Annotated in this window: 49 protein-coding genes (1 of these 49 only partly in view); 27 read left to right on the top strand and 22 right to left on the bottom strand. The window is 60.7% G+C overall.

The features are described from left to right. Positions 1–495: 495 nt before the first annotated feature. A complete protein-coding gene (locus tag DES53_RS26780; protein WP_113961406.1) occupies positions 496–1,410 on the bottom strand; it encodes a YceI family protein in 915 nt (304 codons plus the stop codon). Between the two features lie 270 nt (positions 1,411–1,680). On the opposite strand from DES53_RS26780, the gene DES53_RS26775 reads away from it, so the two are divergent. Both DES53_RS26775 and DES53_RS33245 read left to right on the top strand, forming a co-directional pair. Continuing rightward, complete coding sequence (locus DES53_RS26775; protein ID WP_113961405.1) at positions 1,681–3,360, top strand: Hsp70 family protein; 1,680 nt, start codon at positions 1,681–1,683, stop codon at positions 3,358–3,360. Between the two features lie 131 nt (positions 3,361–3,491). Further along, positions 3,492–4,601: a J domain-containing protein gene (locus DES53_RS33245; protein ID WP_170157429.1), complete on the top strand. Its 1,110-nt coding sequence runs from the start codon at positions 3,492–3,494 to the stop codon at positions 4,599–4,601. Positions 4,602–4,611: 10 nt separating this feature from the next. Here DES53_RS33245 and DES53_RS26765 read toward each other — a convergent pair whose 3' ends face one another. The 5 genes from DES53_RS26765 to DES53_RS26745 all read right to left on the bottom strand — a co-directional run bounded on the left by DES53_RS26765 (position 4,612) and on the right by DES53_RS26745 (position 10,999). Further along, positions 4,612–5,631, bottom strand: a complete 1,020-nt coding sequence (locus DES53_RS26765) for a zinc-binding alcohol dehydrogenase family protein (protein ID WP_113961404.1) — start codon at positions 5,629–5,631, stop codon at positions 4,612–4,614. 151 nt (positions 5,632–5,782) lie between these two features. Then, entirely contained in the window at positions 5,783–6,523 is a 741-nt protein-coding gene (locus tag DES53_RS26760; protein WP_245958278.1) for an SDR family NAD(P)-dependent oxidoreductase, read from the bottom strand. A gap of 81 nt (positions 6,524–6,604) precedes the next feature. Continuing rightward, the gene (locus DES53_RS26755) at positions 6,605–7,180 is read right to left on the bottom strand and encodes a hypothetical protein (RefSeq protein WP_113961402.1); all 576 of its coding nucleotides are present in this window, start codon (positions 7,178–7,180) and stop codon (positions 6,605–6,607) included. A 170-nt stretch (positions 7,181–7,350) separates the two neighbouring features. Then, entirely contained in the window at positions 7,351–9,876 is a 2,526-nt protein-coding gene (locus DES53_RS26750) for an ATP-dependent Clp protease ATP-binding subunit (protein ID WP_113961491.1), read from the bottom strand. Beyond that, positions 9,869–10,999, bottom strand: a complete 1,131-nt coding sequence (locus DES53_RS26745) for a protein arginine kinase (protein ID WP_113961492.1) — start codon at positions 10,997–10,999, stop codon at positions 9,869–9,871. The genes DES53_RS26750 and DES53_RS26745 overlap by 8 nt, the downstream gene beginning before the upstream one ends. Positions 11,000–11,181: 182 nt before the next feature. Between DES53_RS26745 and DES53_RS26740 the strand changes: the two genes are divergently transcribed. From DES53_RS26740 to DES53_RS26730, 3 genes are all read left to right on the top strand, one after another. Then, on the top strand, positions 11,182–11,409 hold the full coding sequence (locus tag DES53_RS26740; protein WP_113961401.1) for a hypothetical protein: 228 nt from the start codon (positions 11,182–11,184) through the stop codon (positions 11,407–11,409). 157 nt (positions 11,410–11,566) lie between these two features. Next, a complete protein-coding gene (locus tag DES53_RS26735) occupies positions 11,567–12,220 on the top strand; it encodes a hypothetical protein (RefSeq protein ID WP_113961400.1) in 654 nt (217 codons plus the stop codon). Positions 12,221–12,336: 116 nt separating this feature from the next. Continuing rightward, a complete protein-coding gene (locus tag DES53_RS26730; protein WP_170157437.1) occupies positions 12,337–12,630 on the top strand; it encodes a hypothetical protein in 294 nt (97 codons plus the stop codon). 371 nt (positions 12,631–13,001) lie between these two features. On the opposite strand, the gene DES53_RS26725 is transcribed toward DES53_RS26730, so the two are convergent. Both DES53_RS26725 and treS read right to left on the bottom strand, forming a co-directional pair. After that, the gene (locus DES53_RS26725; RefSeq protein WP_113961398.1) at positions 13,002–13,235 is read right to left on the bottom strand and encodes a DUF6429 family protein; all 234 of its coding nucleotides are present in this window, start codon (positions 13,233–13,235) and stop codon (positions 13,002–13,004) included. Positions 13,236–13,277: 42 nt separating this feature from the next. Continuing rightward, positions 13,278–16,508: a maltose alpha-D-glucosyltransferase gene (gene treS / locus DES53_RS26720; RefSeq protein WP_113961397.1), complete on the bottom strand. Its 3,231-nt coding sequence runs from the start codon at positions 16,506–16,508 to the stop codon at positions 13,278–13,280. 283 nt (positions 16,509–16,791) lie between these two features. Here treS and treY point away from each other — a divergent pair, with 283 nt between their 5' ends. The 17 genes from treY (at position 16,792) to DES53_RS26635 (ending at position 38,261) form a co-directional block, all read left to right on the top strand. Beyond that, the gene (gene treY, locus DES53_RS26715) at positions 16,792–19,593 is read left to right on the top strand and encodes a malto-oligosyltrehalose synthase (protein ID WP_113961396.1); all 2,802 of its coding nucleotides are present in this window, start codon (positions 16,792–16,794) and stop codon (positions 19,591–19,593) included. A 64-nt stretch (positions 19,594–19,657) separates the two neighbouring features. After that, positions 19,658–20,182 carry a hypothetical protein gene (locus DES53_RS26710; RefSeq protein ID WP_147263639.1) on the top strand — a complete coding sequence of 175 codons (525 nt, stop codon included), beginning with the start codon at positions 19,658–19,660 and terminating at the stop codon, positions 20,180–20,182. A 3-nt stretch (positions 20,183–20,185) separates the two neighbouring features. Beyond that, positions 20,186–21,631: an efflux transporter outer membrane subunit gene (locus DES53_RS26705; protein ID WP_113961394.1), complete on the top strand. Its 1,446-nt coding sequence runs from the start codon at positions 20,186–20,188 to the stop codon at positions 21,629–21,631. Positions 21,632–21,748: 117 nt separating this feature from the next. Further along, positions 21,749–23,011, top strand: coding sequence for an efflux RND transporter periplasmic adaptor subunit (locus DES53_RS26700; protein ID WP_170157436.1), 1,263 nt, complete (start codon positions 21,749–21,751; stop codon positions 23,009–23,011). 155 nt (positions 23,012–23,166) lie between these two features. Further along, complete coding sequence (locus tag DES53_RS26695; protein WP_147263638.1) at positions 23,167–23,457, top strand: hypothetical protein; 291 nt, start codon at positions 23,167–23,169, stop codon at positions 23,455–23,457. 61 nt (positions 23,458–23,518) lie between these two features. Then, a complete protein-coding gene (gene tadA / locus DES53_RS26690) occupies positions 23,519–24,046 on the top strand; it encodes a tRNA adenosine(34) deaminase TadA (RefSeq protein ID WP_113961391.1) in 528 nt (175 codons plus the stop codon). A gap of 171 nt (positions 24,047–24,217) precedes the next feature. Beyond that, positions 24,218–25,579 carry a hypothetical protein gene (locus DES53_RS26685; RefSeq protein ID WP_113961390.1) on the top strand — a complete coding sequence of 454 codons (1,362 nt, stop codon included), beginning with the start codon at positions 24,218–24,220 and terminating at the stop codon, positions 25,577–25,579. A gap of 145 nt (positions 25,580–25,724) precedes the next feature. Next, a complete protein-coding gene (locus DES53_RS26680; protein ID WP_113961389.1) occupies positions 25,725–25,928 on the top strand; it encodes a hypothetical protein in 204 nt (67 codons plus the stop codon). A 41-nt stretch (positions 25,929–25,969) separates the two neighbouring features. Then, a complete protein-coding gene (locus DES53_RS26675; protein ID WP_113961388.1) occupies positions 25,970–26,992 on the top strand; it encodes an AAA family ATPase in 1,023 nt (340 codons plus the stop codon). Positions 26,993–27,044: 52 nt separating this feature from the next. Beyond that, positions 27,045–28,787: a hypothetical protein gene (locus tag DES53_RS26670; RefSeq protein ID WP_147263637.1), complete on the top strand. Its 1,743-nt coding sequence runs from the start codon at positions 27,045–27,047 to the stop codon at positions 28,785–28,787. Positions 28,788–28,825: 38 nt separating this feature from the next. After that, positions 28,826–29,863, top strand: coding sequence for an ABC transporter ATP-binding protein (locus DES53_RS26665; protein ID WP_113961386.1), 1,038 nt, complete (start codon positions 28,826–28,828; stop codon positions 29,861–29,863). Between the two features lie 49 nt (positions 29,864–29,912). After that, complete coding sequence (locus DES53_RS26660; protein ID WP_147263636.1) at positions 29,913–30,734, top strand: hypothetical protein; 822 nt, start codon at positions 29,913–29,915, stop codon at positions 30,732–30,734. Beyond that, positions 30,731–32,248: an ABC transporter permease gene (locus DES53_RS26655; RefSeq protein WP_113961384.1), complete on the top strand. Its 1,518-nt coding sequence runs from the start codon at positions 30,731–30,733 to the stop codon at positions 32,246–32,248. Before DES53_RS26660 ends, DES53_RS26655 begins: the two co-directional genes overlap by 4 nt. A gap of 26 nt (positions 32,249–32,274) precedes the next feature. After that, positions 32,275–33,174, top strand: coding sequence for a DUF58 domain-containing protein (locus tag DES53_RS26650; RefSeq protein WP_113961383.1), 900 nt, complete (start codon positions 32,275–32,277; stop codon positions 33,172–33,174). Positions 33,175–33,197: 23 nt separating this feature from the next. Further along, entirely contained in the window at positions 33,198–33,803 is a 606-nt protein-coding gene (locus DES53_RS33905; protein ID WP_170157435.1) for a hypothetical protein, read from the top strand. 12 nt (positions 33,804–33,815) lie between these two features. Beyond that, positions 33,816–35,672 (top strand): BatA domain-containing protein, encoded by a 1,857-nt coding sequence (locus DES53_RS26640; RefSeq protein ID WP_113961382.1) that lies wholly within the window; start codon positions 33,816–33,818, stop codon positions 35,670–35,672. A 54-nt stretch (positions 35,673–35,726) separates the two neighbouring features. After that, positions 35,727–38,261, top strand: a complete 2,535-nt coding sequence (locus DES53_RS26635; RefSeq protein ID WP_113961381.1) for a vWA domain-containing protein — start codon at positions 35,727–35,729, stop codon at positions 38,259–38,261. Positions 38,262–38,430: 169 nt separating this feature from the next. Here the strand turns inward: DES53_RS26635 and DES53_RS26630 are convergent, their stop codons facing one another. The 7 genes from DES53_RS26630 to thrB all read right to left on the bottom strand — a co-directional run bounded on the left by DES53_RS26630 (position 38,431) and on the right by thrB (position 47,879). After that, positions 38,431–40,614 (bottom strand): AMP-binding protein, encoded by a 2,184-nt coding sequence (locus DES53_RS26630; protein ID WP_113961380.1) that lies wholly within the window; start codon positions 40,612–40,614, stop codon positions 38,431–38,433. A 90-nt stretch (positions 40,615–40,704) separates the two neighbouring features. After that, positions 40,705–41,592, bottom strand: coding sequence for a hypothetical protein (locus DES53_RS26625; RefSeq protein ID WP_113961379.1), 888 nt, complete (start codon positions 41,590–41,592; stop codon positions 40,705–40,707). Positions 41,593–41,664: 72 nt separating this feature from the next. Continuing rightward, the gene (locus tag DES53_RS26620) at positions 41,665–43,767 is read right to left on the bottom strand and encodes an SUMF1/EgtB/PvdO family nonheme iron enzyme (protein ID WP_147263635.1); all 2,103 of its coding nucleotides are present in this window, start codon (positions 43,765–43,767) and stop codon (positions 41,665–41,667) included. Beyond that, on the bottom strand, positions 43,764–45,014 hold the full coding sequence (locus DES53_RS26615) for a hypothetical protein (protein WP_113961377.1): 1,251 nt from the start codon (positions 45,012–45,014) through the stop codon (positions 43,764–43,766). Before DES53_RS26615 ends, DES53_RS26620 begins: the two co-directional genes overlap by 4 nt. Before the next feature lie 133 nt (positions 45,015–45,147). Continuing rightward, positions 45,148–45,711, bottom strand: coding sequence for a 23S rRNA (guanosine(2251)-2'-O)-methyltransferase RlmB (rlmB, locus tag DES53_RS26610; RefSeq protein WP_113961376.1), 564 nt, complete (start codon positions 45,709–45,711; stop codon positions 45,148–45,150). A gap of 51 nt (positions 45,712–45,762) precedes the next feature. Then, positions 45,763–46,992, bottom strand: a complete 1,230-nt coding sequence (gene lpxK / locus DES53_RS26605; protein WP_113961375.1) for a tetraacyldisaccharide 4'-kinase — start codon at positions 46,990–46,992, stop codon at positions 45,763–45,765. A gap of 5 nt (positions 46,993–46,997) precedes the next feature. Next, positions 46,998–47,879, bottom strand: coding sequence for a homoserine kinase (gene thrB, locus DES53_RS26600; RefSeq protein ID WP_170157434.1), 882 nt, complete (start codon positions 47,877–47,879; stop codon positions 46,998–47,000). A 153-nt stretch (positions 47,880–48,032) separates the two neighbouring features. Between thrB and rph the strand changes: the two genes are divergently transcribed. The 3 genes from rph to lpxA all read left to right on the top strand — a co-directional run bounded on the left by rph (position 48,033) and on the right by lpxA (position 51,029). Continuing rightward, on the top strand, positions 48,033–48,830 hold the full coding sequence (gene rph, locus DES53_RS26595) for a ribonuclease PH (RefSeq protein ID WP_113961373.1): 798 nt from the start codon (positions 48,033–48,035) through the stop codon (positions 48,828–48,830). Positions 48,831–48,911: 81 nt separating this feature from the next. Next, positions 48,912–50,225: a bifunctional UDP-3-O-[3-hydroxymyristoyl] N-acetylglucosamine deacetylase/3-hydroxyacyl-ACP dehydratase gene (locus DES53_RS26590; RefSeq protein ID WP_113961372.1), complete on the top strand. Its 1,314-nt coding sequence runs from the start codon at positions 48,912–48,914 to the stop codon at positions 50,223–50,225. A 9-nt stretch (positions 50,226–50,234) separates the two neighbouring features. Continuing rightward, on the top strand, positions 50,235–51,029 hold the full coding sequence (gene lpxA / locus DES53_RS26585) for an acyl-ACP--UDP-N-acetylglucosamine O-acyltransferase (RefSeq protein ID WP_113961371.1): 795 nt from the start codon (positions 50,235–50,237) through the stop codon (positions 51,027–51,029). A 119-nt stretch (positions 51,030–51,148) separates the two neighbouring features. On the opposite strand, the gene DES53_RS26580 is transcribed toward lpxA, so the two are convergent. Together DES53_RS26580 and DES53_RS26575 are read right to left on the bottom strand one after the other, a co-directional pair. Beyond that, the gene (locus tag DES53_RS26580) at positions 51,149–51,775 is read right to left on the bottom strand and encodes a YiiX/YebB-like N1pC/P60 family cysteine hydrolase (protein WP_170157433.1); all 627 of its coding nucleotides are present in this window, start codon (positions 51,773–51,775) and stop codon (positions 51,149–51,151) included. Between the two features lie 39 nt (positions 51,776–51,814). After that, entirely contained in the window at positions 51,815–52,396 is a 582-nt protein-coding gene (locus DES53_RS26575) for an HNH endonuclease (protein ID WP_113961369.1), read from the bottom strand. A 132-nt stretch (positions 52,397–52,528) separates the two neighbouring features. On the opposite strand from DES53_RS26575, the gene DES53_RS26570 reads away from it, so the two are divergent. After that, complete coding sequence (locus DES53_RS26570) at positions 52,529–53,416, top strand: diacylglycerol/lipid kinase family protein (protein ID WP_113961368.1); 888 nt, start codon at positions 52,529–52,531, stop codon at positions 53,414–53,416. A gap of 3 nt (positions 53,417–53,419) precedes the next feature. Here the strand turns inward: DES53_RS26570 and DES53_RS26565 are convergent, their stop codons facing one another. Then, positions 53,420–54,298: a LysR family transcriptional regulator gene (locus DES53_RS26565; RefSeq protein WP_113961367.1), complete on the bottom strand. Its 879-nt coding sequence runs from the start codon at positions 54,296–54,298 to the stop codon at positions 53,420–53,422. Positions 54,299–54,397: 99 nt separating this feature from the next. On the opposite strand from DES53_RS26565, the gene DES53_RS26560 reads away from it, so the two are divergent. Beyond that, the gene (locus DES53_RS26560) at positions 54,398–55,333 is read left to right on the top strand and encodes an AEC family transporter (protein ID WP_113961366.1); all 936 of its coding nucleotides are present in this window, start codon (positions 54,398–54,400) and stop codon (positions 55,331–55,333) included. Between the two features lie 21 nt (positions 55,334–55,354). On the opposite strand, the gene aac(6') is transcribed toward DES53_RS26560, so the two are convergent. The 4 genes in view from aac(6') to DES53_RS26545 are tightly spaced (at most 60 nt apart) and all read right to left on the bottom strand, a layout consistent with a single transcriptional unit that may run on beyond the window. Then, a complete protein-coding gene (gene aac(6') / locus DES53_RS26555; protein ID WP_113961490.1) occupies positions 55,355–56,134 on the bottom strand; it encodes an aminoglycoside 6'-N-acetyltransferase in 780 nt (259 codons plus the stop codon). A gap of 16 nt (positions 56,135–56,150) precedes the next feature. Next, complete coding sequence (locus DES53_RS32610; protein WP_147263634.1) at positions 56,151–56,645, bottom strand: hypothetical protein; 495 nt, start codon at positions 56,643–56,645, stop codon at positions 56,151–56,153. Positions 56,646–56,689: 44 nt separating this feature from the next. Beyond that, positions 56,690–57,184 carry a hypothetical protein gene (locus DES53_RS26550; protein ID WP_113961365.1) on the bottom strand — a complete coding sequence of 165 codons (495 nt, stop codon included), beginning with the start codon at positions 57,182–57,184 and terminating at the stop codon, positions 56,690–56,692. Between the two features lie 60 nt (positions 57,185–57,244). Further along, positions 57,245–57,671: the 3' end of a 4-hydroxy-3-methylbut-2-enyl diphosphate reductase gene (locus DES53_RS26545; RefSeq protein WP_113961364.1), read on the bottom strand. Its footprint extends 851 nt past the window's final position; only the last 427 of its 1,278 coding nucleotides appear in the window; its start codon lies off the right edge, out of view; its stop codon occupies positions 57,245–57,247.

Raw genomic sequence — 57,671 nt, 5'->3', positions numbered from 1 at the left:
GGTGGTGCGCGGACTATCTTAGCGGAGTCGCGAGGGGATGGGAAGCGTCCGGTGCGACGGTGATCGGTAAGCGGTGCGACGGTGGGTGAACGCGGCGCTGCGGGCGGGTGGTGCGGTGCGATTTGGAATGGCCGCAAAAGAACGCAAAGAACACAAAGGGGGGTGGTCCTGGGTGTGAGTCGTGCGCGCGCGGGGGACAAGAGTGTCCCCGATCCTTGAGGGACAAGGCTTCTGGAGAAGCCTTGTACCGTGTTTTTGCGTTGCTTTGTCCTACTTCGCGGGACGGCTCTTCCGAGTGGCGCCTGTCGGGTGCTTTCCGGATGGGGCGAGCTGGGGACAAGAGTGTCCCCGAACCTTGAGGGGGCAAGGCTTCTGGAGAAACCTTCTACCGTGTTTTTGCGTCTTTTTGCGGCTATTCCTTGGCAGTTCCACGCCGCCTCCGCACGCAAAAGTAAGGAGGCCGACGCAGCAGCCCCCTACCGGTCTTTTTTGCGGTTAGTCTTGCACTGCCTCTTTGGTGAGGATACGCACCTGGAGCTCGAGTTCGTCATTCACGAGGTGTCCGGCGAGGCGTTGGAAAAATTTTCCGGAGCCGTAGAGGATGCCCCACTTCGTGCGGTCGATCGTGAAGGTGGTTTGCAGGGCGGCTTTGCCTTCATCGGTGAGGCCGGCGGCGGCTTCGACGGTGAGGGGGTGAGTGATGCCACGCAGGGTGAGCGCGCCGTGGAGTCGGAGATTGCGGCTGCCGGGGCAGTCGGCGCACACCTCAGTGCGCTCGATGGTGAAGCGGGCCTCGGGGAAACGCTCGACGTCGAAGAAGTCATCGCTCTCCAGGTGCGCGATGAGGACATCGTGGAGGTCGCTGCCGGCAAGGTCGCTGCAGGTGATGCGCTTCAGATCCAGCACGACTTCTCCGCGGGCGACGCTTCCATTTTCAAACACGACTTCTCCACTGCGGATGGCCACCTGACCCCAGTGCTTGTTGATGAGGTTGCGCCCCACCCAAACGACGCGGCTCTCCGTGAGGTCGAGGGCGTGGGTGCCGTTCCTGATGGCAGGAGGCGCGGCTGGGGGCAGGACATTCTCCAGGCGCAAGCCGTAAGCGACCCATGCTGCGAGGCCGCCGCGGAAGTCGAATACGTTGGTGAATCCAGCGCGCTCGAGTTTTTCCGCGGCGACTTGGGACTCAAGACTGCTCTCCGCGGCTCCGTACACGGCGATGGGCCGGTCTTTCGCCAGCTGTTGCTTCTCCAGCTCCGGGAGAAAGACCATTTCATACACACACTGATTCACCGCGCCGGGAAGGTGGCCTTCAGCGAAGTCCTCCGGCAGGCGCACATCGAGGAGGAGGAGGTTCGGGTGCTGCGTGCGGAGATCCTGCAGCACGGCGGGGGTGATGGTGGTGCTCATGGGAAGGGAGGGACAAGGGAAAGGGGATAAGGGACAAGAGGCGACTAGTACGAATACGCACCTGCCGTGGCGGTGAGAGGCGATTTGCAATGGTGGAGTTGTCGTTTGGAAAATGGAGCCGAACCCTTTTTTGCTTTCTGTCCCGTTTCGCGGGACGGTTATCTCAGATGACCTGTGCGTGAGAGGGATGGGGGTTCGTGAATTCCCCTGTTTGCGCTACTTTTTACTGGTGCGTGAGCGTAGGGTTTTGCATATCGTTTCCGCACGTACATGATTGGCATCGACCTTGGCACCACGAACAGCCTTGTGGCTGTGATGAAGGATGGCGTTCCCGTGACCCTGGCCAATGAGGCGGGGGAGGACCTGACGCCCTCCGCGGTGGCGGTGGCTGAGGATGGTGCGCTGCTGGTGGGCCGTGCGGCGAAGGATCGCCTCATCGTGGCGCCGGAATCGGGGCGTGCTTTTTTCAAAAGGGAGATGGGCACGGCGGCGAGTTATCGCTTTGGTGGGCGTCGCTGGACGCCGGTGGAGTGCAGTGCGGTGGTGCTGAAGGAGATGAAACGCATCGCCGAGCTGCGCTTGGGGAAGCCGGTGGAGAGCGCGGTGATCACGGTGCCGGCGTATTTCCATGACCAGCAGCGTCAGGCCACGGTGGAGGCGGCGAAGATTGCCGGGCTCAAAGTGGACCGCCTGGTGAATGAACCCACGGCGGCGGCGCTGGCCCATGGCTTCCGTGCGACCACGGAGCTGAATACGCTGATGGTCTTCGACCTTGGTGGCGGGACGTTCGACGTGACGGTGCTGGAGTGCTTCGAGGGGGTGGTGGAGGTGAAGTCCTCTGCCGGAGAGAGCCGTCTCGGTGGGGAAGATTACACGGACGCTTTTGCCGCGTGGATCCAGAATGAATTCCACTGGAAACCGAAGGAGGAGGAGAAACTCCGCTGGCGCGAGCAGGTGGAGATGCTGAAGCGCAAACTCACGAAGGAAGAGCATGCGACCTTTCCACTAGGTGACAAAGAGGCGCCTATCTCTCGTGATGATTTCCGCACGGCCACGGTGGAACTCACGGCGCGGCTGCGGCCGGTGGTGCGTCGTGCACTGCGCGATGCGAACCTGACGCCGCAGCATCTGGATGCGGTGTTGCTGGTGGGCGGTGCGAGCCGCATGCCGCTGGTGATTGATCAGTTGCGCGAGGATCTGAAGCTGCCGCCGAATACTTCGCTGGATCCGGATCGTGTGGTCGCGCTGGGTGCTGCGGTGCAGCAGGCACTGTGCGTGGGTGACGCTGCCGTGCGCGATCTCGTGCTGACCGATGTGTGCCCGCATAGCCTGGGTGTGGAAGTCACGAAGCCGCTGCTGCCAGGGCATATGGAGCCGGGTTATTTCTCGCCCATCCTGGACCGCAATACCACCGTGCCCGTGAGCCGCAGTGAGGTGTATCACACCCTGCATCCGGATCAGGATGAGGTGCTGCTGAAGATCTATCAGGGTGAGAGCCGCCTCACGAAGGATAATCAGCTCATCGGCCAGGTGCGTTTCCACGGCATGAAGAGTCGGCCGGGAGTGGCGCGCGCAGGTGAGTTTGAGGTGCGCTTCAGCTATGACATGAATGGCATCCTGGAGGTGGAGGTCACGATTCCTGCCACGGGACGCAAGCTCAATGAAGTCTTCGAACAGCGGCCCGGAACACTCAGCAAAGAGCAGATCGCGGAGGCCATCCGCCTGCTGCAGCCCCTGAAGGTGCATCCTCGTGAGGCACCGCCGAATCGTGCCCGCATCGAGCGTGCGAACCGTCTTTATGTGGAACTCAGCGGTGGCATGCGGGACCAACTCAGCTCGTTGATGGATCGGTTCGAAGCCGCGCTGCACACACAAGATGCCGCGAAGATCCATGAGGCTGGCGAAGACCTGGATGCCTTCATGCGACCATTCTTCCAGGAGGAGGAGTGATTGCAGAATGCCGCCCTATGTGGGTGTGTTATTCATCACCCCGGGGCCATATCTTTGCCCTTGGAATTTTGATCTGATTCCGCTTGGCTGGTGTCTGAGTTTCCTGACCTCGACTTGCTCTCTCAAGAAGCATGGAAGACCCCTGGCAGATACTGGTGCTGGACCGGCACACCGCGACCGAGCGGGATGTGAAGGCTGCTTATGCGCGGCTGCTGAAGGTCCATCGACCGGATAAGGATCCCGAGGGGTTTCGGCGGGTGAGGCTGGCGTATGAGCGGGCGCTGAATGGCATCCGAAAAGTGGATGGTATTCCTGAGGATGGCATGGAGACGCGGCGTGTGCATGGGGAGGCGGGGGAGTCGCTTCCCAAGGATTTGCCAGGTCCACGCATGCCGAAGCGCGTGGATCAGCAGACCAGTGTGGGATGGGATGCTGCGTTGCATCGCCTGCGTGAGGCGATTGAAGTGGATGGCCGGCACGAGAGCGTGCAGTCAGCCTGGCAGGCGTTTGTGCGGCAAAGTCGTGTGGACCGCATGCCCATGCATCAGGAGGCGGCGACCGTGTGGGAGGTCTTCGGGAAAGACGCAGCATGGTTTGCTGATTTTGTGACCTCCTCGTGGCTGGTGCGTTGCATGGAGCAGGGGCTGGCGGAGATCCCTTCGGCAATCATCGCGCATTGGGATGCTGAGGGAAATACGGCGCGCCTGATCGCGCTCGCGGAGGAGCTGGTGATGGAGATGCGCCAGGTGCCGTGGGAGGAGGCGTTGGGAGTGGTACAGCAGCTCGCACGCGCCGTGGTGTATTGGGATGCGCTGCTGGCGAAGGACATGGTGGATCTGGTTTGCGAACTCATCCCGAAGGCTGAAGCGAAGAAGCTGCGGGAGGAATTGAAGGATGACCTCGCACGAGGAAGAATTTTTCAAGACGTGCCGGAGGCGCACAAGCTCTTCTGGCGGCAGGTCATGCAGAAGACCGATGCCGCTGAGACGGTTGATTGGGATGGCCGCGCTGCGCAGGGGGCGCTGTCATGGGTGCGAGAGAATCGCGGCACCTCGTGGGATGGCTACGAAGTCATCCGCGCACTCGTGCCGGCGAGAGAAAGGGCGAAGCTGGACGCTGCCGCTCAAAGGCTCGCGAACCACGACAAGGTCGAGTGGTGGCCAGTCCTCTCTCCGTGGCTGGGAAAGCTGGCAGTGCTTAGCGTGCTGCTGCTGCTCAAAGCGTGCTCTAGCTGGTGGTAGTGCGACAGGCTCACTCCATCTCGATCATTGCCTTCACCACACCACTTTCTGGGCGCAGCCAGGCGTCGAACTGATCCGGCACGGAACTGAAACCAGTACGATGGGTGATCCATGGTGAGGTCTTGATGTGCCCATCGCGAATGAGCCCGAGGATGCGTGTGAAGTCCGTAGGCACCGCATTGCGTGTGGCCATGAGGGTAAGCTCACGACGATGGAAGAGTGGGTCAGGCAGCGTGACAGGTTCGGAGGTGATGCCCACATACACGAGGCGAGCGCCGAAAGCCCCATACTCGAAGCAGCGGCTCATGCTGCCGGGGTGACCGGTGGCATCAAAGATGACATCCGCGCCGCGACCACTATTGGCGCCGAAGAAGGCATCAGGCTCGACAAGCGCATGGGCATGGGCCGCATCGATGCCGTAGTTTGTTTGCAGGAAGGCTCGTCGTGCGGGGTTGGGTTCGATGACATGCAGCCTGGCGCCTGTGAGACGGACGAATTCGATGACGCTCAGACCGATGGGACCCGCACCCAACACGAGGACTGTCTCGTGTGATTGAGGAGCGCCACGATTCACCGCGTGGCAGCCGATGGCGAGTGTCTCCACGAGCGCGAGTTGATCAAAGGCGAGGTCGTTCGCGGGATGCAGCTTGTGCGCGGGTACCTTGATGAGCGGACGGAGGCCACCATCACAGTGCACGCCGAGTACTTGCAGTGTTTCGCAGCAATTGGTACGGCCAGCGAGGCAAGGAGCGCAGGCGCCGCAGTTGAGATAAGGTTCCACGGAGCAGCGATCGCCGGGGTGTACATGGGTCACCTCTTCGCCCACGGAGACGACTTCAACGCCGAGTTCGTGGCCGAGGATGCGCGGAAATTGGATGAACGGCATCTTGCCCAGATAACCACTCACATCCGTGCCGCAGACGCCAACGGCGTGCACACGGATGAGAGCTTCATTTGCCGAGGGTGAGGTCGGCTCCTCCTGCTCGATGAAGGCGAACTGGCGTGCGGAGGTGAGGGAGAGGGCGAGCATGGAATCGTGATGAGTGGTTAACGGCGATAATGGCACGAACAATCAAGCTGCCGCCGGCCAGAGGCCAGCGCTCCCAGGGCTCACTCCCGGAGGCGATACTCGATGGTCGGACCAAACGTGTTCGCGAGGTGATACGAGAATCGGGGATATGTTAAAAACTCGCATGCCCGCCGCCATCAATCGGCAGGATGACACCGGTCACATACTTGGCGGCTTCTGAGCAGAGATACACCACGGCCCAGCCCACGTCTTCGGGGGCGCCGAAGCCTTCGATTTGAATGCGGCCGCGAATCTTGCGCTCGCGCTCCGAGTCGGCGCTGACGGCACGGCGCAGCATGGGAGTATCAATCCAGCCGGGAGCCACGGCATTGATACGCACGCCTTTGGGAGCGAACTCGGCGGAAAGTGTGCGCACGAGCCCGATGACGCCGCTCTTTGCAGTCGCGTAGCCAGCGACCAGAGGCATGCCCATGTAGGCCGTCATGGAACTCACGAAGACGATGCTTCCTTTGCCACGCTCCAGCATACCGGGTGCGGTGGCACGCGTGAGGGCGAAGGCACCGGTGAGGTGGGTGTGCAGCACGCTGTTGAAATCCTCGTCCGTCATTTCCAGTGCGGGCTTCTTCACGTGGATGCCAGCGTTGTTCACCAGGATGTCCGGTGCTCCCACTTCCCTGGTCACGCGATCCACAAAGGGCGGCAGTGCAGCGCTATCAGTGACATCCACAGCCATCGGGATGACTTGCGGTCCAATCGCTGCCGCTGCTTGCTGAAGGAGCTCTTCACGGCGTCCGGTGATCACCACCTTTGCACCTGCCTGTGCGAGGCAGCGGGTGATGCCAAGACCGAGGCCGGTGCCACCACCCGTTACAATGGCGGTTTGATTTTCCAAGGAGAAAGGAAGCATGTCGCGATGTTGGGAGGTGCGGGGAGATGTGGCAAGGGGAATGCCGGGGCGTTGGAGCGGCCCGGTTCAGAATGGCTGGGCATGCAGATGCAAGCCATTGGCACGAACGAGGAGCGGAGCCACTGCCTTGGGAGTATTGATTGCCTCCGCGACCTCCAGCATCCAATCTGCTTCTCGGGCCAGCCAAGGATGCTCTTCCTCGTCCTCGCTAACTTGGAGAACCTGGTACAGGTAGCTGGCCACTACCTGCTCGGTGGCAGACCATAGATTGCTGATGGAGTCCCGGTTCATCTCGAAGGAGAGTTTGAGGGCGTCCACTGCGGCTGCCTGGGAGTACAGAGCGGTGAAGGCATAGGCCGGGTGATCCCCTTCAGACAGGTCTGGCATGCTCTCTTCAAGTTGACGTACCAGAGTTCGCGCCCATTCCGGGAGCCAGTCTGGTTTCTGCCCGGGAGTCGAGAGAAGCTCAACAGAGGATGAGCGCATGCTGGAGACTTCGTGTGTGGGGATTTCCACTCCAAGGCTGTCGAAATAGAGAAGTGTAGGACACTGGCGGACAAAGCAGGCCAGGCCGAAGCGCCATCTGTTCTCCTCACTCAGCGCAGCGACAAGGCGAGCTGGAATGGTGTTGGGTAATGCCATGAGATGTATGAAGGGATTTCGCCTGCGAGGTGGAGTATCATCAGTCTGCATAGCAAGTGACCGGTCGGCAAGCCGCGTGCCCTGTCGTTGCACTCTCAGCCCAAAGAAAAAGGCACCGGTTACCCGGTGCCTTTTTCACTGTGAATTGTTTTGTTGCTTACTGAGAGAGCTTACGGCTTCTCGCTGCTGGCGGTGATGGCCTCTGTGGGAGGAGGAGTTTCGCCGAGGCTGATGAACTTCAGCACCTTGGCGTCCTTCTCGTGCAGCACCTTCACGGTATCGCCTTCCTTCACGTCGCCACGCAGGAGATGCTCGGCGAGGGGGTCCTCGATGTGCTTCTCCACGGCGCGACGCATCGGACGGGCGCCATACTGCGGGTCGTAGCCTTCCGTCATCAGGAACTCGCGGGCGCTCTCTTCGAGAGTGAGCGTGATGCGCTTGTTCTTGAGGCGGGCCAGCACCTTGTTGACTTCGAGGTCCACGATGCGGGTAAGGTCTTCCTTCTCCAGCATGCGGAAGCACACGATGTCGTCCAGGCGGTTGATGAACTCAGGCTTGAAGAACTTCTTCGCGGCTTCCATCACCTTGGATTTCATCGAACCGTGGTCGGCCACGTCCTGCACCATGGCGCCGAATCCGAGGGATGTCTGGCGCTTGATGGTTTCGGCACCGACGTTCGAGGTCAGGATGACGATGGTGTTCCGGAAGTCGATCTTGCGGCCGAAGTTGTCCGTGATCTGGCCTTCCTCCAGGATCTGGAGGAGCAGGTGCATCACGTCCGGGTGCGCCTTTTCCACTTCGTCGAAGAGGACCACGCTGTACGGACGGCGGCGAACCGCCTCGGAGAGCTGACCGCCCTCTTCATAGCCCACGTATCCGGGAGGTGCGCCGATGAGGCGGCTCGCGGTGTGCTTCTCCATGTACTCGCTCATGTCGAGCTGGATGAGTGCTTCGGACGAACCGAACATGAACTCAGCCAGGTTCTTCGCGAGGAAGGTCTTGCCCACGCCGGTGGGGCCCAGGAAGATGAAGGAGCCAATCGGCCGCTTCGGATCCTTGAGGTCGGCACGGCTGCGGCGGAGGGCCTTGCTGATGGCAACCACGGCCTCGTCCTGGCCGATGATGCGCTTCTTCAGCTCGTCTTCCATCTTCAGCAGCTTCTCGGCCTCGGCCTGCTCCATGCGCTGGAGCGGGACGCCGGTCCACTTGCTGACCACGGCCATGATGTCCTCTTCGCTCACATCCACGGTGCGTTCCGTGCTGTTGGCGCGCCAGGCTTCCAGGACGTCGTCATATTTCTTCTTCGCGTTCTTTTCAGAGTCGCGCAGGGTGGCGGCTTTCTCGAAGTCCTGATCCTTGATAGCCACCTCCTTCTCGGCGCGGATCGCTTCGATCTCGGCCTCGATGGTCTTCAGCTCAGGCGGGCGCGTCATCGCGGAGATGCGGGCCTTGGCGCCAGCTTCGTCCATGATGTCGATCGCCTTGTCCGGCAGGAAACGGGAGGGCAGGTAGCGGCTGCTGAGATTCACCGCGGCTTCGAGGGACTTCGGTGCATAGCGGGCCTTGTGGTGGGACTCGTACTTGCCTTTCAGGCCATGAAGAATCTTGATGGCGTCCTCCACGCTGGGCTCGTCCACCTTCACCTGCTGGAAGCGGCGCTCGAGGGCGGCATCCTTCTCGATGTACTTGCGATACTCGTTCAGGGTGGTCGCGCCCACGCACTGCATCTCTCCGCGGGAGAGGGCGGGCTTCAGGATGTTGCTCGCGTCCATGGCACCTTCCGCACCGCCTGCACCCACGATGGTGTGCAGCTCGTCGAGGAAGAGGATCACATTCTTGGTGCGACGGATTTCGTCCATCACCGCCTTGATGCGTTCTTCGAACTGGCCGCGATACTTCGTACCGGCGACCATGAGGGCGAGGTCGAGTACAATGACCTTCTTGTCCCGGAGGATTTCCGGGATGTTCCCAGCGGCGATTTCCTGGGCGAGACCTTCCACAATGGCGGTCTTGCCCACACCGGCTTCACCGATGAGCACGGGATTGTTCTTCGTGCGGCGGCACAGGATCTGGATGACGCGCTCGATTTCGTTCGAGCGGCCGATGACCGGATCGAGTTCGCCTTTCTGGGCCAGTTCCGTGAGGTCGCGACCGAAGGCCTTGAGGGCCGGGGTCTTGCTTTCCTTCTTGGAGCCGCCGGAGGACGGTGCGCTTTCGCCGCCGCCGCCACCTTCTTCCTCTTCCTCCTCGCTGCCGCCGAGATTGGGGTCGAGTTCCTTGAGGATTTCGTTGCGGGCCTTTTCGAGATTCACGTCGAGCTGGCGCAGCACCTGGGCGGCCACACCTTCACCTTCGCGCAGCAGGCCGAGCAGCAAGTGCTCCGTGCCCACATAGGAGTGGTTCAGCGCCTTGGCCTCCTTGGAGGCGAGGGCGAGCACCTTCTTCACGCGCGGGGTGTAGGGGATGTTCCCGACCATCTTGGTGTCGGGTCCACCGCTGGTCTGCTGCTCCACCTGCAGGCGCACCGAGTCAAGGTCCACACCCAGCTTGGTGAGGACATTGACGGCCACGCCCTGGCCAAGTTTGATCAGACCAAGGAGGAGATGCTCGGTACCCACGTAGTTGTGGTTGAACCGATCCGCCTCCTTGCGGGCGAGTGCCAGCACCTGCTGGGCACGTGGGGTGAAATTATTCATCATCGGAGTCAGGGGATGGTGCGGACGGATCCGCACTTTGGTCATTATCAATAGATACGTTAAGAGGCTCAGGAACGGATTGCAAGACGCGCCGGGTGATTTCCGCCCGCCGTATGTCCCGGTCTTCTGGTGAAAGGTCACGGCCCGCCGCCAGCTGCAAATGCGCCGGCTGGATGGCCAGGAGAAGCATGTCCACCAAGCCGCGGTCGCAGCCGGTGACGAGGTCCATGTCCGCCCCGAGGCGCAGCATGGAGAGGTGGTTCAGTGCTTCCTTGGAATTCAGAATATGTGAAAAGCGCAGCGTGGCATAGGCGCGGCCCACTTGGTCGCGCAAATTGGTGGGGCTTTCGTGCAGGAGCTTGTCCCTCGCGCTCACCTCAGCCTGCACGATGTGCTCGGCCACGCCTTCGATGCGGTTGATAAGCTCCGCTTCAGTCTCGCCCAGAGTGTGCTGGTTGGAGACCTGGAAGAGATTTCCGAGGGCTTCGGTGCCCTCGCCGTACAGGCCGCGCACGGCCAGCCCGATCTTGCTCACCGCATTCATCACCTGCTTGATCTGCTCCGTGAGGACGAGAGCCGGCAGGTGCAGCATCACAGAGGCGCGCATGCCGGTGCCCACATTCGTGGGGCAGGCCGTCAGGTAGCCCAGCCGCTGGTCAAAGGCGTAGAGAAGGTGGGCCTCCAACTCGGTGTCCACGCGATTCACGATTTCATAGGCCGTGCGCAGGTCCAGCCCGGGGCGAATGCCCTGCATGCGGAAGTGGTCCTCCTCATTGATCATGATGGAGGTGCTCTGTTTCCGGTCGATGACCACCGCGCAACCGGTGGAGCGGGCGGCGTGCTCGCGGCTCACGAGGTGCCTCTCTACCAGGACCTGTTTCCGGGTCTTGGTGAGATTGGTGTACTCTTCGTTGAAGCCGTCTTTCATTTCCGGAAGCGTGGCCACTACGGGGCGCACTTCATTCATCAAATCCACCCGCTGCCGCTCCGAGGACCAGCCCGGGAAGGACCAGTTTCGCAGGTTGCGTGCCAGACGAATGCGGGAGGTCATCACCACGTCCGAGTGGGGACCGGTTCCCTGCATCCAGTCAGCGGGGTTTTTGAGGAGGGTGGAGAAGCGCATGGGCATCAATCTTGCTTACGATTAGGAAATCAAGAATGGCTTTGAGGTTCAAAGGAAATTGTGAAGATCTGGCGCAGCGAGGTCAATGATTCTGCTGGGAAATTGCGGGTCAGAAAAAGGCAGGGCCAAGCCACCCGCTGGCATGCCAGTTTGCGATTCCACTGGCATACCAGTCGGCCAGTATGAAACGCTATGTGCATCGGGGAGGAAAGACGGGAGTGGCGGCCTTTGAATCCGGGCCGAGATCCATCACGATCCGGTTCCAAGACGGCAGTACTTATCGCTATACCTATGCCAAGACTGGCGCCCAACACGTGGAAGCCATGAAAGAGCTGGCTACAGGGGGAAAGGGGCTTGCCACCTACATCAACCAGCGTGTGCGCGGTGACTATGCCGCCCGTCTGGTTTGAGATGAATTGGCTCATTCTGCGGCACGGATGGGCTGGATTGGCGCGAAGTGATTGGTGTCGACAAAAGGAGGCTTGTCCGGTAGAACGGCGGCTCGCAAGGAGCGCGGCGCTTCTGATTCGATGATCCCTGATTGCAGTCCGGCCACTCAAGTCTCCCATGAAATTCCACGCATGTCTCGCTGTCGCGTTTGCGCTCACCCTATGCAGCTGCTCTTCGCTGCCGGAGAGTACGGTGAGCATCGAACAATACAAGGCGTGGGAATACGGCCCGCCCCTCAAGGCGCGTCAGTTCCGCATCACCGCCCACCTGGAGAAGGAGAATGGCGAGCTGACCGAGTTCGGCACCGTGACTGCGAAGGCGGGGCGCGTTGTGGTGGTGAACGCCACGCGTGAGTTCATCTACCCCACGGAATTTGATCTCCCAGAGACTTTGAGGCCGGAGGAGGGGCAGGGCGATGGCAGCAAGAGCGGTGCTTTTCCAGTGACACCCTCCACACCCAAGGCGTTTGCCACGCGTGATATTGGTGACGTGCTGAAAATTTCCGCCAAGCCCAAAGGCGCTTTCCTGGAGCTTCAGGGTTCCCTCTCGACCACCAGCGCCAGCCTCACCAGTCGCAGCAGGGCGGAAGCCGTTTCACCCATCAGTGACGCCAAGAAGCAGTGCATCCTCACCGATAACAAGGTGCTGCAGCCGGAGTTCAAGACCACGGAGAGCCTGATCTACTCCGCGGGCCTTCCCACCAGCGAGCACCGCATTGCGTTGCAAGATGGAAAGAGCACGCTGGTGGTGAAGTGCGAGGTGGTGAGGTAAACACGAAGAGTGCCGTGCTGAAAAGGCTGCTGGCTCTGGTGGGATGGAAAGCACCGCTATACCCGGCAGCAGTGATCCCCAGCACGCGCGGTTTGCAGAAGGAGGAGGAGGCGTTCATGAACGTGGAACTGTGCCGCGGGACGCCATTCTGGTCTGACGAAGGGTTTGATGAGATCGTCATGGGATGCTTGCGAGCTAAAAATGAACGGGTGGATGATCCTTTTTTGTACCGGTTGTACCTTCTGACGGGGAAACAGTATGAAGGTGTGGACTACCAGCGCTGTGAGGAATCTTGGAACTACCTCAAACAGCGTTGTCCAACCTGGCCTGGCTTCGATGCCTCGCGTCGCAATCCAGTGCGCGGACCGGAGATCATGGTCCAGATCGCGGAGACGCATGCGGAACTCTAAGGTCAGTTTCCAAAATTCCACCGGGCTTGATCCATCCTAGCTAAAATTGGAGCCAAGCTCAGGAATACGCCGAAGGCGTTGAACATTGTCTAGTCCAAGGTAAGCTGCGCCGCAAAGCGGCAAGCGCCACCTTGGGTTGCGACATAGAGATCCTCGAACGCTGGAAGCGTTCCACAGAAATGCGCTGCCGGGGGAGAAGGTGTCTTAACTGGCGTGGCAGCGTCTTTGTGAAACTCTTTCAGAGTTTCCATGGTTCTTCCACTCACCCAAGGTGGCGCCTGCTTCGCAGGCTGACCTTGGGCTAGACAATGTTCAACGCCTTCGGCGTAAAAGCACTGACAGTTCTCCCCAACAACGTCTGATGAATCTCGTCAGCCGTTCGAACTCCCGAAGTGCTTTTGAAACAACTCCGCACACTTCTTCAGCCCTTCATCAGTCAGCACCACGGACTTTGCCTCTCCCACAGGGTCATGGATCATTCCCTTCTTGTGCAATCGGTCGAGAGCATCCCAGTCGTGACCTTTCCAGGCGCGATCACCTTCATGCAAGGTGAGGTAGAGTAGAGCGAGCACCATCTCATCGATTTTGTTTTCGTCGTAGCCCATTTTATGCAGGGGATCGAGCGTAGCTCAAACTACCTTGTTTCATCAATCGGTGTCATTTCCAGTCTCCTCCTCCAGCATCCTCCTCACTGCGCCAATGGGCACGTCCACGAAGGAAGGGCGGTAACTGATTTCATACCCGATTTCGTAGACGGCTTTCTCAATCATGTACATGCGGAGCATGAGGCGTGTGTCCTTCTCTTCCGGAGGCAGGAAGGCAGCCCCTTCGGCAGTCTTGAAATAGCACCGGAGGAATTCATTGCTCACGTGCTTCACCCAGGTGCGTGCGTGAGACGCCAGGTAGCGGGCGTCGTCCTCGCGTTCCTGTTTTAGCGCGGTGGAGGCTGCGTAGTCAAAGGAGCGCAGCATGCCCGCCACATCACGTAGCGGTGAGCGCTTCAGGCGGCGCTCGCCCATCGAGAGGCTCGGCTCCCCTTCGAAGTCGATCACCACAAATTCCTTCCCGGTGTTGAGCACCTGGCCAAGATGGAAGTCGCCATGCGTGCGTGTCTTGAGTGCTGAGATCTTGTGCTCAAGGAATTGTGAAAGCGCATTCAGCAGGGTGTCCTTGGAGGCGAGGATGAATTGCACATCCTCACGCACATGTTCCGGCAATTCGTTGCCGCACATCTGCATCTTGCGCAGCACTCGTCCCGCCGCGCCGCGCATCGCCTGATAAAGCGAGCGCTGGTAGAGCATGCTGAAGGGCTCTGGAGCGAAATCTTCCGATGACTCACCCAAGGCCAGCAGCGCCAGATGCATGCGCGCGGTCATGGTGCCGAGCTGACCGGCGCGTCCGGGGAAGACGCCGCCTATCAAGTCATCCGTGGTGGCCTGGGAAGAGGTGGCCCTGGCTTCCAGCACGCGGTCGAAGTAGCGCATCACGGCATCAAGCGCGAAGGCCCAGCCGTCGCCTTGATTCTGGATGTAGTTGCCCAGCATGGCCACGGCGCCGCTGCTTCCATTCTCCTGAAGCTTCAGGGAGCCAAGGTAGGCAGGGACCTGCTCGAAGCCGGCCTCCTGCAGCTTCTGTGTCATCTCGAGGTCGGGATGAATGCCAGCCTCGTACTTCCGGAAGAATTTGAGGAACAGTTTCTCTCCGTATACGATGGAGGTGTTCGATTGCTCGATGCTCACCACGCGTGTGTGCGTGGTAGCCTCATCCAACATCGAAGCCACCGAGCCGGCGCTGGAGCCGACAATGCACACGTCCTCCTTCGGTTTGCCTCTGGTTCCTTTTGTGATGGCATTCAGAAGCGAGAGGCGATAGGACGCGAGGTGGAATGCATCTGCGAGCACTTCGCCGCTCTTGAATTTTGCCAGCACGGCAGCGGGAAGGTTGTCCAGCATCTGGCGTGCCTCCTCTCCTCCGGTGATGGAGAGAGGCATGAGGTAGCGCTCCGGCAGACCTTCTGTGTAGCTGACTTCCACCACCACCAGTCGAACCTCCGGCACGTCGGTCGGCACGAGGTGCACGACCTTCATCTCACGCACGACACGTCCCTTGCCACCGAACCAGCGGCACAAGGGCAGGAATCCTGGGAGAAGCTCGCGCTCGATCTCTTTTCTGAGCGAAGGTCCCCACTCAGGATCTTCTTCGAACTCCGGCGCGATCCATGAAGCCTCTCCGGCAATGGACGCCATGGATGGCTTTAGCGTGAACCACAGGCATCCATGTGGCCCTATCGTGAATGGCGTGGGTGTCTGGCGAATCTCCGGGAATCGTGTGTGACCGAACATTTCTTCCGGCACCAGGCCTGCATATGATGCGAGGTTGATCTCCACGTACTGCGTGAAGCGGGAGAGATTTGCCACGATCAGCACAATCTCGTCCTCGTGCCTGCGGGTGAACGCGAGGATCTTCGCATTGTCGGGATGCAGGAATTCCAGGTTGCCGTGGGAGAAGGCCCTGGACTGACGACGCACACCAAGCACGCGGCGCATCCACCAGAAAAGCGAGGAAAGATTTCCCTGCTGATTCTCCACGTTCACCGACTCGTAGTGATACTCGGGATCGATGATGACAGGCAGGAAGAGTTGCTGCGGATTGGCCTTGGAGAAGCCAGCATTGCGATCCGCGTTCCACTGCATCGGGGTGCGCACGCCATTGCGGTCGCCGAGGTAGAAGTTGTCTCCCATGCCGATTTCATCGCCGTAGTAAATCACCGGTGTGCCGGGGAGTGAGAGGAGCAGGGAGTTGATGAGTTCGATCTTGCGACGGTTGTTCCCCAGCAGTGGGGCGAGGCGACGACGGATGCCCAGGTTGATGCGGGCACGCGGATCCTTGGCGTACACACGGTACATGTAGTCGCGCTCTTCATCGGTCACCATCTCCAGGGTCAGTTCATCATGGTTGCGCAGGAAGATGGCCCACTGGCAGTTGTCCGGAATGGCCGGCGTCTGGTCCATGATGTCGATGATGGGGAAGCGATCCTCCATCTGCAGCGACATGAACATGCGCGGCATCAGCGGAAAGTGGAATTCCATGTGGCACTCGTCCCCCTTGCCGAAGTACGCCACCGCATCTTCCGGCCATTGATTCGCCTCCGCGAGCAACATGCGTCCGGGGAACTTGCCGTCCACATGCTGGCGCAGCTTGCGCAGGAAGGCATGCGTCTCGTCCAGATTCTCGCAGTTGGTGCCTTCGCGTTCGTAGAGGTAGGGAACCGCATCGAGGCGCACGCCATCCACTCCCATTTCGAGCCAGAAATCGATCACCTTGAAAAGCGCATCATGCACCGCCGGATTGTCGAAGTTCAGATCCGGCTGGTGCGAGTAGAAGCGGTGCCAGAAGTACTGCTTAGCCACCGAATCCCAGGTCCAGTTGGACGTTTCGAAATCCTTGAAGATGATGCGGGCCTCCTTGTATTTCCGCGGATCGTCGGACCATACGTAAAAATCCCGCTCGGGTGATCCGGCGGGCGCCTTGCGGGCACGCTGGAACCACACGTTCTGGTCAGAGGTGTGATTCAGCACCAGTTCGGTGATGATCTTCAGGTCTCGCTTGTGTGCCTCTTCCAGGAGTTGGTGGAAGTCTTCGAGTGTTCCGTAGGTGGGGTTGATGGCGAAGTAGTCAGAAATGTCATAGCCATCGTCCCTGAGTGGAGATGGGTAGAAAGGCAGCAGCCAGATCGCCGTCACACCCAAATCCGCCAGGTAGTCCAGTCTCGTGATGAGGCCGCGGAAATCGCCAAGGCCGTCGCCATCACTGTCCTGGAAAGTCTTGACGTGGAGTTCGTAAATGACGGCGTCCTTGAACCAGAGGGGATCATTCATGTGAGCGGGTGGAAGGCGGTTGAGCGCGGAAAGGGGGTGTATCGCGATTAGGAGATGGGCAACGGCAGGCGGCACGCGTCTTCGTTGCGAGCAAGTCGAAGCGACTCCGAATGAAGGAAAGAATATCGAAACAGAACTCCCTGCAAGTGAAGCCCGGGATGGAGTGGTGGATGCCCGTTCATGGTGGGAGTGCTGCGCTGGTGGCCATCTGCTTGAAGTTCGCAATGCCCGCTGGAGTTGGCCGCATGAAACACCCGGTTCCTTCCGGCAACGCTCCTCGTGCATGAAGGCTGCGCTCCTCGCCACCTACCGCTGGCAGTATCACCAGGGATTCACGTTTCGTGATGCCCTGGCTCTGGTACCGTATCTGCATGCTCTTGGAGTCAGTCACGTGTATGCCTCTCCGATCTTCCGCGCCAGTCCGGGCAGTCTCCATGGCTATGACGTGGCGGATCACAATGAGATCAACCCGGAGATCGGCACCCGGGAGGAATTTGACGCCCTGGTCGCCGAGTTGCACCGGCATGGCATGGGATTCATCGCGGATTTCGTGCCGAATCACATGGGCATCAGTGATCCGAACAATGAGTGGTGGATGAATGTGCTGGAGAACGGCCCGGCGTCGCCTTATGCGGGCTACTTCGATGTGGAGTGGCATCCGCTCAAGCCTGCTCTGGAGAACAAGGTCCTGCTGCCCATTCTTGGAGACCAATACGGTCGTGTGCTGGAGCGCGGGGAGTTGCGGCTGAAGTATGAACATGGTGCCTTCAAACTGGAGTGCCCCGGTGCGGTGCTGCCCATCGCGACCCGCACGACCAGGCCGTTGCTGCAGAGGGCGGCGGAGAATCTGGGAGAGGCGCCCGATGAATTGCACAGCATCATCACGGCGTTGGAGAATCTTCCCACACGCGACCAGACAGACCCGGCCAGGATTGCAGAGCGCGTGCGCGAAAAACGTGTCATCCGTGAGCGTCTCGTGCGGCTCTGCGAAATGGAACCCGAGGTGCACCAGGCCATCCAAGCGGCCGTGGAGGTGTGGCAGGATGGCAGCGATCCCAAGAATCTGGATCGCCTCGATGCACTCATCTCGGAGCAGCCCTACCGTCTGAGCTACTGGCGCGTCGCGGCGGAAGAGATCAACTATCGCCGGTTCTTCGACGTAAATTCGCTGGCTGCCATCCGGGTGGAACTGCCGGAGGTGTTTGATGCGACTCATCGCCTCCTGCTGGAGCTCTTTGCCAACGGTAGCCTGGATGGTGTGCGCATCGATCACATTGACGGCCTTGCGCGTCCTGCGCAGTATCTGGAAACCCTGAGGCAGAAAATTGCGGAGGCCACGAGTGGAAATACTCCGGGGTGGGTGTTTGTTGAAAAGATTCTGGGTGCCGGCGAGAAATTGCGGTCTGGCTGGCAAACAGATGGGACCACGGGGTATGAGTTCGCCACGCAAGCCATGCATGTCCTCGTGGACCGCGCGAGCGAGAGGAGGCTCACGCAGTGCTATGAAAAGTTTCTCGGCGACCATGCTGACTACCGGGAAATGGTCTGCCAGAGCAAGCGCCTCATCATGCAGCTCACGATGGCGAGTGAGGTGAATGTGCTTGGCACCATGCTCAGCCGTCTGGCGGAGATGCACCGATGGTACCGCGACTTCACTGTCAATGCGCTCACCACGGCCATTCGCGAGGTCATCGCCAGCTTTCCCGTGTATCGCTCGTACATTGACCCGGAGCATCCGGTGGGGGATGCGGATGCGACGGTGATTTCGCAGGCCATCGCGCTGGCGCGGCGGAGGAATCCCGCGCTGGAGCGCTCGGTGTTTGAGTTCATTCGTATCGTGTTGCTGCCGCCTGCAGAGAATCCGCATCCGCTGGATGAGGAAGTACGGCGTGCCTTTGTGGTGAAGTTCCAGCAGTGCACTGGTCCCATCATGGCCAAAGGGGTGGAGGACACAGCCTTCTATGTCTACAACCGGCTCGTGGCGCTCAATGAAGTGGGGGGCAACCCGGGCATCTACGGAACTCCCCTGGAGAGCTTTCACAAGCAGTGTGCCGCGCGGCAGGCCGATTGGCCGGGCAATCTCCTGGCGACTTCAACTCATGATACCAAGCGCTCCGAAGATGTCCGGGCCCGTATTCTCGCCCTGAGTGAGATGCCCGTGGAATGGTCGCAAGCCGTGCGCAAATGGCATACGGTCAATCGGAAGCACAAGGAAACTCTGGATGGCGTGCTGGTCCCCGATGCGAATGAGGAGTTTTTCCTGTACCAGACGCTTCTTGGCTCATGGCCACTGCAGCCGATGAATGACGAGGAACGCGGCGTCTATCTGAAACGTCTTCAGGAGTACATGACCAAGTCCCTGCACGAGGCCAAGGTGAACAGCAGTTGGATTGATCCCAACGAAGCCTGGGACAAGGCCGTGGAGGCATTCGTCGAGCGCATTCTGACGCCGGGATCCAAGAATCGATTCCTCACCTTGTTTGAGCCCCTCGCAGCCAGCATTGCTGAGCTGGGGGCGGTGAACTCCATGACGCAAACCGTGCTCAAGCTGACCACGCCCGGCGTTCCGGATTTCTACCAGGGTACAGAGATGTGGGATTTCAGTCTCGTGGATCCGGACAATCGCCGACCGGTGGATTACGTGGCCCGACAGCACTCACTACAGTCACTCGCTTCCGCCTCTCCAGCAAACTTGCTGGCCAACTGGAAGGATGGACGAATCAAGCTCTTCCTCATCAAACGACTTCTGCAGTTGCGGCAAACGAGCCCGGTTTTGTTTTTCTCCGGCAGTTACGAGCCTCTCGTGGCGAATGGCCGCCATGCAGAGAGGTGCCTCGCCTTCCGTCGCGCCACTCCCGAGGCTGGCATGGTGGTGGTTGTCCCGCGGCTGACCCGGCCACTGGGCTTCCCACCGGTCGGTGACTGCTGGGAAGATACCGCGATGGACCTGCCTGACTCCTCCGCGAGTGGGTGGAGGGATGTCTTCACCGGCAGAGTGTTTGCCAGAGTGGGAGCGGCGCCCCTCACGGACCTCTTTGCCGAGCTGCCCTTCGCGGTGCTGGTGTCCGGAGACACGGGGGCTTGATCTGACACGTGCCCGCCGTTGACGCTTGCGCAGGAGCCCCTCACCATGGAGCATCCCAACCTTCATGTCCCGCACGTTCCGAGCCGCCCTTTTTCTATTGATTGCCGCCTTCCTTGCCTCCTGTGATTCCAGTGAGGGGGGGAAGATTTCCCTGGATGACTACGAAGGTCCGGAGGGTGAGGCCATCGTGCGCCACGTCATCAAGACGTTGCCTCCCGTGCATCCGGAGATTCCCAAGGTGTACACGGTGGTGAAGGGCCCGCATCTCAAGAGCACCAGCATGGACTTCGTCCGCCGCATGGAGGATCTGAAGCTCACCTTCATCTCCGGAGAGGTGCTGACCATGCGCGATGACCCGGATCGGACCATCATTGATCCCCGCAGCGGTCTCGCTCCGGTGCAGATCCAGATCGCGGAAATCAAGCGCGCCGGGGGCGAGTCTTTTCAGGTGGCTGCCGGTTGGGCGTACAAGAAGGACTACGAGAGGCATCAGTACAAGCTCACGAAGACCGCCAGCGGCTACGACGTGCAACATGTCCAACGCCTTGAGGGAAACTACGTCAACGATCCTGAGTTGAAGAAGCCCTGACCAATGCTGCGCCAACGCTCTTCAAGAATTTCCCTCACCCGTATTGCGCAGCTTTGCTGTGTGGGCGCATTCACCTGGGTGGTTCCCGGGTGTGCAGTCCGGGACACGTGGGGCAAGGCGCGCAAAGAGGGAGATCTCACGGCGCATGAACAGTCTGTGCCGGAGAAATGGTCTCGAGGCCCGAAGATTCCGTCCAAGGCGGCGACTGGCTGGCTGGCTGATTTTGGAAACGGTGAACTGACCCGCCTTGTGGATGAAGCCATCGCGAAGAATCCCGATCTGAAGGCCACTGCGGCACGGGTCACGCAGGCGCGTGCGCAAGTGCGCATTGCAGGTGCAGATCTCTGGCCGCAGGCTGCGACCGATTTCAACGCACGCCGCAATCAGAGTGCCTCCGGCCAGCGGTTCGTGGGTGTGGGACAGCGGAGCAATCGGTTTGAGCTTGGACTCGATGTGAGTTGGGAGGTGGATTTCTGGGGTCGCATCAAGGATCAGCGTGGTGCTGCCGTAGCGGATGCCGAAGCCGCCGCCGAAGACCTGCACGCGGCGAAGCTTTCTCTCGCGGCGAATGTCGTGAAAGGTGCGGTGACCCTGGTGGAATCCAAGGAGCAGGTCAGGCTCGCGGAGGACAACGTGAACTCCCGCCGCACCCACCTGCAGATCGTCGAGCGGCAGCTGGAACGTGGCCTGGACTCGGATCGCGCTGCGCTGGATGTGAGCCTGAGTCGTGCGGATCTTGCTCGTGCGGAGGAGTCCCTCGCCCTGCGCAAGCGTGCCTCAGATGAGGCGCGTCGCGTCCTTGAGGTTCTCCTGGGAGCTTATCCCGGCGGGAAGGAGACGGGTCTTTCGGCGTTGCCCACCGTGAAGCTCAAAGTGCCCGCGGGCATCCCATCGGAAGTCCTGCTACGCCGGCCGGACATCCGTGCTGCCGAGCGCCGCCTGGAGGCGTCCCTGCGCGAGGAGAGCGCCGCAAAGAAGGCATTTCTTCCGAGCTTCAATCTCACCGGTGGCACCGGCCTGAGCACTGAGGATCTCAGCTTCCTCATCGACCAGGGATCGGTGGTTTGGACGGTGGCGGGAAATGTCGCCCAGCAGATCTTCCAAGGTGGGCGCATCAAGGCGAATGTCGATCTCGCCCGTGCCCGTTATGAGGAAGCCCTGGCGCTGTATGCCAGCACGGCCACCACTGCGTTTAAGGAAGTGGAATCGGCTCTTTCGGCAGAGGCCTATTTGCTGGAGCAGGAGGCCGCCCTTGAGCGTGCCTCCACGGAGGCCGCCCGCTCGGTACAGCTTGCCACCGGCCAGTACGAGCGTGGGTTGGTGGACATCCTCACTCTCCTCGATGCCCAGCAGCGTGCGTTTGATGCACGCAGTGCTCTCGCGGTGATCAAAGCCCAGCGACTGCGCAATCGGGCGGATCTGCATCTCGCCCTCGGGGGTGATTTTTGAGGCAACTTCGGGCGCCCGGGCCGGTTCCTTCCACCGTCCGTTTTCCCTCGCATGGTGCATCATTGTGTGAGACGCTTGGATTCCGGTTCGCCCCCGCACATCTCATTCGCCCCCTGCATGATCCGCTTCCTGAGCGTCATCATTCCCCTTGCCATCCTCGCCGCCAGCGGCGCGGGCACATGGTGGTTGCTCGTGAATCGTCCGGAGACAAAAATGCAGGAGGTGCGCCCTGTGCTCGTGCAGGTGGAGGGTACGCGGTTGAAGAAGACCTCTTTTCCCGTGGTCGTCACCTCGCAGGGCATGGTGCAGCCGCGCACACAGACCACCCTGCTGCCAGAAGTCTCCGCGAAGATCGTGGAGAGCAGCTCCAACTTCAAACCTGGAGGCTTCTTTGAGAAGGGTGAGGTGCTGATGAAGCTCGACCCCGTGGATTATGAGACCGCAGTCGTGGTCGCCCAGGCAGCCGTGGCACAGGCGGAGTCCATGCTGGCAGAGGAACTGGCCAAGGCTGAGCAGGCGCTGGAAAACTGGAAGGCCCTGGGTCGGTCTGGCGAGCCGAATGCCCTCGCCATGCGCAAGCCCCAAGTCGCCAAGGCGCATGCCGATGTCGCCTCCGCCAAAGCCCAGGTATTGAAGGCCGAGCGTGACCTGGAGCGCACCACCATCCGTGCACCCTTCGCCGGGCAGGTGCTGGAGCAGCTGGTGGATGTCGGTCAGCTCGTCACCTCCGGCACGCAGCTCGCCAAGGTATTTGCGGTCGACTATGTGGAAATCCGCCTGCCCCTGCCGGAGCGTGGCATGCGGTTCCTGGCGCTCCCGGAGAACTACCGTGATGGCTCAGAATCCGCGGCCACGGCGAACGCCGAGGTCCGCCTGAACGCTGTAATGAACGGAAAGCTCGCTTCATGGAGAGGCCGCATCGTCCGTGTGGAGGGCGCCATGGATGCCAGCACGCGCCAAATCATCGCCGTCGCTCAGGTGGATGATCCCTACGCGAAGCGCAGCGATGGACTCCCCCCGCTCAAGGTGGGCCAGTTCGTGGAAGCGGAGATCACCGGGGAAACGCTCCAGGATGTATATGTCATCCCTCGCAGTGCAGTACGGGCCGGGAATGAAATCATCCTCATATCCCCGAAGAACACGCTTCGTCGTGTGCTGGTGGAGCCTCTGGTGAGCGATGAAAAGCAAATCGTGATCGCCGCCAATGCTCCCAAGGCACCCCAAGAGGGTGAAGTGCTGTGCCTGACTCCCATTCCCTTTCCGGCAGATGGCGCTCGCGTGGATCCGGTGATCGATGGCAAAGCCAGCACGGTAGGCATGGCCAAGTCGGACGCGACCGCGACCAAACCCGTTCCTGCACCCAAGGGTGGACCTTCGTAATTGCTGGCATCCGCTGATACGGTGGATTGGCAAGATTTCCTGAATGCCGCTTCAGAATGGTGGAAAAGTTGCAGTGGATACTCGCGTTTTGCCCGCCGTGGGTAATAAGATGTAGCTCAACCCCCCACTGATTCATGAGCTTTAACTTCGGGCCCGTGCGCCTGATCATCTTCATTGTTTGTGTTCTCACCTTCTGGGCTTTCAAAGGTTTTGAAAACACCGTTCCCGGAGAAGAAGACACCGTGATCGAGCTTGGCAGCGAATGGGTCTGGCCCCTGATCATGTTTTTCGTCGGAGCGATCGCGGTCTCTTTCATTGACCATTACATCGGCACCTTGGAGAGGCAGAATATTCGGCTCGTGTATCTGATCGGTGGAGCCATCCTCATGGTGGGTGCCATCGTCCTGCTCAACAAGGCAAAGGCGGCCCATGCCCTTGTCAGTTGAGGCCGGACTGCGGATTTGAAGATTCGCATGCACCCGTGACCAACCCGGTCTAGCCTTTGCCATGGAAGAGGCGGGGGACGAGCCCATCATTGTCAGCACAGACGAGCATTTCATGCGGGAAGCCCTGCGCCAGGCGCGCAAGGCCGCCAGGCAAGATGAAGTGCCCATTGGGGCAGTCATTGTGCGTGAGGGACATGTGATTGCCCGCGCCTGGAATCAGGTGGAGACGCTCAAGGACGCCACGGCCCATGCGGAAATGATTGCCCTGACCCAGGCTCAGAGCGCCTTGGGTGACTGGCGGCTGAATGAGTGTGACCTCTACGTGACCAAGGAGCCCTGTCCCATGTGTGCCGGAGCCATCATGCACTGCCGGGTGCGGCGGGTCATCTTTGGCTGCCCGGATCTCAAGGGGGGCGCAGCCGGCGGTTTTTGGAATCTCCTTCAGGCTCCGAACCTCAATCATCGCAGTGAGATTGTCTCTGGAGTGCTCGGGGATGAGTGCGTGATGGTGCTGAAAAGTTTCTTCCGCGAAGCCAGGGAACGCCGCGCCAATGGGTTGATCCACAAAAAGGGACTGTCAGATCTCTGACTCAGAAACGAACGTCCGGACCGCATCTCGGTCAAAATGCCCGGCACGATGCTTGCGCTCCCTGGCGCAGGTGTCTGCGTGTGAAGACACCATGAAGCCATGATGAATTCGCCGTGAAGCGGGACTTCCGCGTTGCCAAGCACCTCTCCACACCGCTAGACTTCCCATCGCATGCCACCGGAAAAAACCGCCAGCTATTGGCAGGCTGCGACTCGCAGCCTGGCGAGACGTGTGAACTTCGGCTGGTGGCTGGAGAGCTGGACCGGCTGGCTGCTTGGCGCGGCGCTCGTTGGCGCTGTGGCGATCCTGTTTGTCCGCTGGATGCCGGTCGTCGAGCTTCGCTGGGTATGGTGTGGCATTGGTGCGGTGCTTGTGCTCGCAGCGGTGCTGGCCTGGTGGCTGGGGCGCTCGCGCTACGAAACTCCTCAAGCGGCGCGTATCCGGCTGGAGGATGCCCTTGGATTGAAGACACGTCTCAGCGCCGCTGAGGCCGGGGTGGGGGATTGGCCCACACCGCCCCAGGAAATCAAATGGCCGGTGCAGTGGCGTTGGCAACGTCCCGTGACGGTTCTGGCCGTGTCCGGCATGGTGCTCCTCCTGGCGGCGTGGGTGCCCGTGGCCCAGCGTGAAGTGGACAAGAAACGCATCGTCCAGGAGCCGACCGCAGTGAAAGAGGTGAAGGAGTGGATGGAGAACCTCCAGAAGGAAGAGGCCGTGGAGGAGGAGTCTGTGGAGGAAGTGGAGAAAAAAATTGCCGAGCTGCTCCAGCGTCCCGCAGAGAACTGGTATGAACACGGCAGCCTCGAGGCGGCAGGAAATCTGCGCGATCAAACCGCGGAGATGCTGCGTGAACTCTCGCAGAATCTTGCGGATGCCGAGCGTGCCGCCTCTGCCCTGCAGGCGGCGGGCGATGCCCTGCCTCAAGAAGCCAAGGATTCCCTGGGGAATGAACTGGGCAATGCCGCACAGGCCATGCGCACTGGAGGCATGAAGCCGAATGAACAATTGCTACAGCAGCTTCAGCAGATGGGCGGCAAGGGGTTGGGCGGCATGAGCAAGGAGCAGATGCAAAATCTGGCCAAGCAACTGCAGAAGAATGCCCAGGCGCTGCAGGATGCCCTCAAGAACTCACCGGAACTGAAACTGACCGAGTGCCAGGGATGCAATGGCAGTGGCAAAGGCAAAGGAAGGGGGAAGGGAAAGGGCAAGGACGGTGAAGGAGAAGGAGAAGATGGTCCAGGCCGAGGGGGCATCACTCGCGGACCGGGTACCGCGCCGATCACCTTGAGCTCAGAGGAAACCAATCTGAATTCCACCAAGACTGAGGCCGTGAACTCTCAGATCGACATGGAACGTGTTGCCCCGGGCGACCTCCTCACGGTAAGCGATGGCAAGCATGAGGTGGACAAGAATGCCTACAAAGGACCCCAGGCCGGGGGCACGATTTCCAACACGGGTGATGGCGGTGCTGCCGTGTGGCAGAACTCGCTCCTGCCCAGTGAACGCGAGGCGCTGAAGAGGTACTTCAAATAACACCAGCAGGACATGAGCGGCGGGGTGGCACAGAGTCGGAGGGCGTTGACGTGGTGGGGCTGCTCACTGCTGGTGATTTGTCTTGCGGCGTTGTTTGTAAGGCCGTTTGGAAAGGGCACCTCTGGAGTGGAAATCCAAAATCGCGATGGTGCTGGCCTCCGCATCGGTACAGAAAAATCATGCTCTCATGCTGGTTGTTCACCCCGGCAGGGACAGCGTGATGACGGCGGCAACCATGAAAGTCTCCATGGTGGGTTGCAGGCTGTTTGGCAAGACGCCGGACGGCCCCCCAATGTTTCTTCTACTCGCCAATGTTGATGATGTGCGCATGTGGCGGTTCCTCTTTTAAGACCATCTCTTCACCCGTTACAATTTTTCAATCTTCCAGACATGAGCACCACCCTCCAACCACTCACCGAGCCCGAACTTCAGACCGCCTCAGCAGCAGTTGAAAAACTTCGCGCGGCCTTGCAGCAAGTGCTCTTCGGGCAGGATGAGTTGATCAATCATGTCATCACCGGCCTGCTGGCACGTGGACACCTGCTGCTCGAAGGTCTTCCCGGATTGGGAAAGACGGAGCTGGTGAAGGGACTGGCAAAAACGCTGCAGCTCGTTGCCAAACGCATCCAGTTCACGCCTGACCTGCTGCCAGGTGATATCACTGGCAACCCCATGCTGCAGGATACCGCCGATGGCCGTCGCTTTGTATTCCAGCCGGGCCCCATTTTTGCGAACCTCGTGCTCGCGGATGAAATCAACCGCGCCTCGCCCAAGACGCAGTCGGCATTGCTGGAAGCGATGCAGGAGCGCCGCGTCACGGTGATGGGCGAATCCCACGCATTGCCCGCTCCTTTCTTTGTGCTGGCCACGCAGAACCCGATTGAACTGGAAGGCACCTACCCGCTGCCTGAGGCGCAGCTGGATCGTTTTCTCTTCAAGCTCGATGTGCGCAGCAATGATGCGGATACGCTGGAGAAGATCGTGCTGCATCGCGAGATCGGTGTGGAGCCCCAGGTGGATGTGGTGATGGATGCCGCTTCACTCAATTCTCTGCTGGAGGCTTCGCGTCGCATGTTCATGCCGCAGCCGGTGGCGAACTTCATCGCCCGCCTCGTGAAGGCCACGCACCCGGGTGAGCCGCATGCCGGTGGTGTGAAGTTCGGCGCCAGCCCGCGTGCCGCCCTCGCCCTGGCCGCTGCGGCAAAGGCTCGAGGACTCATGGAGCAGCGTCTGAACGCCAGCTATGAAGATGTGCGTGCCGTCGCTCCCGCCGTGCTGCGCCATCGCATCCTGCTCGACTATGGCGCGAAGCTGGAAGGTCTCACTCCGGATCTGATTGTCGCAAAGCTGCTGGAAAATGTGCCGGCGCAGGACAAGCCGCTGCCCAACACGCTTCGTGCCGCCAAGATCTGATCACGCTCCCGTCTTCCGCACACACTCTGGCTTCGGATTCCCGCCACTCCCCATGTTTCTTTCCCTTCATCGACGCCTTCTCCCCCTTGTGCTTTTTGGCTGCATGGCTGCGGGCATTGCGCCGGCAGCCACGGTGCTGTCTCCCCGTATGGACGCGGGCAGTGGGATCGACATCCGTCTGGAGAGCTGGCTGGACGGTTGCCCGCCAGCGGGAGCGGTTCCCATCCGGATTCGCATTCGGAATGTGGAAAAGCAAACCCACACATGGACCATCACGTCCATGTGCAACACAGGAGGCACCTCCTCGGTGGACATCACGGTGGAAGGCGGCAAGGAAGGGGAGCGCATGATGTATGCGCCGGTGTTGCTGCATCCTGAGTCGAGCTACTACACCACCATCGACTTCCGCGTGAAGGGGCCCGGTGTGGCCGATCAATCGGCCGGGAATCTGCACAACAGCGGTGGCTACGGCAGCAGCCGCACGGAGTTCATTGGCATGAGCGCCGGGCTGCATGCCAAGGGATGGAGTGCGCTGGAAAACAAATTCTCCGGCTCACACTCCGGCACTGCGCTGCAGGGATCCAAGGTGGAGATTCCGGCGGCGCCGGAGGACTGGCGGGGATACACAGGGTTGGCCCAGTTGTGGATGGATGATGGCGATTGGACATCCATGAGTGCGACAGCAAAGGCCGCCATGCTGGAATGGGTGGCGATGGGAGGCGATGTGCATCTGCTGTGTGGGGACACGAGTGTTGCACGACTCGAACAACTCGGCCTGCCTCCTGTGGTAGACTCACGCCGTCGCGTGGGTGCCGGAGAAATCCACGTCCAATCATGGTCCGGCAGCTCTTTGCCGTTGGACTCCATGGTGACGGATATCAAGGCGGGGAAGGATGCCAGCCGTCGTGAACTGATGTCGGGCTACAGCAAGAAGTGGGGACTCGCGGAGATCGTGGGACCCCTCACCATCAAGTCAGGTCTCATCTTCAGCTTCATCGCGATCTTTGGTCTTCTGGTGGGGCCGGTGAATCTCTTCTGGCTGGCTGGCGCAGGGCAGCGCCAGCGTTTGTTCTGGACCACGCCGCTCCTCTCGCTGGCGGCGAGCGGTCTGCTGCTGGTACTCATGGTGCTACAGGACGGCATCGGGGGATCTGGAGCACGTACGATCTTTGCCCTGATGCTGCCGGAGCAAAAGCGACTGGCCGTGACACAAGAGCAGGTGGCCAAGACGGGCGTATTGCTGGGGCGCGGTTTTGACCGGGCCGATGCCGACTTGATGGCGCCCATCAGCATCAACAGTACCGGCCGCCAGTCGTCGAACTGGCAGTCGCGCTTCAATGTCGAGGAGTCGGAAAGCCATCGCAACGGAGCCTGGTTTGCAAGCCGGTCCCTGCAGTCGCATTTGCTCCAGACGATCCGCCCAAGCCGCGCGAGCATTGAGATATTCTCCGCCGAAGGATCGGCCCCCAGTGTGCTTTCTACCGTGGAAGCTCCTCTGAAGCGGATGTTCATTGTCGATGATGCCGGGAAGGTGTGGGCCGCCGAGGATGTGGGTACTGGGGAGAAGACGACCATGCGGGCCAGCGACATCGCGGAATTGGAACAGTGGATGCATGATCACGCCGGCAAGGCATCCGGGCCCATGGTGAAGTCGCTGCTTCAGCAGGTGGAGAAGCGTCCCGGCTTCGCTTATGCGGAAGCGGCAGATGCTTCCAAATTCGCCATCGGCACGCTGCCTTCCGTCAGGTGGAATCATGAGCGTCTGTTGCTCGCCGGTCCCTATGTGAAGCGCTAGGAGCCCCTCTTTTCTCGAATCCTTTTCTTTCTTTCCTCATGTCTGCATCACCCGCTTCCGTCACGGCATCCGCCACCGCCCCTGTGCCACCTCCGCTGCCGGAGACGCTGGTCACGGTGCGGAGGTTGAACCGCATTTTCGACAATGTGCATGCGGTGAAGGACATCTCATTTGATATCGCCCGCGGACAGGTGGTGGGCTTCATCGGCGCGAACGGTGCCGGCAAGACCACCACCATGCGCATGATGGCCACCCTGGATGTGCCCAACAGCGGCACCATCCGCATTGCGGACATGGATGTGGTACAGCGCCCGGGCAGTGTGCGCAGACTCATTGGCTGGATGCCTGACCACTACGGCACCTACGCGCACATGACTGTCTTCGAATACCTGGATTTCTTTGCGCGTGCGTACGGATTCAAGCGCGAGCAGCGGCGCACCCGGGTGGAGGAAGTGATGGACTTCGCGGATCTCACCGTGCTGGCGGATCGTCCCATGAACAAGCTCAGCAAGGGCATGGGCCAGCGGCTTTGCTTTGGCCGCATGCTGCTGCCGGATCCGGAGTTCATGATCCTGGATGAACCTGCTGCGGGCCTGGATCCCAAGGCGCGCCTGGAGTTCAAGAATCTCGTGCGCCTGCTCGCGCAACGCGGGAAGACGCTTTTCATCAGCAGCCATATCCTCAGTGAACTGGGGGAGATGTGCGACACCCTGCTCTTCATCGATGGAGGGAAGATGGTGTACCACGGTTCCGCGGAGTCCCTGCGCCGCAATCATGGGAACAGCGCCAACGGGAACGCGCAGATGGTGCTGGACATTGTGCTGGCCGGACCCGGTGACATGCTCACCCAGTGGGCATCCATGAATCCACTCTGGTCCCTGCTGGAAGAGCGGCGTGATGGCGCCCGCCTGCTGGTGGAAAGCAGTGATCCGCTCGTGCTGGCAGCAGGACTCAAGAAGATGATCCTGGATGGTCTGCCAGTCATCGAGTTTCACCGTGAAGAGCGGCGGCTCGAAGACGCCTTTGTCGACATGCTGCGCAAGATTTCCGTGGATGGCAGCACGCGGCACACCTGATTTTTCCCGGCACCCCAGCCATCGCTTTCAGTTGCCTTTTCCAAACGACATGACCGCCGCCGTCAGTTCCATCAACGCAGCACCAGACTTTCCGGACTGGTTCAGCCCGCTGTTGGTGAAGGATCTGCGTCAGGGGTTGCGGAGCCGGTGGTTCATCTGGCTGTTCCTCTGGGTGCAGTTCAGCATGGTGGTACTCGTTGCGGTGCACATGCTCTATGGGATGGAAACTCCGGGAGGGCGTGCGGGAACCATGGGGAAGATGTGGATGGATGTCCTGTTCTTTGCGAACATCACGCTCGTGCTCCATGTCCTGCTGCCGCTCCGGGGCATCTTCATTGCCGATGCGGATGTGGAGCCCGGTAATCTGCCGCTGCTGCGTGTGACCGGTGTGCTGGCGCGGCGCATCGCCGTGAGCAAGCTGGTGGTGACCATGTTCATGGTGGGACTCATCATGACGACCATGCTGCCCTACATCACGCTGCGCTATTTCCTCAGCGGTGTGGACGTCGTGGGTGACTTCATGCGGCTCGCCTGGATCGGAGTGGCGTCCGGTGTGATCGCGGCCTGGGGATTGTTGCTTGCCATCATGCCGGCCGTGTGGCGCGCGGTAGTGGGAGGATTGTTGATCCTGGGTGGCCTGCCAATTTTCGAAAGCATTCTCTGGATGATGATCAATGTCAGTCGCGACTGGAGCGCCGGCGTTTTCATGTCCGTGCTCATCTGGCTGGTGGTGGCCATCTTTGTGGCTGTGCTTCCGCTGGCCATCGTGGAGTCCCGTTTTAATGACGGACGCTCCGTGGACTGGCAGTTCCACGCCATTCCTGCATCACCCCCGCCTGTCTCCACTCCCACGTCTTCCCCCACTTCATGAGTTCCGCCACTGTTGCCCCCCGAGCGCCCGAGCGCATTCTTCCGAATGGCATGGACTTTGCCGACTGGCTCAGTCCCATCCTGGTGAAGGAACTTCGCCAGGGCCTGAAGACAAAGATGTTCATCACCACCTTCATCCTCATCCAGGTCGTGATGATTCTGATCACCGGGCTCCAGCTTCTGGAGGTGGCGCACGGAGGCAGCGGCAGTGCGGACGGCTTCAGCGGATTCTTCGCCGCCTTCATCTGGATTCCCCTGCTGATCCTGATGCCGGCGCGCGGCCTTACGGCGGTGAGTGAGGAATTGAAGGTGAATACGCTGGACTTGGTACAGCTGACGCATCTCACGGCATTCCGCATTGTGCTGGGCAAGTGGGTGGCCCTGATTGCCCAGACGCTCCTCGTGGTGACTGCCATCCTGCCTTACGCGGTGCTGCGGTACTTCTTTGGCGAGGTGGATATTGTTTCCGATCTCACCGGCATCGGCATCATGATGCTGGCCTCCATGGTGCTCACCGCGGGAGCGCTTGCGCTTTCAAGTGCGCACATCGCCCTCCGTATTCTGGTGGTGCTGGGCCTGTTCTTTGCGATGAGCTTTCTGCTCTCGATGGTGTTTGACCGGTCCTACCTCGTCTCGGGAGGCGGCCCATCGAGAACATGGCTCCTGTGGATGCTGCCGCTCCTGGCAGTGATGCACGTGTACCTGCTGCTGGAGATTGCAGCGTCGCGCATCGCGCCCATCTCGGAGAATCACTCCGGACGGAAGCGCATGGTGATTCTTGTGATGGGAGCGGTAGGTGTGTTGTTGGCATGGTTCGGTGAGGAACACGCGTCCATGACCTGGACTCTCTGCTGTTCTGTTGCCACTGCGTGGGTCATGCTGGAATCGCTCAGTGAGCGCACGCAGCACGTGCCGAGTCTGTACTCCAGCTTTGCCCGGCGTGGATTCTTTGGCAGGCTGGCGGGCCGTCTGCTGTATCCCGGCTGGGCATCGGGTCTGGTGTTTACCCTGGTGCTTGCCGGACTGGCGTTTGCCATCGGCATGGGTGTGATTCAGCGCTTCAAACCGGTGGAACTCGGAGACTACCTGCTGGAGTCGCGCTTGATGTTCCCCATCATCTTCACCTCCATCATTTCACCCGTGGTGGTGATTTTGCTCTTCCCAAGGGCACGGCAGCCCATCTGGCTTTATGTGTTGTCCCAGGCGCTGTTCGGGCTTTGCTATGTGGTCGCCAATGTGGCTGGCAATGCGCCCAGTCTTGATCCGGAGGATGCTTTCCGCTGGCTCGCGCCGTTGCCCACCAGTGTGTGGTTCGTGCTGATGGAGGAAGGGGCGGCCAGTCCGCTGGGGCATTTCTATGCGATGTTCACCCTTCCAGCCTGCGCCATCATCTGCGCATATCTGGGCTTCCGGGCCATGCGTGAGTTCCGCTTCATCTCAGAACTGGAAAAGCAATCGCAGGCGAGTACGAAGGAGTTTGATTATCCCACGCCGGTAGTTTCGAATGCCGCCTGATTGCTCACATCACCTTCGTTAGCATCATGGCTGCTGCTGTCACATCCTCCACTGCCAAAGCTTCCACCCCTGCGGCCCTGGCGGCGATTCACGCGCGCATGAAAGCCGTGACTGGCGTGGCGCGACTTCCTCTGCGCAGTGGTCAGTGGAGTGGTACCGCGGGCAGCGTACTGGGGCAGGGAACCGGGAGCTCCATCGATTTCCAGGACCAGCGTCCTTACCTCCCAGGCGATGATCCGCGCCACATCAACTGGCAGGCTTATGCGCGCTCCGGGAACTACACGATGAAACTCTACCGGCAGGAGGTGACGCCGAGGGTGGATATTCTGTTTGATGCGAGCCCGTCCATGTTCCTCACGACTCAAAAGGCCACGCGCTCCTGGGAGCTGTTGTATTTCTGCCTCGAGAGTGCACTGCGTCTCGGCGCCTCCACACGGGTGCACATGCTGGATGATGAGTCGCGGGACACGCCAGTGGATCGGCTGCTCGCCTATGACTGGCCCCTGAAGGAAAAGCTGACGGGCGTGATGCTGCCTTCCTTGATCGATCGCACTCCGATGCGCACGGGCTCCTTGCGCATCCTGCTGAGCGATCTCCTCAGCGAGTCGCCACCGGATCGGGTGACGAATCAGCTCGTCACGGGGAAGGGGCGCGCCGTCATCCTGGTCCCCTTCTGTCAGGAGGAATCCCAGCCGGATTGGGAGGGGAACATCGAGTTTGAAGAATGTGAGTCCACACTGCGTGACAAGCGTCGCGTGGAGAAGGATACCATGACCCGCTATCACCGTGCGTATGCCACCCATTTCTCGCTGTGGCGCGAGCAGTGTGTGCGGCATGGCATGGGATTTGCCCGCGTGCCCGCAGAGGTGGAGATCCTCGCTGCCTTGAGGATGGAAGCCGTGGGATCGGGTTGCATTGATATGTAGAGGAACACTTTGCCTGATCATTCATGAAGAACCCCACCCTCACGCTGACCCTGGTCACCACTCTCGCGGTTTCGCTGGCTTCGTGCTCGAAGGAGGAAGCCCCAGCCACGTCGCAATCGAAGACTGCCCCGAAGTCTGAGAGCGCTTCCGCTGTGGCTGCTCCCGCACCGCCCCCCGTTCCTGTGACCGCAGAGGAACCTGCGAAAGAAGCGCCACCCAAGGCTGCACCACTAAAGGAGGAACTGGAGGTCGTCACTCCATCCACATCCGTGAGCCATACCGCGGTGGAAACGGAGAAGGCCAAACTTCAGGCAGAGCAAAACGCGCTGAAGGAACAGCAGGCGAAGGCTGCAGCCACGAATGACGAAGCGCAAAAGGCAGAGCTGGCCAATCGCATGAAGGAAGTGGAGCAGAAGATCAAATCACTGCCCCGTCCGGACCTGGGTGAAGGCTTCGAAGCTCGTGGCGTGAGTGAGGATGACGGCACCCGCGCAGCGCTGGACAAGCTGCTCAACAACGCCCCCAAGAACGCCCCTGCACCGGGCTCTTCTCCGCCTGCTCCGACTCCGGTGCCGGCCGCTCCCAAACCTGCGCCGGAGCCTGTTCCCTTTCCCGCAACCAACAGCTAGCACTGCCACCTCGTGCGTCTCCTCCTTGCCAATCCTGCCGGCCTCTGGGCCCTGCTCGCCGTCCCGGCGATTCTCGTGATCCATTTCCTTCAGGAGAAGTCACGAAGGGTCCGTGTAAGCACGCTCTTCCTGCTGGAGCGAGTGAAGCCGGAGAGTGTGGGAGGCATGCGCTTCGAGAGATTGCGCAATTCGGTGCCGCTGTGGCTGCAGTTGCTGGCGGCCCTGTTGCTTGCGTGGGTGCTGGTGGAGCCGCGCTGGATTCGCCAGGACTCGCGACAAACGGTGGCGGTGGTGCTGGACAGCTCGGTGTCGATGAGTGCGTTCAAGGATGAAACACGCGAGTTGCTGGCAGGGAAACTTCGCGATTGGTCCCGTACCGCTGCTCACACGGAGTGGCATTTGTTGGAGTCGGACGCGCGCAAACCGACGCTCTATGCCGGCGCGGAGATGGCCGGTGTCCTGCGTGGCTTTGACGAATGGAAGCCCTCCCAGGGCACACATCGCCCGGATGACGCCCTGCTCATTGCCCGTGGTCTGGTGAAGTCGAATGGCATTGTCATCTTCGTCACGGACCGCGAGATTGAAGTCTCCTCAGATGTTGCAGTGTTGTCCGCTGGCGACCCTCTGCAGAATACCGGATTCGCCGGAGCGGAGGTGAAGCTCGCGGACAGCAGTGCAGGCACGAATGGAGGCATGAAATGGAAGGCGCTCGTTCGCAACTATGGAGACAAGCCCGCGCGCCAGGAATGGTGGGTGGACTATCCCGACCTTTCCCCAGGCACAGGTGGAGCTCCCCAGAAGCGGACACTGGATATTCCGCCCGGACAGACCATCCATCTTGAGGGTGAGTTTCCTCCGGATGTCGAGCGTGCGGTGCTGTTGCTGGGTGGCGACAAGTTCGTGTGGGATGATCGCCTGCCGATTCAAAAGCCCCGCCCCCGGGTGGTGGAGGCTGAGGTGCGCCTGGGAGGTCAGGCCGGAGATCTCTGGCGCAAGATGCTGGGCGCGACGGAACAGGTTGTCTTGCGAGGGAGCGCTGCTGCCGCAGCCGCGGGATCCGATACCGGCAGCGCGCTGCGCCAGCCTCATCTGGTGGTGTCAGAATTGGGCACACCGCTGGAGACGGCGGGTATCCAGTTCCCGGTGGAGACGGGCGATGGCATGCAACTGGATGGTTCGTGGACCATCGCGGAAGATCATCCCCTGGTCCGGGACATGAACTGGATGGGCCTGCTCACGCCCCGGCCCGCAGAGCTTGCCGTAACCGAGACGGATGAGCCGCTCCTCTGGAAAGGTGAGCGCGTGCTCGCGATGGTGCGGCGCGGACGTACAGCCGAGAACCGGCCCACCCGCCGGTTGCTTCTCGCCTGGGACATCACGCAGTCGAATGCTCCGAGGCATCCGGCCATGCTGGTGATGATTCATCGTTTCCTCGAGGAGGTGCGCTTGGGAATGACAGAGCCGTGGTCGGGGAACTTTGAATCCGGACAGGATATCCCTGTCGCTGCGGATGAAGCGCCCGAAGCGCCACCACTGCAATTGCATCATGATGGAAAGGTGGTGCGTTATGACGGCCATCTGCCCGCCATGGTAGGATTCTTCCAGGTGCGGCAGGGCGAGCGTGCGCTGGTAAGTGGCTCAGCCCAGTTCGCGGATACTCGTGAGGCTGATTTTGCCGGTGCCAAGAAGGTCGATACCGTGGAGCAGCGCCGCTGGGAAGCGGCCATGAAGCAGACGGAGGCGGACCCTCTCACCGCACTGTGGGTCTTGTTGATTCTGGCCTGCCTGCTGGCGGCGTGGGCCTGGCGCCAGGGCGGTGCCAAGCCTCGCGCCAGCGCAGCCACTCCCGCTGTCCCGGCGACCGCGTGATATATCCGTTACTGGTACACCCCATCACACACACCCTCCCATAGAACTTCGTCCATGCGTCTGCTTCACCCTGAATGGCTGCTCCTGCTCCCGCTCTTTGCCGCGGCGGGATGGTACTGGCGTGGCCTGCGTCTGGAGAAGCCCCTGCGGATCCTGTGCCTGTTGCTGGTGACAGTGCTGCTCTGCCAGATCCAGGTGCGCCGGCATGGTGATGGGCTGGAACTCTGGGTGCTGGTTGATCGCTCGGATTCCGCAAAAGATCTCCTCAGTCCCAAGCTCGTGGAGTGGGAGGCAATTCTTGAGCGCTCCAAGAAGCCGGCGGATCGGCTGCACTTTGTGGATTTCGCTGATGAAGCCGTGACACGAGGCGCACAACTCCGTGCAGGCAGCACCGAGTTCGCCGGCAATACCCGCGCCACGCGCATCAATTCCGCCGCAGGCCACGCGCTGGCGCAGATGCGGCATGAGCGGGCCTCGCGCCTGCTGGTGCTGACAGATGGCTACAGCACTGAGCCGCTCGATGGTCTTTCTGATCGGCTTTCCAGCCAGAGCGTGCCGATGGATTTCCGCCTCGCGGCGCAAGAGGCCAAGAACGACTGGCGGATTGCCGCCTTCGTCCTGCCGCGCCGGGTGCAATTGCGTGAGGCCTTCCTTGCGGAGGTGGTGGTACTCGCGGATCAGGATGGTACGGTGCCGTTGGAGTTGTTCCGCAATGGCGCCAGTATCGGCAAACGTGAGGTGGAGGTCGTAAACGGTGTGGGACGACTTCGTTTCACGGACCGGTTGAGCGGAGCGGGTGCTTTCCGTTATCAGGCCACACTGCTGCCGCCCGAGGATGCCCTGGTTGGAAACAACACGGCAGCCCAGTGGGTGGAGGTGCAGGGCGGACCTCGTATCGTGCTGGCAACCGCCTACGAACAGGATCCGCTCGCGGACGTGCTGCGTTCCCAGGGCTTCGATGTGCAGGTGATCAATGCCCTGAATGAACTGCAGATAGGTTCGCTCACTGGGGCAAAGGTGGTGATCCTCAACAATGTCCCTGCGTACCGCATCGATTCGGAGTTTGTGCGCGCGCTCGATTTCTTTGTGCATCACCAGGGCGGTGGTCTGGCGATGATTGGGGGCAAGCACAGCTTCGCCGCGGGCGGTTGGTTTGGCTCGCCTCTGGAACCTTTGCTGCCGGTCAGCATGGAGCTGAAGCAAGAACACCGGAAGCTTGCCGTGGCGATGGCGATCGTCATGGACCGTTCCGGCAGCATGGCCATGACTGTGGCCGGCACGTCCATGCAGAAGATGGATCTCGCCAACGAGGGCGCAGCCCGCGGCATTGAATTGCTGGGGGACAATGACTTCGTCTCGGTCTTTGCGGTTGATAGCGAGGCGCATGAAATCGCTCCGCTGATGGCTGTGGGCCAGAATCGCGGCACGCTGCAGAACGTCGTGCGTCGTGTGGAGAGTACTGGGGGCGGGATCTATGTTTACCAGGGGCTCCTGGCTGCGTGGAAACAACTGCAGATGGCCAGCGTGGGGCAGCGTCATGTGATCCTTTTTGCCGATGCCGCGGATGCGGAAGAGCCGGGTGAATACATCAAGCTGCTGGAGGAGATGCAGAAGGCGAATACCACGGTAAGTGTCATCGGTCTGGGGACGGAAAAGGACACCGATGCCGACTTTCTCAAGGACGTGGCCAAGCGAGGCAATGGCCGCATCTTTTTCAACGCAAACCCCAATGAACTGCCTGCTCTCTTCGCTCAGGAGACGGTGGCGGTGGCGCGTTCCGCATTTGTCGAGGAACCCGTGGACATCAAGGGGACGCCTGGCTGGATGGAAATGGCCTCGGGCGCCATGGAGTGGATGCCGCAGGCGGATGGATACAACCTAAGTTACCTGCGGCCGGGAGCCACCCAGGCGGCGGTGACGTCGGATGAATATTCCGCTCCGCTGGTAGCCTTCTGGCAGCGCGGCGCGGGACGCGTGGCAGCCGTGAGCTGTCCGCTGGGTGGGGACCACTCCCAGAAGACGCGCGCGTGGAAAAACTATGGCAGCTTCTGCCAGAGCCTGGGGCGCTGGCTCATGGGGGAGCAGGTGCCGCCGGGGGTGGGACTTCGCGCAGGAATGGACGGCAGCCGACTCAAGGCTGACTTGTTCTTTGATGAGACATGGAATGATCGTGTGGCATTGCATGCTCCAGAGCTGGTGCTCGCAGAAGGAGCCAGCGGGGTGGCTCGCCCGGTGAATTGGGAACGCCTCGCGCCTGGTCATTTCCGTGCAACGCTCGAGGTCGTGGGTGAGCACTATGTACGCGGTGCGGTGAAGATTGGAGATTCCGCCTTCCCCTTCGGCCCGATCAATTCGGCGGTGAATCCGGAATGGAGCTTTGATCGCTCACGCCTCACGGAGTTGCGTGCGGTGAGTCAGCGCAGTGGTGGTGCGGAACGTGTGGACTTGAGTGACGTGTGGAATGCACCGCGGCCACCCGCGTGGCGGGACTTGCAGCGGTGGCTCCTCATCGCCCTTGTGGCCATGCTCGTGTTTGAGGCCTGGCAGACGCGGACGGGATGGAATCCGCTTGGGAAGAAGGAGGCGTAGCGTGGGGTTCGCACATTCCATGTGCGGTCAGCCAAGGTGACCTCGCTCTGACATGTTGATGTCCTCGAACGCATGCCAGCAGCACGACGCCGTTCTCTCACCCAAAAGGGAGAGGGTGGACGCTGGGTGACTTCACGCGATCCGCACAAGGGACTGTGCGGACCACCAGTTACCACCCTGCCGTCTTCGCCAGCTTCTCGCAGCCTTTCACATCCAGCTTGCCGCTGGGCAGCACGGGAATTTCCGGCACACGAACCATCTTCTTGGGAATCCACAAGGGAGCCATGCCGCGGTCGAGGAGCTTGTAGCGCAGGTCCAGAATCTCCTGCTGCACGCTGCCGCCGGGCAGGGTGGTGAGAAGCACGAGCGCTTCGCCCTTTTCCACATCAGGCACACCGACGACGGCGATGCGACGCATGGCTTCTGTTTCCAGACCAAGCGCCTTCACCAGTGCATCTTCCACGGTCTCGTGGGGCACCATTTCACCGCCCACCTTGGAGAAGCGGCTCAGGCGGCCTTCAATGTACAGGAAACCATCCTTGTCCATGCGGCCGATGTCACCCGTGCGGAACCAGCCATCCTTGATGACCTCCTCGGTCTTTTTCGGATTCTTGAGATAACCTTCGAACACGTTGGGTCCCTTGAACCATACCATGCCGCTTTCGTGGATGCTCACCGGCTCATCGCTCTCCGGGTCGGTGAGCTTCACCGCGAGACCAGGAATGAGCTGACCCACGGAACCGAAGCGGTAGCTTGGTATCATCAGTTCGTCTCCGGTGGTCTCAGGGTCGGGAAGATTGACGTTGCTGACTGGAGACGTCTCCGTGAGGCCGTAGCCTTCAAATACTCTTTTGCCGAAGCGGGCTTCGAAGGCTTCTGCGACGGCCTTCGGAAGTTTTTCCGCGCCCGTGACCACCAGTTTCAGAGAGGCGAAGAGTTCGGGATTCACGCCCTTGAGATAACCGCGCAGGAAGGTGGGCGTGGAGATGAAGAGCGTGATCTTGTGCTTCCCGATGAGTTCCGCGAGTTTCTTTGTCTCCAGCGGAGAGGGGTAGGTCACCAGGCCAATGCCCTGGATGATGGGATACCACAGCGTCACCGTACAGCCGAAGCTGTGAAAGAGAGGCAGGCAGCCGAGAATCTTGTCGTCATGCCTGAGCGCGAGACGCGAGCCAAACTGCATGACATTCGCCATGAGGTTGCGGTGCGTGAGGGCCACGCCCTTGGGATCACCACTGCTTCCGCTGGTGAAGAGGAGGAGCGCCTCTTTATTGCCGCCCTTCGTGGGGATTCCCAACATCGAAGCCAGCACGCTCGCGGGAAGGATCTTCGAAAGCAGGAACCAGGTCGTCATTGCGCCCTTCAAGGTGGGCAGCGTGCGCTCAATGAAGGTGAGCTGGCGGTTCGGCGGCCAGGGGAAGGTCTGTAGCTTCCGGACAAAGAGATCCGCCGTGAGGTAGTGGTCCAGATCCGCCTGCTTGATGGCGCTTTCCACAGCCGGACGACCTGCACTGAAATTGATGTTCACCGGCACCTTCCCGGCGAAGAGCACGGCGAGGTTCGCAATCATGGCTCCGGCTCCGGGAGGCAGGATCACCCCGACGCGGGGCTTCTGCGTCACCGCCTTCACGTGTTTGCTCAGCGCGATGGCCGCGGCGAGGAGCTTGTCGTAGGGCAGGGTGGAAGTTTCCTTCTCATCTTTGCCGTCCACGAGGGTGAGCGAGCCATGCTTCTTCAGGCCCTTCAGGAGGGCGTACGCCAGATTCATATCCAGCGTCGGGTTCTGCGAGAAAGCCTGCTCATTGAGCAGCATGAGGGACTCTTGATATTTGGCGACGGTGACCTCCGCATCACGGAGCACTGGACCGAAGGCGTACACCGCGTCCCCTTCCGCCTTGCGAGATTCGATGGCGAGCGCCACATCGTTGGTGTGCAGCACGTACAGCGGCAGCACCGGCACATGCGCTTCCATCAGGAACTCCAGGCGCGTGCCAGGCACGGAGGAAAGCGGTGCGGTCTGGGTGGCAGTCTGCTGGGGAACGTAGACCACCACGCTGCCCTTCTTCACTTCGTCCTGGATCTCTTTGCGCAGCGCGCTGGTATCCGTGGAGTTCGGCACGATCTCCAGTGCGTGCACACTTTCACCATGCAGATGGCTCTTCACCCGGGCATCGAGTGCAGCGCCTTGCACCGTGAGATACACGATGGCACGTCCATGAAATAGTTTCTCGAGCTGCAGCACGTCATGATACGCGAGCTGGCTCGGGATGAGCAGCACCCCTTCGGACGGCAGATTCTCCCTGCCGAGAATGGGACTGTCTTTCAGTTTGGGGACGGCATGTGTGGTGGACATCGGTGGCGGCGGGGGAGCCGCCATCCTAGCTACCTTTTACACGTTGACAAAGGAGACTTTAAGCGAATGCGCGGCCCTTGCCACACTTCGTCACAGTCCGGGCGGGCGATCGCCGACCGAGCGCACGGCGGGGCCTGCGGCGGCCGGCGAATTCGGGTCGTAAACCTGGCCACCAGTCACCCCGATGGTCCGCTGGTCCGCCTGCACCACAAGCTGTGGACGATTGGATTTGATCTCCTTGTGGTAACCCACCAGGTGCACTTTGCCCTGCGAGTCCATGGTCATGTGCGCATAGGTGTGCGGCACAGTCATGAAAAGGACGTGCAGGGTATTGCTCGAGTCGAGCGTCATCTGCGGATTGGCCACCATGATGCAGGGGCCCATGGCGTATGTGGCGAGGCGGATGTTCGTGTTCTGATCCACCAGGCGTGCGTAGAGGTAGGTGTGCTGCGTGTCGCGTACGAGAACCAGATCGTACCGGCGGATTTGTCCCGCGTTTGGCATGCCCATGGGTACGCCAAAGGTCTTGTCCCAAAATGCCTTCGAATCCACGAAGGTCGCGCGCATGCGGTTGGACTGGTAGGTCTGCTGGCTGCTCGGGTGATAAATGAGCGCGCACACTCCATAGTTTCCGTACTCGGTGAAAGGATGCGTATCCGTCACCAGCACTTTGCGACGGTAGGTGGCGCCGGCCTTGAAGACGAAAGTCTCATCCGCGCGTGAGCGCATCATCGGCACCTGGCTGCCATCGGGACCGTTCACTTCGAAGCTGAGCCATGACTGGCCATTGCGACCGCCCATCACCACGTCAGCACCGGAGCGATTGATGATGGTCACCGTGGCCTCCACCACCTCACCCACGAGGTAGTTTTGCTTGTTGAGGCGGAGCTGGGTTTCGAACTGGGCGCGTGCTGGCACTGCTGCAAAAACGGAGAGCAGCAGGAGCAGGCAAAGGGTGGAAAAGCGGGGGCTGGACATGATAACAGAAGAAAAGCGTACCTGAATCCGAGCGCCGTGGCAATGGGCACCTGAAAAACGAGGGCGGGGGGGTCAGCGGGAGGACTCGGCGGCGGTGGCTGTGGCCGGGGGTGGGGTGTCACTAACCGTACGGAAGCCGCGGGCAATGGTGGCGTTTTCCGGGGAATCGGCAAAGGTACGGATGGTGAGCACATTGGCAGGCCGGTTCAGGGCAAAGTGCCCACCGCGTACCACTGGCACGGGGAGGTCAGGGTAGTCCGGATGGTTCGCGTGCGTGGCCGTCCATTCCTCCACGTTGCCCGCAAGACCGATGGCGCCGTCTTCGCTCACGTCGTCAGGCATCTTGTCCTCGGGCGCCCAGAAGTTGAAGCCATCGACCGTCCCGCCCTTTCCTTTGGGTTCGTAGTCCGCGCCGAGGTTTGCAGCCTTCGGCTTGTCGTCGTTGCCCCAGGGATGAACGCGTCCTTCACGACCGCGTGCGGCGCGCTCCCATTCTTCCTCCGTGGGCAGCCGGTGGCCGCGCCACTTCGCATAGGCCCAGGCATCCCACCAGTCGATGTTCGCGATGGGACAGTTGATGTTGACCGGCTGGTTGTTGAAGTAGCCCGCCGTGCGTGCGGCGTCCAAGTAGTCGCTCCACTTGTCAGGCAGGTGATCCTTTTTCGCAGCCGGCTGATCGGCGTGATCGTAAGCTTTGGCCTTCGCGGGATCCTTGGCCAGCGCGTCGAGGAACTCCTCGTATTGGCCGATGGTCACTTCATACTTGTCGATCCAGAAGGCGTTGTTCACCCGCTTCTCCGTCTCCTGCTGGTAGGTGAATTCACCTGCGGGAATGGCCACCATTTCTACCTGCAGTGGCTTCGGTGGGGGTGGTGGCACACTGCGGTTGCGCAGGACGATGCCGGTTACCAGACCCACCACCACCACGGCGGAGAGGCCAAGCACCCAGACAGGCACGCTCAACCGCTCGTGCGCGGCCTTGATGTCGTGAGCCTCCTTGGTGTCTGCGCGCTTCAGCAGGCTGCGCTCGTGAAATTCCTCCTGCAGTTCCTTCGCACGGCTCGAGAGATTTTCCCAGGTGTGGGATTCCCGCACGAGGTCATCAATGAGATGCCGGGCACGAGGGCCGTCCGCCAGGAGCCGCAGCATGATGAGGAACTTCTTTGTGTCCGCCTGGAAATCCCGTGGCTTGTCTCCGGGAGGACGGAAGACGTTCACGATACTGGCCTGGCCCTCGTCATCCACGAAGACATCGCGGGGGCTCAGCATACGGTAGTGGTGGCCACGCCCGGTGGCGTGCCCCATGGCTTCCGCGACATTGGCGATGATGTCGACCAGTTGCTTTTCCTTGAACTTGGTGCCTGCCTCCTGAAGCTCTTCGACGGAGCGTCCATTGGGCATTTCGCGGGTGTAGAAATGGCGGCCGCCCACTTCCAGCGCCTCGTAGAGAGGTGCGATGCGTGGGTGTGCGATGGAGGCCTTCACGCGTTCGCGCTCATGGAAGGCATCCAGCGCACCGGGTTGGTTCACCCTATCGGGACGCAGCAGCACCAGCACGACCTCGCGGTTCACCCCGCGCTGGATGGCCAGGTAGGTCTCCGCGTCACGTTCCGCATAGAGGTGCTCGGTGACCGTGTAGTTTCCGAGGTCGGTTTTCGGTGCCAGACTGTGGGGCTGGTTCTCCTCGTCGTCTTCCACGAGTACCGCCTTTGCCACGCCATCATCAGGAACGGCAACAGCCACTGCCACAGGAGCCGACATGACTGCCTTCGGTACAGCGGTTGCGGGCTTGGCGGCACCAGATTCGCGGAGGCCGAGCACTTCACTGAAAAGTTGGGACTCGTTCACGGGCTCCACCATGAGGGGGCAGCCTTCGAAGTACTGCTCGTAGCCGGTCAGTTCGTACCGGCTTGTGAAAATCGTGCGTACCTGCGGGAACTTCTGCTTCACCGCATCACGAAGATCGAATCCGGTGTAGCCGCCCTCCTTGAGGTAGCCCTCGCTGACCAGCACATCGAGCCGCTTGAGTGTCTGAGCTACAATCACACCGGTCTCGGCGTCTTCCGCTTCCAGCACGGTGACACCACGGCTGGTGAGCGTAGCGACGCGGCGGGTGCGTACCTCCGCATCCGGATCCACAAACAGCACCACTATTGAGCCAGGAGTTTCGTTCACTTGGGGAAGAGGGAATTGTCCAGGCCACCGGGCGAGTTGCGCCGGGCCGTTTCCCGCAGTGACTCAGGCTGTACCTGTTCACCCACCAGTCTGTCCTGGTAGAACAGTTTCACTATATAACCGTGAAATTTGCGCCTGCCGAGATCGCGGATTTGCTCGGCGGTGGGAGGAGGGAGGTCGTAGACCACGTCCACGAGTTCCTCGCGTGTTTCGTCCTGCCAGTTTACGGGGTCGGATACCCAGCTTTCTTTCGGAGGTGCGGCCCGCACCTGCTCGATGCGCTCGCCGTTATTGACGGACTCAAAGAGCAAGACATGGATGGCCATTTCTCCGGGATTGATGGTGGCACCGGGAGTCGAGATGACAGGGACGCGCACGGTGATGCGCTCGCCTTTCTGCACGGTGGGATCCTGGACCACGGTGCAGTTGCCAAGGCGTACCGGGCTGGCAGGAGTGCCGGGAGGCGGCGCCGATTCGGCGGCGGCATCCAGCTTGGACTTCGCCAGCAGGTAGTAGCCGCCTGCCTCAGCCTCACCCAAAGCAGCGATCTGCTTCCACGATGCCTGCGCTTTGGTGCCAAGGCCCATGGCTTCGTAGGTCAGGGCCATTTCGCCCAGGATTTCGGGATGGTTTGGTTCCCGCAGATCCGCCGTACGCAGTTCGTCGAGCGCGGCGCGCATGTCCTGCAGCTTGCGTGCGTGGCGTGCAGCGGTGACCGATTCTCTTGCCTGCGGGTTCTTCAGCTCCTTGCCGGGAGGCAGTGCCGGAAGCCGGGAGGGCGCCAAGGAGGGCTCACCAATCGGTGCAATCGTGGAGGGCGTCATGGCAACACCCGTCAGCGCAGGCAGGGTGTTCGTCATCGGGGGCGGCGGCTGGCTCGCAAGCGCCGCAGCTGTAGGCGCCGGCGGGCGCTCCAACGGCATGATGGGAATCGTGGGATTCACGGGTGCGCTCAGATCCGAGGGCAGGATGGGCGGTGCGAGCACCATCGAGTCTGGCGGCAGGGGAGTGGATGGCGGAAGTGTGACGGGTGCAGGGGCAGGTATGGGCGAGACGGCCGGTGCCGGCATGCCGGAAGTGGCGGTCAAGGGGGCGCCGTTTGCTTGAGCAGAGGGCTGTCCCACGCCATGCCAGAACGCCCATGCCACACCGGCCACCGTGGAGGCCGCGAGCACGCACAGCACCCCCTGGGCAAGGTAGTGAGCCTTGTCCGAATCCGGGTGCAGGATGGCGGAAGTTTGGGGCATGAAAAAATTTGGAACCCGAATGCTAGGGGTTTGAACCCAGCGTGTCAATCACACGCAGGACTTTCACCAAGTCATGCTGATTTTTTGCACGTTTCCGTCGAGATTATGGATTCGTGCGGAGGAAAAAGAATGATTACAGGCGTTGCCTGACGACCTCGAAAAGGCAGACGCCGGTGGCTACGCTCACATTCAGGCAGGGCACTTTGCCGCTCATGGGAATTTGCGCGAGAAAGTCGCAACGTTCTCCGGTGAGACGGCGCATGCCTTCACCCTCTGCACCCATCACGATGCCGACGGGACCTTTGAGATCCATTTCATAGAGGGACTTGCCGGCCTCATCGGCCGTGCCAATCAGCCAGACGCCAAGCTCCTTCAGCTTGTCCATGGCCCGAGCCAGATTGGTGACGCGTGCGATGGGTACGTTCTCCGCGCCGCCGCAAGCAATCCGCCGCACGGTATCGGTCACGGGCGAACTCTTGTCCTTGGGCACCACCACCACGGATACCCCGGCAGCATCAGCGGTGCGCAGGCAGGCTCCGAAGTTGTGCGGGTCCTGCACGCAGTCGAGGATCAGCACCAGGGGATTCGGACTCGCTTCGATAAGTTGGCCCAGGTCGCCCTCGTCATAGAAATGGATGTCGCCAACAGCAGCGGTGTGCTTGTTGGCCCGGGCTTCGTGGCGTTCGTTGCGGCGCATGGGGAGGGAACAGGATAGGTCCGATGTGTGGGACCAAGAGTCAAGCCGTGTCTACTCTTCCAATGCCCGCCCAATGAGCTCGGAGCCGTAAACCGGTTTGGGAACTTCACGTGGTTCGCACAGGACGCGCACCATGCGGTCGAAGACTTCCTTGCCATTCACGATCTCAATCTCCACGCGGAGGAAGTAGATGGGTACCACCAGATCCTTGATTTCAGGGAAACGGACGAAGTCCTTTTCCGTGGTGACAATCATCTCCACGTCGCGCCGCTCGCAGCGGTCGAAGAACTGCTTGATCTCACGGAGCGTGAACCGGTGATGATCGGCGAAGCGGTGGAAGACTTCCACCTTCGCCCCCAGCTTGCGCAAGCCGTTCTCAAAGCTCTCGGGTACGGCAATGCCGCTGACGGCGCCGATGTGCGTGCCGTAAAGACGCTCCAGCGGAATGCGTTCACGCGTGGAGATGTTCTCAAGGTGCATGGGGCGGTGCCGGCACTCGATGATCTCCGCGACGCGGTTGTACTTGCGCAGTTCCTTGATGATTGCGGTGTTGTCCGAGCCATCGCACTTGGTGAGGAAGATGTAGCTCGCGCGCTTGAGATGGCGCGGCGGCTCCCGCAGTGTGCCGCGGGGGAGGAGATAACCGTTTCCCCAGGCGGCGGTACGATCCACCAGCACCATGTCGAGCCGGTGTTTGAGACGGAGATATTGCAGGCCGTCATCCAGCAACAGGATGTCGGCTCCAAACTTTTCGATGGCATGCAGTCCGGCCTTCACGCGATCCTTGTCCACCACCACGGGCACGCCGGGGAGGTTGCTGGCCAGCATGAAGGGCTCATCACCGGCGGTGTGGCTGTCCAGCAGCACACGCTCGCCGTCGCTCACGACACGAGGAGGATTCTGCGGAAGCTTTTCGCCACGGATGCGGGCGAGCCATTTCGTCCAGATGCGCACGCGCTTCTGTCGCTTGCTCTTGTAGCCACGGCTGAGGATGGCGGGCTTGCGACCGCGCTTTTGCAGAGCGCGTGCGAGGAGCTCTGCCACGGGTGTCTTGCCCGTGCCGCCCACCGTGAGATTGCCAATGCTGATGACGGGAATGCCGAGATGGTGATCGTGAATGTAGCGGTCCCGGTAGAGCTTCAAACGAAGGCGTACCAATCCGGCATAGACGTACGACAGCCCGTGAACAAGCACGCGTGCGAGGCTCTCCTTCCAACCGCGACGGTTGTGGAGGATCACCTCGATGCCCCACTGCTCCAGTTCTTCGAGGCGATCCTTCATGACGGCTAGGCGGTGTCTTGAAGAGGCTTCGCGCCAGTGTTGTCGGCAGTCACCACAATAGTGCGGCCGGTGGCGCCAGTCTTCGCCAGTTCCTGCTGCATCGCGCTGGCGATGGCTGCTGGATCGCCGGAGGTGGTCAGGCACGCGACCGCTGAGCCGGAGCCGCTGAGATACCCGCCGATGGCCCCGGCATCGACACCGGCATCGACGATTTCAAACAGGCCCGGTACCAAGTGGCGGCGGTAGGGCTGGTGCAGGAAATCTTCCAAGGCCGCGCCCATGCGCTCATATTCACCGGTCGCGAAAGCCGAGACCAAAGTGCAGGCGTGTGAAGTGTTCCGGGCGGCGTCGGAGTGAGGCACGCTCTCCGGAAGGGCAGTGCGGGCGTGGGCGGTCTGGACTTCGTACTCCGGGATGAGGATCACGGCCTTCAGCCGGTCGTCCACGGGAAAGCGGAAACGCTGCTCCTTGCTGGCCACGGCGAAGCCCCCGAAGAGGGCGGGAGCGACATTATCCGGATGACCCTCCGCTTCGGAGCAGAGGGCGTAGAGTCGCTCTCTGTCCAGTGGGCGGCCGCACAGTTCGTTCAGCCCCATCATGATACCCAAGCGGACGGTCACGCTGCTACCGAGTCCACGGGATTGTGGGACATCCCCCTTGATGCTCCATGAAAATGGGAAGGGGGCCTCCTCCACGTCTGGCTGCTGGAAAAAGAGCGCGGAAATGGCCTCCACCATGGGGTGGTGCGGCTCGATGTGAGGCCGGTCACCCTCTAAAATCGTGACCGTGGTGTGGTTGTAGAGGGACAGGGCCAAGCCAAGGCAGTCATAGCCGGGGCCGAGATTGGCGGAAGTGGCTGGAACGGAAATGGTGACGGATTGGGGCACCCCAATAGCATGGCGAAGGTGACCCTTCGGGCAAATGGCGAATGTACGAAAGTGGGCCGGTCGCGGCAGCAATTCTTGAATCCCCGGTCGACAAGCGCCCTGCGCCGTTCATTGGTCACGGCTCCCCACATCATCCCTTCCTGACTCCCTACCATGGCCCGCTCTGACAACCGCGCTCCCGACCAACTCCGCGAAATCCGCTTCCAGCCCGACATTGCTCCCCATGCCACGGGCTCGGTGCTCGTGTCTTTTGGCAAGACGCAGGTGATCTGCGCCGCGACCATTCAGGACGAAGTGCCCCGCTGGATGAAGGTGCAGGGCGTGCCCGGCGGCTGGCTTACGGCGGAGTACTCCATGCTGCCGTACTCCACGCTGGATCGGAAGGACCGCGACATCAGCAAGGGCAAGCTGGACGGACGCAGCCAGGAAATCCAGCGCCTCATCGGCCGCAGCCTGCGTGCGGCGGTGGATCTGGAGAAACTCGGGCCGCGCACGCTGTGGATCGACTGCGACGTGCTCCAGGCCGATGGCGGGACGCGTACCGCGAGCATCACCGGCGCCTGTGTCGCCGCTTCGATGGCCTTCAACCGCCTCCTGCAAAAGGGCGTGCTCACCCAGCAACCCCTCAAGAAAAAGGTGGCCGCAATCAGCGTGGGCATCTTCCGCAATCAGGCACTGCTCGACCTCTGCTATGAAGAAGATCGCGACGCCGAAGTGGACTGCAATCTGGTGATGACCGAGGACGGCCAGTTCGTGGAGATCCAGGGCAGCGGCGAGGAATCCACCTTCAGCGAAGCCCAGCTCAACGCGATGCTGGGTCTTGGAAAGAAGGGCATCATGGAGATCTGCAAGCTGCAGGAGGAGGCGATTCGTGCCGTGGAGCCGAAGAGCCCTGCGCCACCCGCGTCCGGAGCCATGTCCAGCCTGGCTGATGCTTTCAAGAAGCTGTGATTTCTGAGGAGGAAGGCTGGTTCTTTCGGACCCTAGCTTCCCGTTGACCGCTCCATCCCACCCGGCTAAGTGACCCGTCCCATGTCCGACCGCCAGCATACGCTTGCCAAACCCGCCTCCATTGAGGGCACTTCTCTGCATACCGGTGAGAAGGTCACTCTGACCATCCAGCCGGCACCGGAGAACTTTGGCTTCAAGTTCCGTCGCATGGACATCGAGGACAAGCCGCTCATCGACGCCAGCATCGAGAAGGTGCAGAAGGTCGAGCGTGCCACCACGATTGCCGATGGCGGTGTGAACGTGCACACCGTGGAGCACGTGCTGAGTGCGCTCACCGGCATGGGCGTGGACAACGCCATCATCGAGATGGACGCCCAGGAGCCGCCGATTGTGGATGGCAGCTCGCTCCCCTTCGTACAACTCATCAAGCAGGCGGGGATTGTCGCGCAGGAGGAACGCCGCCGCGTGTTTGAGGTGCGCGAGCCCATTCACATCGAGTCCCGCGATGGCTCGCTACTCACGGTGGTGCCGGACAAGAAGTTCCGCATCTCCTGCACGAATGTGGGACCGCAAGGGCGCGCCACCCAGTTCTTCTCCACGGAGATCACTCCGGAAATCTACGAGAAGGAGGTAGCCCCCGCGCGCACCTTCACCTTCTACGAGGACATCGCCCATCTCATGGAGAAGGGGCTCATCAAGGGTGGCACGCTGGAGAGCGCCATTGTCATTCGCGGAGAGACCGCGTGGACAAAGCACCCGCTGCGCTTCGCGGAAGAGTTCGTGAGGCACAAGATTCTGGACATCGTGGGCGACCTCACGCTCCTGGGCCGTCGCATCCTCGGCCACGTGATTGCGGTGCGTCCCGGTCACGGCCCGAATGCGGAACTCACCCGTGCGCTGCACAAGTCCTACAGCGAGATGCGCGCCATGGTGCCGGTGCCGCTCAGCCTTCCCTCTGGCGAAGCCGTGTTGGACATCAATGAAGTGATGCGCATCCTGCCGCATCGCTATCCCTTCCTGCTCGTGGATCGCATCGTGGGCTTCGAAGGCGAAAACAAGTGCACGGGCGTGAAGAACGTCACCATCAATGAGCCTTTCTTCCAGGGCCACTTTCCCGGCCATCCCGTGATGCCGGGCGTGCTGCAGCTCGAAGCCATGGCACAGGTTGCCTCCATCCTGCTGCTTCGCACCCCGGGGAACCAGGGCAAGATTGGCTACTTCATGAGCGCCGATAATGTGAAGTGGCGCCGCCCGGTCATGCCTGGCGATACCCTGCTCATTGAAGCGGAACTGCTCAAGGTGAAACGCTCCATCGGCCAGGCCCGCGGACGCTGCATTGTGAATGGACAGGTCGTCAGCGAAGCAGACCTGATGTTCAGCCTCTTGGATCGTTAGGAAGGCCGCATGCCCACACAGATTCACCCTACCGCCATTGTGGATCCCGGCGCGCAGATCGGCGCGGAGGTGATCATTGGTCCCTACTGCGTCATCGGTGACAAGGTGGTCATCGGCGATGGCACGTGGCTGCAAAACCACGTGACCGTGATGGGTCCCTCCACGATTGGGAAGGGGAATAAATTCTACTCGTACGCCAGCATCGGCCAGCAGACGCAGGACCTGAAGTATGCCGGTGAGCCGACCTGTCTTGAGGTCGGGGATGACAACGTCTTTCGTGAGTTCTGCACCGTGAATCGTGGCACCCTGCCCGGGACAAAGACCATCGTCGGCAGCCACAATCATTTCCTCGCCTACAGTCACATCGCGCATGACTGCATCGTGGGGAGCCATGTCATCTTCTCCAACAACGGCACGCTCGCCGGACATGTGACAGTGGAGGATCATGTGATTCTCGGAGGACTCACGGCGGTGCATCAGTTCTGCCGCATTGGGAAGCACTCCATCACCGGTGGCTGCTCGAAGATTGTGCAGGACATTGTTCCCTTCACGATCGTGGATGGCAATCCGGCGCGCGCGCGTGGTGTGAATATTGTGGGCCTGCAGCGCAACGGGTACGGTGAAGAGCAAATTCGCGCGGTGCGTGATGCGTACAAGGTGCTCTACCGCAAGGGACTCAATCAAACGCAGGCGCTGGAGAAGCTGCGCGAAGGTACGATGACGGCGGAAGTGGAGCATCTCATCAGCTTCATCAGCGGGAGTCAGCGTGGCATTGTGAGTGCGGGGAAGAGCAAGGGGGAGTAGGCATTCGTCCTTCCGCGGCGGAGTCACACCCCAAACGTGGGTGTGGTGGTGTGCATTGAACACACTACAGCCCAACTCACATCCCGTGGACGAGGATCGCAACCACAGCTGTTTCAGCGCTACAACTCCACCACCTCAAGCTCGTTCGCCTCTGCGAGTGACTTGGGCGTGATCATTTCGCGCTCAAGCGGAACATTGCCGCCCTCAATTTCCTTGATCACCGCCGTCCACGGTTTCCAATCCAGATCACCGAGTTTCATCAAGACGCCAAGACCCTTTCCTGTCGCGTCTCGATACGCCTTATAGATCAACTCGCTGCAGTAGATGGCCTCGTCATCCATCTTGTAGTGAATGTCGTAGGGCCTGCCTGCGTACACCTTCGCAGCTTTCACGAACGCAGGAATCTGCTTTTGATGCGCGCTCTTCAACCGGCGCACCCAGAACTTTGCCTCCCGCCCCTGCATGGTCCACAGCGGCAGCGGGGTCTCGCGCACAGGACCAATGGCTTCGATGACCACCCAGATACCCTGGGCATTTTTGTGCACGATGCCGCAATGCGAGAACGGCGACTTCGTGCAGCCCTCAATGGCGTCGACAATGGGCATGTGGGGCAGGGACTGGAAAAGGATGTCGCCCTCCTGCGGCTGGTAGTAGCTGGTCTTGGGCGCAGCGGCCTTCTTCCCGCCTGCATCGCAGAACGTTGTCGTAGCGACCAGCAGGGCGAAGAAAAACACGGTGATGCGCATGGCGCCCAGCATTTCAAAACTCTGGAAAAATGTCCCGTATTATTCCAGGAACATTTCCCAATCCGGCACGCCGTGCGTATTCCGGATGTAGTAGGTGGCGGGCATCTCCCGGGGGGTCACAGGCTTGCGCTGAAGCCTCAGGCCCACTTCGTCTGGAGTGTGGTTGGCCTTTTTGCTGTTGATGCGCTTGTCTGCCAGCACGCAATTGTCCCACGTGGTTTTGCCACCTCGGGAGCGGGGGATGATGTGGTCGATGTTGCCTTCGTCGCGGGAGAGTTTCTTCCCGGTGTACTGGCACACGCCGCCATCGCGTTCCCAGATTCCCTTGCCGCTGAGCTTGGGACGTCGTTTTGGGACCTTGTCGTACTTGGCCAGGACCAGCACGGTGGGCACACGCACGGGGCCGTGGACCGTCTTCACGGCGTTGTCACTGTCCCGTACGGGAAGATCCAGCCATTCGCCCCATTTGGTGGGAGCCATGTTCTCGCCGCTGGCGATGTCGAGTGCCGTGGCAGTGCCAGCGGCCATCATGCAAAACGCATCAGCCGGGGTCTTAACGTCGATGGCCTGCCAGTTCCGGTTCAACACCAGCACCGTCGCCTTATGAAGGACGTCGCTCATGACAGGACGGAACTGGTGCGCGAGAGTCGCTACAGAGTCAAGTTTTTGATGGAACGCGTTGAAGGACTTCACTTGCCAGCGGCCTGAACCGGGCTAGAACGGGCGGCTCACCCTTTTTCGCTCCCTCCGTCCATGGCCATCCCCGTCATCGTCAACCCTGCGGCGAACAGCACCAAGGCCGGGGCTCAGATTGAGCGCATTCGGACCCTGCAGCCTGCTCCTGAGCTCCATATGACCGGCGGAGTGGGTGGTGCGGCAGAGGTGGCTGCCCGACTGGCCCGGGATGGGCATAAGCTGGTGATCGCAGCGGGCGGGGACGGCACAGTGAATGAGGTGGTGAACGCTCTCGCCAGGCATAATCGGGAACTGGCGGACCCGGCAGAGCACGTCGCTCTCGGCATCCTCCCGGTGGGGACCATGAATGTCTTTTCCCATGAGCTCGGCCTCCCTGGGCGCAATCTGGAGGCCGGATGGGACCTCATCAATCGGGGCCGGCTGGGTGAAATCGATCTTTGGGAGGCGAATGGGCAGTACTTCATCCAGCTTGCCGGGGTCGGCCTGGATGCGGAGATCGTGCAGCAGACTCCGTGGGAGATGAAGAAGCGCTTCGGCCCGCTCAGCTACGTGATGACCGCCGCCCGGGTGCTTACGCAGGAAGCGCCACAGCTTGCCATCGAGCTCCCTGGCCGGCCTCCGCTCTACGGCTCGGTGGTGCTGATTGGAAACGGCAAGCACTACGGCGGACCGGTGCCCGTGTTCCGCGATGCGAATAACACGGACGGTCTCCTGGATGTCCTCATCTTTCATCGTCGGGGTGCGCTGGAAGTGCTCCAGTTCCTGCAAGGTCTGGCTTTCAAAGGCTACAGCGAGGCGGACGATTTGGATTATCTCCAGGTGCCCGCATTCCGCGTCTCCTGTCAGGATGGCAAGGTGCCCTTCGAGCTGGATGGCGAGCTTGGTGATTTTACTCCGGTGGAGTTCAAAGCGGCTCCGTTCCGGATGAAGGTGGTGATGGGGTAGGGTTCACCCTCCCACTTCCGCCGACTTTAAAAAAAGCGGCAGCGAAGGATTCAAATTCGATGGGCGCCATGCGATGCCATGCTCGATCTTCGGTGCATGATCGAGGGGACGGAACGTCACACCGGCGACGCCGAGCTTCCGCATTGACTCGGGCACGAGGGCGACCCCGAGTTCCTCTGCTACCAGGCTCACAATCGTCTGCTGCAACTGGGTTTCCAGCCGGATGGTGGGACTGGAGCCGCCTGAGCGAAACCAATCCAGAATGGCGCCGCGCAAGGAGGGGGAGACATCTTCGGGAGTGGCAATGAGTGCCTCGCCCTGCAAATGCGTGGGATTGATTCGAGAACGGCCCGCGAGGCGATGCCCCGAAGGCAGGGCAAGACACAACCGCTCGTGATGGAGCGCTTGAAATGCGAGGCCTTTGATCTGTCCTGGAGGGAACATGATCCCCGCATCAATGTGCCCGCTGAAAATGTCATCCGGCAGCGTGCTCGGGATGATTTCCCGCAAGTGGAGCTTCACCTGCGGATGGGTCGAGATGAAGCGGCGCGTGAGCCGCGGCAGAATCGTGAAGGCGGCGTGCATCATGAAGCCGATCTTCAACTCGCCGAGTTCACCCATCTCGGCGAGCCGCGCGTTCTGGCATGCCTGGTCGAACGAAACCAGGGTCGCCTTCGCATCTTCCAGGAAACGCTGCCCGGCGTGGGTGAGTTTTGTGTGGCGCGTGTCACGTTCCAGCAATCGCACACCGAGTGATTTCTCTAGTGCAGCAATCTGCCGGCTGAGTGGTGGCTGCGTGAGGTGAAGTCGCTCCGCAGCTCTGCCGAAGTGCAGGGTCTCTGCCAGGGCGACGAAATAGCGCATCTGCCGGATATCAGCCATGATACGGAAAAGGTATGAATCAGCACCTAAAGTAGCATTGGAAGGAATGAGTGAGAACCCCGATTCTTTCGGTCCTTCCGATTTCCTTCCTGAGAAGCGATGCTTTCCACCCTCCTGATCGTTCTGCCTGTGTTTGCGCTTATCCTCACGGGATGGGTGGTGCGCAGGACTGGTGTGATGGGCCCGCATGCGGCGGGAGAGTTGAACCGTTTCGTGGTGTACCTCGCGCTGCCGGCCCTGCTGTTTGATATCATTGCCCGGGCCCAGCTCTCGGAGATCTGGCAGCCGGGCCTCATCAGTGCCTTTGGCTTGAGCTGCGTGTTGGTCTTTGCGGTGACCCTGGCGATTCGCTGGCGTGGTCCCAGGCACCTCGCGGATGCGGCCATCGATGCCTTGGGCAGCAGCTATGCGAATACAGGCTACATGGGCTTTCCGCTGGCTCTCGCGGCCTTTGGCTCCAGTGCCATGACGCCCACGCTGATCGCTTCAATCATCACCGTATGCGTCATCTTTGCCGCGGCGATTGTGTTGGTCGAGGTCGGGCTGCAGACCGAGAGACGGACCAGCCAGCTCATTTGGAAGGTGGGCGTCTCGCTGGCGAAGAATCCCCTGCTGGTGGCACCTCTCCTGGGAGCCTTCTTCCCTCTCACCGGCACATCGTTGCCCGACACGGGGGCAAGCTTCCTGAAGTTGCTCGGTGGAGCGGCTTCGCCTTGTGCGCTGGTGAGTCTGGGATTGTTCCTGGCGGAAAAGCGCGAGAGCACGACCAGTGATCTCGGAGCGGTAAACCTGCTGATGGGCATGAAGCTGGTGCTGCATCCGCTCGCTGCGTGGATGCTGGGCAAGCATGTGTTCCACCTGCCACCGTCGCTTTTGCATCCTGCCGTGCTCCTCGCTGCGCTGCCTACAGGGACCGGACCATTCATGCTCGCCGAGTACTACCGCCGCGAGGCAAGTGTGACGGCGAAGGCGATCATTGGTTCGACCTTGTTGTCGATTTTGACCATCACGGTGTATCTGAGGTTTGGGACGTGAGCGCGGCGAAAATGCGCAGATTCAATGTCGGATGAGCGAGCCCTCACGATCGGCTGCGAGGGCGGCGCGATAGTTTGTTTCGCACACCGGGCAGTATGGAAGTTTCTGCGGTTGATCAAACCACTCGTCTGCTTGGAATCTGTAGCTGTTCCCAATGCAGTGGGGATTTTCCAACGTCGCTCGCACGACGGCCTCGATGTGTGAAATATCTACCCGAGTGCCGAAGACATCCACGATCTCCAGCGGAGTGCCATGGAGAGGGCAGCAATAGTTGGTGGGGCCATAAACCTGGTGCACTGCCCACACGAATCGATCAGCGGGGGGAGCGGTCTTCAAATACTCAGCCAGGGTCAGGCGTAGCGGCTTGATGAAGTGGACCGAGCGCTCCACCTCGGCATAACCGCATGCGCGGTGGGCGGTGATGCTGTCCTGATTGTCGATCAGGGTGTCGCTCGCAATCTCTCTATAGCCCGCATCACGAGCCCAGACTTCCCCGGCTGTCAGCAAGGCTTTGCCAATCCCTTTCTTCCGATGATGGGGGTGCACAAACCAACCCTCCACATAAGCGACGGGTGACGTCGTTGAGCCTTCCACCCAATCGCGTCGCACGGAAAGCTCGATGAAGCCACAGATGACATTATGGGGATCCCTGGCGAGCAGGGCCTGCCCTCGTTCTTTGGGATCTTCGGCAAAATACTGCGCAATCTCGTTCGCGGAATCTGCGTCAGGCCAGAGCTGGGTACGCAGCGCTTGCCAGCCCGATGCATCTTCGGGAATTGCAGGGCAAATGGTGGCGCGCATGAGGGGGAAAATGTCTTTAGAGCCCATGTTCATCCAGGTGGAGGCCGCAGTGTGTGCAGTGGCGGATTTTGTGATGCCTGCCTTTGCGGGATTGAATCGCCAATCCGCATTGCCGGCAGTGGGCATGGCGGGTACTTCCAGCTCGTTGAAGCGCGCGGCTGCCACATTCAGGGCAGAACTGATTGGGAGGGTGATGGGGTTGATTCCCGCAACCCGGACAATTCGGCAATTTCCCGAGGTATATCAGTGTCACGATCACCAAAAAACCAAACGCAAAGCCGGTGAAACCTTCCAGCCAGAAGAGTCCGAGAACAGCATTCAATACAACGCAAGCGACGGACACCAGGCCAACAGCCCAGCCAATGCGAATTCGTGTTCGATATCGCTCCAGCAGCGGCTTGAACGTTTCTGCGAATGCGGCCTTCTCTCCCACCGAGAAATCAGAGACGACCCGCTCCGGAGCCGGTGGCGGCCCCGGCACATAGAGCCGGAACGATTTCATCTTCTTCATCTCAACACCATCCAACTCAACTTGGTCAACGAAAGGTGTTTGGCTCAACGAAAATTCTGCCTTGTGAGAAAGTAGGCAGCCATCAGCAAGAGTAGCAGGCGAAGGATATTCCACATCAGCCGCTTTTTCTTGTGAAAGGCGGCTGATGCTGCCTGCCTCTGGTTTTGTTCCTCCTGGGAGACGACGCGACCGTCTTCCTCGTAGTACACATCATCAAGCGTTCGATAGTATTCCCCCTCATCGCCACGCACGCGTGCGCCAAATTTCGGGGCGATCTCGATCATGTAGCCGATGAGCTTCTCCGGAGGATTCTTGGTCCAGATTTCGCCATGGGACCAGCCCAGCCAGGCGTACTCTTCCGCAGCACCACTCCAATGCGCCGCATGCACGGAGCGGGTGAACTGGCTGGCGAGGTCATCGCCCTGGGGCTTTTCAAACTCAAGCTCGGGTGTGCTTGCGACATGTTGCAACCAGTCCTCCAGCGGAATATCCGAGTCGACGCCGTTCTTTTCCCGGGTGATGTAAACATGGTATCCCATACCTGAAACGTCCTGCCTGGGGGGTGCGTCTGTCGCCGCCTGTTCTGAAAGGGGAATGACCTACTCCACTGGAGCGGCCACACGTTCTGCCTCGGCCATGACCTCGGCCTTGGGAGTGCCGCGCAGTTCGAAGACGCGGATGATGGTGTCCTCCACGAGGTTGTTCGGGCAGGAGGCGCCGGCGGTGACGCCGACCACCACGGGGTCGTTGCCCGCCAGCTTGTTGGAGTAGCTCGTCTTCTCCGCCTTCAGGTGGAGGTCGAAGTGCACAATGTCACTGAAGCTCTTCAGACACTCGGCGGTGCGGATGAAGAAGGTGGGGAGTTCCTTCTCGCCGATTTCCACCAGGTGCGTGGTGTTGGAACTGTTGTAGCCGCCGACGACCAGCAGCACGTCCAGCGGCTTGCGCAGCATGTCGAAGAGCGAATCCTGTCGCTCCTGCGTCGCGCCGCAGATGGTGTCGAAGACTTGGAAATTCTGCTTTGCC

The organism is Roseimicrobium gellanilyticum (assembly GCF_003315205.1).
GTDB lineage: Bacteria > Verrucomicrobiota > Verrucomicrobiia > Verrucomicrobiales > Verrucomicrobiaceae > Roseimicrobium > Roseimicrobium gellanilyticum.
Note: the sequence above shows the minus strand (reverse complement) of the source record. Positions and strands in the feature narration are given on the sequence as shown.

What these genes read in the sequence shown, in the direction of transcription:
- lpxA (WP_113961371.1), top strand. Translation starts at nt 50,235, where the DNA reads ATGCCCACACAGATTCACCCTACCGCCATTGTGGATCCCGGCGCGCAG.
- DES53_RS26675 (WP_113961388.1), top strand. Translation starts at nt 25,970, where the DNA reads ATGAGCACCACCCTCCAACCACTCACCGAGCCCGAACTTCAGACCGCC.
- DES53_RS26625 (WP_113961379.1), bottom strand. Translation starts at nt 41,592, where the DNA reads ATGTCCAGCCCCCGCTTTTCCACCCTTTGCCTGCTCCTGCTGCTCTCC.
- DES53_RS26580 (WP_170157433.1), bottom strand. Translation starts at nt 51,775, where the DNA reads ATGCGCATCACCGTGTTTTTCTTCGCCCTGCTGGTCGCTACGACAACG.
- treS (WP_113961397.1), bottom strand. Translation starts at nt 16,508, where the DNA reads ATGAATGATCCCCTCTGGTTCAAGGACGCCGTCATTTACGAACTCCAC.
- DES53_RS26615 (WP_113961377.1), bottom strand. Translation starts at nt 45,014, where the DNA reads ATGCCCCAAACTTCCGCCATCCTGCACCCGGATTCGGACAAGGCTCAC.
- DES53_RS26745 (WP_113961492.1), bottom strand. Translation starts at nt 10,999, where the DNA reads ATGCGCTTCTCCACCCTCCTCAAAAACCCCGCTGACTGGATGCAGGGA.
- DES53_RS26740 (WP_113961401.1), top strand. Translation starts at nt 11,182, where the DNA reads ATGAAACGCTATGTGCATCGGGGAGGAAAGACGGGAGTGGCGGCCTTT.
- DES53_RS26560 (WP_113961366.1), top strand. Translation starts at nt 54,398, where the DNA reads ATGCTTTCCACCCTCCTGATCGTTCTGCCTGTGTTTGCGCTTATCCTC.
- DES53_RS26780 (WP_113961406.1), bottom strand. Translation starts at nt 1,410, where the DNA reads ATGAGCACCACCATCACCCCCGCCGTGCTGCAGGATCTCCGCACGCAG.
- DES53_RS32610 (WP_147263634.1), bottom strand. Translation starts at nt 56,645, where the DNA reads ATGAAGAAGATGAAATCGTTCCGGCTCTATGTGCCGGGGCCGCCACCG.
- DES53_RS26590 (WP_113961372.1), top strand. Translation starts at nt 48,912, where the DNA reads ATGTCCGACCGCCAGCATACGCTTGCCAAACCCGCCTCCATTGAGGGC.
- DES53_RS26700 (WP_170157436.1), top strand. Translation starts at nt 21,749, where the DNA reads ATGATCCGCTTCCTGAGCGTCATCATTCCCCTTGCCATCCTCGCCGCC.
- DES53_RS26650 (WP_113961383.1), top strand. Translation starts at nt 32,275, where the DNA reads ATGGCTGCTGCTGTCACATCCTCCACTGCCAAAGCTTCCACCCCTGCG.
- DES53_RS26550 (WP_113961365.1), bottom strand. Translation starts at nt 57,184, where the DNA reads ATGGGATACCATGTTTACATCACCCGGGAAAAGAACGGCGTCGACTCG.
- DES53_RS26725 (WP_113961398.1), bottom strand. Translation starts at nt 13,235, where the DNA reads ATGGGCTACGACGAAAACAAAATCGATGAGATGGTGCTCGCTCTACTC.
- DES53_RS26665 (WP_113961386.1), top strand. Translation starts at nt 28,826, where the DNA reads ATGTCTGCATCACCCGCTTCCGTCACGGCATCCGCCACCGCCCCTGTG.
- DES53_RS26670 (WP_147263637.1), top strand. Translation starts at nt 27,045, where the DNA reads ATGTTTCTTTCCCTTCATCGACGCCTTCTCCCCCTTGTGCTTTTTGGC.
- rph (WP_113961373.1), top strand. Translation starts at nt 48,033, where the DNA reads ATGGCCCGCTCTGACAACCGCGCTCCCGACCAACTCCGCGAAATCCGC.
- DES53_RS26750 (WP_113961491.1), bottom strand. Translation starts at nt 9,876, where the DNA reads ATGAATAATTTCACCCCACGTGCCCAGCAGGTGCTGGCACTCGCCCGC.
- DES53_RS26730 (WP_170157437.1), top strand. Translation starts at nt 12,337, where the DNA reads ATGAACGTGGAACTGTGCCGCGGGACGCCATTCTGGTCTGACGAAGGG.
- DES53_RS33905 (WP_170157435.1), top strand. Translation starts at nt 33,198, where the DNA reads ATGAAGAACCCCACCCTCACGCTGACCCTGGTCACCACTCTCGCGGTT.
- DES53_RS26570 (WP_113961368.1), top strand. Translation starts at nt 52,529, where the DNA reads ATGGCCATCCCCGTCATCGTCAACCCTGCGGCGAACAGCACCAAGGCC.
- DES53_RS26705 (WP_113961394.1), top strand. Translation starts at nt 20,186, where the DNA reads ATGCTGCGCCAACGCTCTTCAAGAATTTCCCTCACCCGTATTGCGCAG.
- DES53_RS26755 (WP_113961402.1), bottom strand. Translation starts at nt 7,180, where the DNA reads ATGGCATTACCCAACACCATTCCAGCTCGCCTTGTCGCTGCGCTGAGT.
- DES53_RS26685 (WP_113961390.1), top strand. Translation starts at nt 24,218, where the DNA reads ATGCCACCGGAAAAAACCGCCAGCTATTGGCAGGCTGCGACTCGCAGC.
- DES53_RS26565 (WP_113961367.1), bottom strand. Translation starts at nt 54,298, where the DNA reads ATGGCTGATATCCGGCAGATGCGCTATTTCGTCGCCCTGGCAGAGACC.
- DES53_RS26710 (WP_147263639.1), top strand. Translation starts at nt 19,658, where the DNA reads ATGTCCCGCACGTTCCGAGCCGCCCTTTTTCTATTGATTGCCGCCTTC.
- treY (WP_113961396.1), top strand. Translation starts at nt 16,792, where the DNA reads ATGAAGGCTGCGCTCCTCGCCACCTACCGCTGGCAGTATCACCAGGGA.
- rlmB (WP_113961376.1), bottom strand. Translation starts at nt 45,711, where the DNA reads ATGCGCCGCAACGAACGCCACGAAGCCCGGGCCAACAAGCACACCGCT.
- DES53_RS26680 (WP_113961389.1), top strand. Translation starts at nt 25,725, where the DNA reads ATGGTGCTGGCCTCCGCATCGGTACAGAAAAATCATGCTCTCATGCTG.
- tadA (WP_113961391.1), top strand. Translation starts at nt 23,519, where the DNA reads ATGGAAGAGGCGGGGGACGAGCCCATCATTGTCAGCACAGACGAGCAT.
- DES53_RS26655 (WP_113961384.1), top strand. Translation starts at nt 30,731, where the DNA reads ATGAGTTCCGCCACTGTTGCCCCCCGAGCGCCCGAGCGCATTCTTCCG.
- DES53_RS26735 (WP_113961400.1), top strand. Translation starts at nt 11,567, where the DNA reads ATGAAATTCCACGCATGTCTCGCTGTCGCGTTTGCGCTCACCCTATGC.
- DES53_RS26575 (WP_113961369.1), bottom strand. Translation starts at nt 52,396, where the DNA reads ATGAGCGACGTCCTTCATAAGGCGACGGTGCTGGTGTTGAACCGGAAC.
- DES53_RS26635 (WP_113961381.1), top strand. Translation starts at nt 35,727, where the DNA reads ATGCGTCTGCTTCACCCTGAATGGCTGCTCCTGCTCCCGCTCTTTGCC.
- lpxK (WP_113961375.1), bottom strand. Translation starts at nt 46,992, where the DNA reads ATGAAGGATCGCCTCGAAGAACTGGAGCAGTGGGGCATCGAGGTGATC.
- DES53_RS33245 (WP_170157429.1), top strand. Translation starts at nt 3,492, where the DNA reads ATGGAAGACCCCTGGCAGATACTGGTGCTGGACCGGCACACCGCGACC.
- DES53_RS26630 (WP_113961380.1), bottom strand. Translation starts at nt 40,614, where the DNA reads ATGTCCACCACACATGCCGTCCCCAAACTGAAAGACAGTCCCATTCTC.
- DES53_RS26775 (WP_113961405.1), top strand. Translation starts at nt 1,681, where the DNA reads ATGATTGGCATCGACCTTGGCACCACGAACAGCCTTGTGGCTGTGATG.
- DES53_RS26660 (WP_147263636.1), top strand. Translation starts at nt 29,913, where the DNA reads ATGACCGCCGCCGTCAGTTCCATCAACGCAGCACCAGACTTTCCGGAC.
- DES53_RS26765 (WP_113961404.1), bottom strand. Translation starts at nt 5,631, where the DNA reads ATGCTCGCCCTCTCCCTCACCTCCGCACGCCAGTTCGCCTTCATCGAG.